This is a genomic window from Streptacidiphilus sp. MAP12-16, from assembly GCF_041262165.1.
Classification (GTDB): Bacteria; Actinomycetota; Actinomycetes; order Streptomycetales; family Streptomycetaceae; genus Streptacidiphilus.
In genome coordinates, this window is record NZ_JBGCBY010000015.1 from 57,672 (window position 1) to 114,578 (window position 56,907).

52 protein-coding genes, 1 tRNA gene and 1 pseudogene (1 of these 54 cut by a window edge) are annotated in these 56,907 nt (G+C 69.1%); 25 read left to right on the forward strand and 29 right to left on the reverse strand.

Features of this window, described 5'->3' with window-relative positions; genetic code table 11:
* Positions 1-513: 513 nt before the first annotated feature.
* The 6 genes from ABIA33_RS20875 (at position 514) to ABIA33_RS20900 (ending at position 7,571) form a co-directional block, all read left to right on the forward strand.
* Entirely contained in the window at positions 514-897 is a 384-nt protein-coding gene (locus tag ABIA33_RS20875) for a hypothetical protein (RefSeq protein WP_370083860.1), read from the forward strand.
* A gap of 144 nt (positions 898-1,041) precedes the next feature.
* The gene (locus ABIA33_RS20880) at positions 1,042-1,644 is read left to right on the forward strand and encodes a DUF5819 family protein (RefSeq protein WP_370083861.1); all 603 of its coding nucleotides are present in this window, start codon (positions 1,042-1,044) and stop codon (positions 1,642-1,644) included.
* Positions 1,644-2,678, forward strand: coding sequence for a hypothetical protein (locus tag ABIA33_RS20885; protein WP_370083862.1), 1,035 nt, complete (start codon positions 1,644-1,646; stop codon positions 2,676-2,678). The genes ABIA33_RS20880 and ABIA33_RS20885 overlap by 1 nt, the downstream gene beginning before the upstream one ends.
* 88 nt (positions 2,679-2,766) lie before the next feature.
* On the forward strand, positions 2,767-3,978 hold the full coding sequence (locus tag ABIA33_RS20890; protein WP_370083863.1) for a M23 family metallopeptidase: 1,212 nt from the start codon (positions 2,767-2,769) through the stop codon (positions 3,976-3,978).
* Positions 3,979-4,042: 64 nt separating this feature from the next.
* Complete coding sequence (locus tag ABIA33_RS20895; RefSeq protein WP_370083864.1) at positions 4,043-6,145, forward strand: protease pro-enzyme activation domain-containing protein; 2,103 nt, start codon at positions 4,043-4,045, stop codon at positions 6,143-6,145.
* On the forward strand, positions 6,138-7,571 hold the full coding sequence (locus ABIA33_RS20900; protein WP_370083865.1) for a phytoene desaturase family protein: 1,434 nt from the start codon (positions 6,138-6,140) through the stop codon (positions 7,569-7,571). The genes ABIA33_RS20895 and ABIA33_RS20900 overlap by 8 nt, the downstream gene beginning before the upstream one ends.
* Before the next feature lie 91 nt (positions 7,572-7,662).
* Here the strand turns inward: ABIA33_RS20900 and rox are convergent, their stop codons facing one another.
* The 3 genes from rox to ABIA33_RS20915 form a co-directional block, all read right to left on the reverse strand.
* Complete coding sequence (gene rox, locus ABIA33_RS20905; protein ID WP_370083866.1) at positions 7,663-9,090, reverse strand: rifampin monooxygenase; 1,428 nt, start codon at positions 9,088-9,090, stop codon at positions 7,663-7,665.
* A gap of 466 nt (positions 9,091-9,556) precedes the next feature.
* The gene (locus ABIA33_RS20910) at positions 9,557-10,804 is read right to left on the reverse strand and encodes a low temperature requirement protein A (RefSeq protein ID WP_370083867.1); all 1,248 of its coding nucleotides are present in this window, start codon (positions 10,802-10,804) and stop codon (positions 9,557-9,559) included.
* A gap of 41 nt (positions 10,805-10,845) precedes the next feature.
* Positions 10,846-11,313 (reverse strand): nuclear transport factor 2 family protein, encoded by a 468-nt coding sequence (locus ABIA33_RS20915; RefSeq protein ID WP_370083868.1) that lies wholly within the window; start codon positions 11,311-11,313, stop codon positions 10,846-10,848.
* A gap of 92 nt (positions 11,314-11,405) precedes the next feature.
* On the opposite strand from ABIA33_RS20915, the gene ABIA33_RS20920 reads away from it, so the two are divergent.
* Positions 11,406-12,014 carry a TetR/AcrR family transcriptional regulator gene (locus ABIA33_RS20920; protein ID WP_370083869.1) on the forward strand — a complete coding sequence of 203 codons (609 nt, stop codon included), beginning with the start codon at positions 11,406-11,408 and terminating at the stop codon, positions 12,012-12,014.
* A gap of 66 nt (positions 12,015-12,080) precedes the next feature.
* Here the strand turns inward: ABIA33_RS20920 and ABIA33_RS20925 are convergent, their stop codons facing one another.
* From ABIA33_RS20925 to ABIA33_RS20950, 6 genes are all read right to left on the reverse strand, one after another.
* Positions 12,081-13,148 carry an MBL fold metallo-hydrolase gene (locus ABIA33_RS20925; RefSeq protein WP_370083870.1) on the reverse strand — a complete coding sequence of 356 codons (1,068 nt, stop codon included), beginning with the start codon at positions 13,146-13,148 and terminating at the stop codon, positions 12,081-12,083.
* A gap of 112 nt (positions 13,149-13,260) precedes the next feature.
* Positions 13,261-14,058: an SDR family NAD(P)-dependent oxidoreductase gene (locus ABIA33_RS20930; protein ID WP_370083871.1), complete on the reverse strand. Its 798-nt coding sequence runs from the start codon at positions 14,056-14,058 to the stop codon at positions 13,261-13,263.
* 49 nt (positions 14,059-14,107) lie between these two features.
* Positions 14,108-14,671: an NADPH-dependent FMN reductase gene (locus ABIA33_RS20935; protein WP_370083872.1), complete on the reverse strand. Its 564-nt coding sequence runs from the start codon at positions 14,669-14,671 to the stop codon at positions 14,108-14,110.
* Between the two features lie 19 nt (positions 14,672-14,690).
* Entirely contained in the window at positions 14,691-15,227 is a 537-nt protein-coding gene (locus tag ABIA33_RS20940; RefSeq protein ID WP_370083873.1) for a YceI family protein, read from the reverse strand.
* Between the two features lie 29 nt (positions 15,228-15,256).
* Positions 15,257-15,598 carry an ester cyclase gene (locus ABIA33_RS20945; RefSeq protein ID WP_370083966.1) on the reverse strand — a complete coding sequence of 114 codons (342 nt, stop codon included), beginning with the start codon at positions 15,596-15,598 and terminating at the stop codon, positions 15,257-15,259.
* Positions 15,595-16,089, reverse strand: a complete 495-nt coding sequence (locus ABIA33_RS20950) for a MarR family winged helix-turn-helix transcriptional regulator (protein WP_370083874.1) — start codon at positions 16,087-16,089, stop codon at positions 15,595-15,597. Before ABIA33_RS20950 ends, ABIA33_RS20945 begins: the two co-directional genes overlap by 4 nt.
* An 82-nt stretch (positions 16,090-16,171) precedes the next feature.
* Between ABIA33_RS20950 and ABIA33_RS20955 the strand changes: the two are divergent.
* Positions 16,172-16,307: pseudogene (locus ABIA33_RS20955) on the forward strand (integrase); the annotation flags it as partial.
* A gap of 30 nt (positions 16,308-16,337) precedes the next feature.
* Here the strand turns inward: ABIA33_RS20955 and ABIA33_RS20960 are convergent.
* The 4 genes from ABIA33_RS20960 to ABIA33_RS20975 form a co-directional block, all read right to left on the reverse strand.
* Positions 16,338-17,744 (reverse strand): amidase, encoded by a 1,407-nt coding sequence (locus tag ABIA33_RS20960; protein WP_370083875.1) that lies wholly within the window; start codon positions 17,742-17,744, stop codon positions 16,338-16,340.
* Positions 17,741-19,111, reverse strand: a complete 1,371-nt coding sequence (locus ABIA33_RS20965; RefSeq protein ID WP_370083876.1) for a dihydroorotase family protein — start codon at positions 19,109-19,111, stop codon at positions 17,741-17,743. The genes ABIA33_RS20960 and ABIA33_RS20965 overlap by 4 nt, the downstream gene beginning before the upstream one ends.
* 4 nt (positions 19,112-19,115) lie before the next feature.
* Entirely contained in the window at positions 19,116-20,681 is a 1,566-nt protein-coding gene (locus ABIA33_RS20970) for an amidase (RefSeq protein WP_370083877.1), read from the reverse strand.
* A gap of 92 nt (positions 20,682-20,773) precedes the next feature.
* Positions 20,774-22,222, reverse strand: a complete 1,449-nt coding sequence (locus ABIA33_RS20975) for an MFS transporter (protein ID WP_370083878.1) — start codon at positions 22,220-22,222, stop codon at positions 20,774-20,776.
* A 135-nt stretch (positions 22,223-22,357) separates the two neighbouring features.
* Between ABIA33_RS20975 and ABIA33_RS20980 the strand changes: the two genes are divergently transcribed.
* Positions 22,358-23,242: a LysR family transcriptional regulator gene (locus ABIA33_RS20980; RefSeq protein WP_370083879.1), complete on the forward strand. Its 885-nt coding sequence runs from the start codon at positions 22,358-22,360 to the stop codon at positions 23,240-23,242.
* A gap of 390 nt (positions 23,243-23,632) precedes the next feature.
* Here the strand turns inward: ABIA33_RS20980 and ABIA33_RS20985 are convergent, their stop codons facing one another.
* From ABIA33_RS20985 to ABIA33_RS20995, 3 genes are all read right to left on the reverse strand, one after another.
* Positions 23,633-24,739 (reverse strand): hypothetical protein, encoded by a 1,107-nt coding sequence (locus ABIA33_RS20985; RefSeq protein ID WP_370083880.1) that lies wholly within the window; start codon positions 24,737-24,739, stop codon positions 23,633-23,635.
* A complete protein-coding gene (locus ABIA33_RS20990) occupies positions 24,736-25,257 on the reverse strand; it encodes a SigE family RNA polymerase sigma factor (RefSeq protein WP_370083967.1) in 522 nt (173 codons plus the stop codon). The genes ABIA33_RS20985 and ABIA33_RS20990 overlap by 4 nt, the downstream gene beginning before the upstream one ends.
* A 159-nt stretch (positions 25,258-25,416) precedes the next feature.
* A complete protein-coding gene (locus tag ABIA33_RS20995; RefSeq protein ID WP_370083881.1) occupies positions 25,417-25,794 on the reverse strand; it encodes an ATP-binding protein in 378 nt (125 codons plus the stop codon).
* A gap of 68 nt (positions 25,795-25,862) precedes the next feature.
* Between ABIA33_RS20995 and ABIA33_RS21000 the strand changes: the two genes are divergently transcribed.
* From ABIA33_RS21000 to ABIA33_RS21010, 3 genes are all read left to right on the forward strand, one after another.
* Positions 25,863-26,405, forward strand: coding sequence for a DNA/RNA non-specific endonuclease (locus ABIA33_RS21000; RefSeq protein WP_370083882.1), 543 nt, complete (start codon positions 25,863-25,865; stop codon positions 26,403-26,405).
* An 80-nt stretch (positions 26,406-26,485) separates the two neighbouring features.
* Positions 26,486-27,592 (forward strand): SMI1/KNR4 family protein, encoded by a 1,107-nt coding sequence (locus ABIA33_RS21005; RefSeq protein WP_370083883.1) that lies wholly within the window; start codon positions 26,486-26,488, stop codon positions 27,590-27,592.
* A 107-nt stretch (positions 27,593-27,699) separates the two neighbouring features.
* Positions 27,700-28,194, forward strand: coding sequence for a DUF5984 family protein (locus ABIA33_RS21010; protein WP_370083884.1), 495 nt, complete (start codon positions 27,700-27,702; stop codon positions 28,192-28,194).
* Positions 28,195-28,916: 722 nt separating this feature from the next.
* Here the strand turns inward: ABIA33_RS21010 and ABIA33_RS21015 are convergent.
* The 4 genes from ABIA33_RS21015 to ABIA33_RS21030 are packed head-to-tail and all read right to left on the reverse strand — an operon-like array spanning position 28,917 to position 33,313.
* A complete protein-coding gene (locus ABIA33_RS21015) occupies positions 28,917-29,957 on the reverse strand; it encodes a ketoacyl-ACP synthase III family protein (protein ID WP_370083885.1) in 1,041 nt (346 codons plus the stop codon).
* Complete coding sequence (locus tag ABIA33_RS21020) at positions 29,954-30,607, reverse strand: SRPBCC family protein (protein ID WP_370083886.1); 654 nt, start codon at positions 30,605-30,607, stop codon at positions 29,954-29,956. The genes ABIA33_RS21015 and ABIA33_RS21020 overlap by 4 nt, the downstream gene beginning before the upstream one ends.
* Positions 30,579-32,300 carry a thiamine pyrophosphate-binding protein gene (locus ABIA33_RS21025; RefSeq protein WP_370083887.1) on the reverse strand — a complete coding sequence of 574 codons (1,722 nt, stop codon included), beginning with the start codon at positions 32,298-32,300 and terminating at the stop codon, positions 30,579-30,581. The genes ABIA33_RS21020 and ABIA33_RS21025 overlap by 29 nt, the downstream gene beginning before the upstream one ends.
* On the reverse strand, positions 32,297-33,313 hold the full coding sequence (locus ABIA33_RS21030) for a GlxA family transcriptional regulator (protein ID WP_370083888.1): 1,017 nt from the start codon (positions 33,311-33,313) through the stop codon (positions 32,297-32,299). Before ABIA33_RS21030 ends, ABIA33_RS21025 begins: the two co-directional genes overlap by 4 nt.
* 168 nt (positions 33,314-33,481) lie before the next feature.
* Here ABIA33_RS21030 and ABIA33_RS21035 point away from each other — a divergent pair, with 168 nt between their 5' ends.
* Positions 33,482-33,616 carry an ATP-binding cassette domain-containing protein gene (locus ABIA33_RS21035; protein WP_370083968.1) on the forward strand — a complete coding sequence of 45 codons (135 nt, stop codon included), beginning with the start codon at positions 33,482-33,484 and terminating at the stop codon, positions 33,614-33,616.
* Between the two features lie 164 nt (positions 33,617-33,780).
* Here the strand turns inward: ABIA33_RS21035 and ABIA33_RS21040 are convergent, their stop codons facing one another.
* Both ABIA33_RS21040 and ABIA33_RS21045 read right to left on the reverse strand, forming a co-directional pair.
* Positions 33,781-34,089, reverse strand: a complete 309-nt coding sequence (locus ABIA33_RS21040) for a calcium-binding protein (RefSeq protein WP_370083889.1) — start codon at positions 34,087-34,089, stop codon at positions 33,781-33,783.
* Positions 34,090-34,307: 218 nt separating this feature from the next.
* Positions 34,308-34,796, reverse strand: a complete 489-nt coding sequence (locus tag ABIA33_RS21045) for an isoprenylcysteine carboxylmethyltransferase family protein (protein ID WP_370083890.1) — start codon at positions 34,794-34,796, stop codon at positions 34,308-34,310.
* Between the two features lie 560 nt (positions 34,797-35,356).
* Here ABIA33_RS21045 and ABIA33_RS21050 point away from each other — a divergent pair.
* Positions 35,357-36,793, forward strand: coding sequence for a recombinase family protein (locus ABIA33_RS21050; protein ID WP_370083891.1), 1,437 nt, complete (start codon positions 35,357-35,359; stop codon positions 36,791-36,793).
* A 114-nt stretch (positions 36,794-36,907) separates the two neighbouring features.
* On the opposite strand, the gene ABIA33_RS21055 is transcribed toward ABIA33_RS21050, so the two are convergent.
* A tRNA-Leu gene (locus ABIA33_RS21055) sits at positions 36,908-36,990 on the reverse strand.
* Positions 36,991-37,220: 230 nt separating this feature from the next.
* Between ABIA33_RS21055 and ABIA33_RS21060 the strand changes: the two genes are divergently transcribed.
* The 3 genes from ABIA33_RS21060 (at position 37,221) to ABIA33_RS21070 (ending at position 40,036) form a co-directional block, all read left to right on the forward strand.
* Positions 37,221-38,555, forward strand: coding sequence for a M20/M25/M40 family metallo-hydrolase (locus ABIA33_RS21060; protein ID WP_370083892.1), 1,335 nt, complete (start codon positions 37,221-37,223; stop codon positions 38,553-38,555).
* A 260-nt stretch (positions 38,556-38,815) separates the two neighbouring features.
* Positions 38,816-39,055 (forward strand): chaplin, encoded by a 240-nt coding sequence (locus tag ABIA33_RS21065; RefSeq protein ID WP_370083893.1) that lies wholly within the window; start codon positions 38,816-38,818, stop codon positions 39,053-39,055.
* Positions 39,056-39,337: 282 nt separating this feature from the next.
* The gene (locus ABIA33_RS21070) at positions 39,338-40,036 is read left to right on the forward strand and encodes a chaplin (protein WP_370083894.1); all 699 of its coding nucleotides are present in this window, start codon (positions 39,338-39,340) and stop codon (positions 40,034-40,036) included.
* Between the two features lie 111 nt (positions 40,037-40,147).
* Here ABIA33_RS21070 and ABIA33_RS21075 read toward each other — a convergent pair whose 3' ends face one another.
* Positions 40,148-40,357, reverse strand: coding sequence for a DUF5703 family protein (locus ABIA33_RS21075; protein WP_370083969.1), 210 nt, complete (start codon positions 40,355-40,357; stop codon positions 40,148-40,150).
* A gap of 352 nt (positions 40,358-40,709) precedes the next feature.
* Here ABIA33_RS21075 and ABIA33_RS21080 point away from each other — a divergent pair, with 352 nt between their 5' ends.
* On the forward strand, positions 40,710-41,330 hold the full coding sequence (locus tag ABIA33_RS21080) for a hypothetical protein (RefSeq protein ID WP_370083895.1): 621 nt from the start codon (positions 40,710-40,712) through the stop codon (positions 41,328-41,330).
* Positions 41,331-41,398: 68 nt separating this feature from the next.
* On the opposite strand, the gene ABIA33_RS21085 is transcribed toward ABIA33_RS21080, so the two are convergent.
* Positions 41,399-43,534: an ATP-binding domain-containing protein gene (locus ABIA33_RS21085; RefSeq protein ID WP_370083896.1), complete on the reverse strand. Its 2,136-nt coding sequence runs from the start codon at positions 43,532-43,534 to the stop codon at positions 41,399-41,401.
* Complete coding sequence (locus ABIA33_RS21090; protein WP_370083897.1) at positions 43,531-44,511, reverse strand: aldo/keto reductase; 981 nt, start codon at positions 44,509-44,511, stop codon at positions 43,531-43,533. Before ABIA33_RS21090 ends, ABIA33_RS21085 begins: the two co-directional genes overlap by 4 nt.
* 125 nt (positions 44,512-44,636) lie before the next feature.
* Between ABIA33_RS21090 and ABIA33_RS21095 the strand changes: the two genes are divergently transcribed.
* Positions 44,637-45,698 carry an LLM class F420-dependent oxidoreductase gene (locus ABIA33_RS21095; RefSeq protein ID WP_370083898.1) on the forward strand — a complete coding sequence of 354 codons (1,062 nt, stop codon included), beginning with the start codon at positions 44,637-44,639 and terminating at the stop codon, positions 45,696-45,698.
* A gap of 58 nt (positions 45,699-45,756) precedes the next feature.
* Here ABIA33_RS21095 and ABIA33_RS21100 read toward each other — a convergent pair whose 3' ends face one another.
* Positions 45,757-46,356 carry a hypothetical protein gene (locus tag ABIA33_RS21100; protein ID WP_370083899.1) on the reverse strand — a complete coding sequence of 200 codons (600 nt, stop codon included), beginning with the start codon at positions 46,354-46,356 and terminating at the stop codon, positions 45,757-45,759.
* A 155-nt stretch (positions 46,357-46,511) separates the two neighbouring features.
* Between ABIA33_RS21100 and ABIA33_RS21105 the strand changes: the two genes are divergently transcribed.
* The 5 genes from ABIA33_RS21105 to mshC all read left to right on the forward strand — a co-directional run bounded on the left by ABIA33_RS21105 (position 46,512) and on the right by mshC (position 54,442).
* Positions 46,512-47,234, forward strand: a complete 723-nt coding sequence (locus tag ABIA33_RS21105; RefSeq protein WP_370083900.1) for a histidine phosphatase family protein — start codon at positions 46,512-46,514, stop codon at positions 47,232-47,234.
* Positions 47,235-47,285: 51 nt separating this feature from the next.
* Positions 47,286-47,858 carry a DUF3090 domain-containing protein gene (locus ABIA33_RS21110; RefSeq protein WP_370083901.1) on the forward strand — a complete coding sequence of 191 codons (573 nt, stop codon included), beginning with the start codon at positions 47,286-47,288 and terminating at the stop codon, positions 47,856-47,858.
* A gap of 83 nt (positions 47,859-47,941) precedes the next feature.
* The gene (locus ABIA33_RS21115) at positions 47,942-48,706 is read left to right on the forward strand and encodes an SCO1664 family protein (RefSeq protein WP_370083970.1); all 765 of its coding nucleotides are present in this window, start codon (positions 47,942-47,944) and stop codon (positions 48,704-48,706) included.
* Between the two features lie 179 nt (positions 48,707-48,885).
* The gene (locus ABIA33_RS21120) at positions 48,886-53,037 is read left to right on the forward strand and encodes a beta-galactosidase (protein ID WP_370083902.1); all 4,152 of its coding nucleotides are present in this window, start codon (positions 48,886-48,888) and stop codon (positions 53,035-53,037) included.
* Between the two features lie 178 nt (positions 53,038-53,215).
* Positions 53,216-54,442 (forward strand): cysteine--1-D-myo-inosityl 2-amino-2-deoxy-alpha-D-glucopyranoside ligase, encoded by a 1,227-nt coding sequence (gene mshC, locus ABIA33_RS21125; RefSeq protein WP_370083903.1) that lies wholly within the window; start codon positions 53,216-53,218, stop codon positions 54,440-54,442.
* Between the two features lie 78 nt (positions 54,443-54,520).
* Here the strand turns inward: mshC and ABIA33_RS21130 are convergent, their stop codons facing one another.
* Positions 54,521-55,696, reverse strand: a complete 1,176-nt coding sequence (locus ABIA33_RS21130; protein WP_370083971.1) for a glycosyltransferase — start codon at positions 55,694-55,696, stop codon at positions 54,521-54,523.
* A 65-nt stretch (positions 55,697-55,761) separates the two neighbouring features.
* On the opposite strand from ABIA33_RS21130, the gene ABIA33_RS21135 reads away from it, so the two are divergent.
* A complete protein-coding gene (locus tag ABIA33_RS21135) occupies positions 55,762-56,556 on the forward strand; it encodes a glutamate racemase (protein ID WP_370083904.1) in 795 nt (264 codons plus the stop codon).
* Positions 56,557-56,602: 46 nt separating this feature from the next.
* Here ABIA33_RS21135 and ABIA33_RS21140 read toward each other — a convergent pair whose 3' ends face one another.
* Positions 56,603-56,907 carry the 3' end of a polysaccharide deacetylase family protein gene (locus ABIA33_RS21140; RefSeq protein ID WP_370083905.1) on the reverse strand. 637 nt of this gene lie beyond the right edge of the window, so 305 of the gene's 942 nt are visible here — the last part of the coding sequence; its start codon lies off the right edge, out of view; it ends in the stop codon at positions 56,603-56,605.

The following is a 56,907-nucleotide window of genomic DNA, read 5'->3' on the forward strand; positions in this document are numbered from 1 at the left end:
GCAGGAGCAATGGCGTCGGCCGCGCACTTCCGGCGTGTACGGCGCAGGGGTGGATTTGAGGATTGCTTGAGGATTCGACGGCGATTTCTTCGAGTCCGGTCATGTTGCATTCGACTGTGGCGCCTTGTTAATGTCATGCCTGCGGAGGGGCTCGGCTTGGGTGAGCCGGGTCCCAGATGCAACCTTCACGGGGGAAGGAGTAGTACGTCACCCGACTCCAGGAACTCGTGAGATTCTTCCTCCCGGTCGTCCCTCCTCGGCGAGCATCGGTTGAGAGTGAGTTGACCGATGCTGTCGAGGCAGTTCGGACTGAATGGCCGCGAGGAGGCTTCGCGTGCAGGCCATGCCGCCCAAATTTCCAACCGGTCCCATTCCCTGATCCTGGGCGGATGCTGATCGGCGATATTGGGCGAGCAGCAGGGATTTCCTGGGACGATCACGTCCCTGTCCCTGTTGCGTGGATTGGCCGGCGAAGCTCGGTGCATATTCGGAGAATCAAGCGAAAGGACGAGAATGAAGCTCAAGCGTATTGTTGCCGCAGCGGTCGTCGTCCCGTTGGCTGCCGGAGCGACCATCTCGATGGCCGGCTCCAGCGCGTCTGCGGCGACCCTGCCGAAGACGGCCCCCGCCTCGGCGACGCTGCTCGCACACGGGGCCCAGCCGCAGTTCCTGGGCGACTGGGCGAAGAAGGCCGCTGCCGTCGCGGGTGGGGCCTTCGTGGCCGGCTTCACCGCGAAGGCGGGGGCTGCCGCGTGGGAGGCCGCCACCACGGTGGCCGCCGCGTCGTCGTCCAGCAGCAGCGAGTCGTCGTCGAGCAGCAGCGGGGTCCCGATCACCAACGGAGCCCTGGCGCCGCGCACCACGAACGCCGACACGCAGTTCGATGCGGCCCACTGACCGTCTGAGATGACAACTGTGGGTTCGCCACTTGTGGTGAATGAGCCCCCCGGCGGCGGGATGGTCCCGTCTCCTTCCGCCGGGGGGCGCTCACCAGTCTCGGTTCGACTCAGGGCCTCGGTCCTGCTGTCCCTTGTCCCGGTCGTGCTCTACACCTTGGCTTGCCTGGTGTACAACGCTCCCGCGTCGCCGGCGAAGACCCGCCTGGCGACCCCGGTGAACGCCGTGATCAACCCGTATTTCGGACAGGACTGGATGCTCTTCGCCCCGGCGCCCTCGACCGTCAATGACATTCTGATGATGGACGTGAAGCTGAAGGCGGGTAATTCGGAAGGAGAAACGACGACGATCCCGGTGGATATCGAAGAGCCGATCGATCGGATGCCGCGGAGCAACCGAGTGATGCCGACCAAGTTGCCTGGTGTACTCCTGGCCCTTCAGGAAAGCTTTACGAATTACGCGAACGGGCTGAATGACGCACTCAAGGCGCCGAAGGCTCAGCAGCCTGCGTTGGAGGATGCGCTCTCGAGGCGTTACGCCGCCGAATTCGTCGAGCTACAACGCTTCCTCTCCATCCGAGCCGGCACGATGTATCCGGATGCGCAGATCATCGCGGTCCGGGCGACATTCGACAAGCGGCCCATCACGCCTTTCTCGGAGCGGGATATGCATCCTGCTCCGAAGCAGCCGGTCCAGGGTGTGCTGCAGACGGCTTGGATGCCCTATGTTTCCGGGGTGGCCGACTGATGGAGAAATTTCGCACGTTTTCTGCTGCCGCTTCGCGCAGGGTCGACAGGCTCATCCTCGCCGTGTCCTGCCAGGAGCGGAGACTCATAGGGATCGCGCTCCTGCGCATCATCATCGGATTTGCGACAATCCTGTATTGCCTCTCCGACTACGGACACCGCCAGTTCTTCTGGGGGCCGCATTCCTACGACTCTCCACAGGCTGCGTCCTCGGCCCTGCCGCGCTGGGGCTTCTCGCTGTATTTCGTCAGCAACTCCGAGGCGTGGTTCGAACTGCTGTTCCATCTGACGATCGTCGCATCCGCCCTGTTCATGGTCTTCGGTGGCCGGATCCTGACGCTGGTGCAGGCGGTCTTGATGTGGTCACTCCACAACAGGAACCAGGACATCCTTGAGGGCGGCGACAACCTGGCCCAGATCCTCATCCTCTTCATGCTGCTGACGGTCTCCAACGGGTACTTCGCACCTGGGGCAAAAGCACGCCGCGCCGCGCTGCGCCAGGTACCGGGGCCGACGTTCGGCACCGCCCTGCACAACCTGGGCGCCTACCTGATCGTGTTTCAGGTCGCCATCGTGTATTTGGCGTCCGGCTATTGGAAGATCGCCGGGCAGGTGTGGCAGCAGGGCGTGGCCATGTACTACGTCAGCCGGATCAACGGATTCGCCATGTCGACGACCTATGCGCACCTGATGGGGAACCCGTTCATCGGGACTGCGGTGTCCTATGTGACGATTTTCATCGAACTCGCGTTCCCCTTTGCGATTCTCAGCAGTAAGGCCTGGATCCGTAAGGCGCAGACGCTCTCCTTGGAGGGGCTGCATCTGGGGATCATGGCGTTCATGGGGCTGGTGTGCTTCGGTCTGATCATGATCGGGGCAGACTGTACGGCGATGCGCGACGAGGACTACCGCTCGCTGTGGATACAGGTCGCTCCGCTGCGCAAGCGCTTGACCAGACGTCCACAGCGAGCACCCGCGCTGCCGTCGGGAAGCGTGGCCCCGCCGTTGGACCTGCGAGAAGAGACACGTGCGTGAACAGTCCCGACGCTGCGGCGCTGGTTCAAACCCGTCGTCTCCGGCCGTTCCGCTGCACGATTCTCCTCATCAACGGGAGCACCTACCGATGCCAGACCTGACATCCTCGCCCGACTTCGGGGCGCAACCGGGCACCGGGACAGTCGTGGAGACGTTGACCGCGTTCCTGAGCGCTCCCGCACATGAGCGTCGGGCGCTGGCGCCCGGCTTGGTCGACGGAGTGGGCGAGCGTGCGTTGGACGCCGTTCTGACGGCGACGTGGCGCCGCATCGGTCCGTTCGTGGCAGTGGTCGAGGGGCACGAGGGTCTGGAGATCCGCGGCACCAGAGGACAGGCGTCGGCGTGGGCGGTCCGCAGTGTGGACGGTCGGCTGTCCGGGCTGGTCATCGGTGGCCGGCGGCGGGCACCGCGCCTGCATCAGGGCCGCTTTGCCGCGCTGTTCTGGTGCGGCTGGCTCATCCTGTGGGCCCTGAGCTGTGTCGCCTGCTGGCAGGCCGGGTCCGTCGCGGAGTGGATCTTCGCCGCGGGATTCCTGAGCATTCTCGTCGTGTTGTTCCAGGGCTTCGACGTTCCCGCGAAGTGGAAGCTCCCCCGAGCCGTGCAGCGAGTTGTGGTTGTAGCGGCGGCAGCAAGTCTGCTGTCGGTGGTCCGACTCCCGGGCCTGCCCGCGGGAAACCTCGACTCCTGGACCGTGGGCACGCTGTCGGTGCTCGGATTTCTGGTCGTCACGCTGCTGCGCGGGCGCGGGTACCAGCTGGCATCGCAGATCTCACGTCCTCTGGCGATGCCGTTCGGGCAGGGAACCTGGTACGTGGTTCAAGGCGGCGGTCCTGGACTGAACCACCATGTACGTGTCGCGGCACAGCGCGGCGCGCTCGACCTGGTGGCCCTCGGAGCGACCGGAGGCCGGGCCTCGGGACTCTCGCCTCGGGAGGTCACGGACTTCGCGGCCTACGGAGTGCCCGTGCTGGCGCCGTGTGACGGCACCGTGGTGCGGGCGTTGGACGGCCTGCAGGATCAGGTTCCGGGCCGCCCGTGGGCCGCACCGCCGTACGGCAATCACGTCAGCATCGACACCGGTCATGAAGTGGTCCACCTGGCCCACCTCCGTCCGGGCAGCGTGCGCGTGCGCACCGGTGAGCAGGTGCGCACGGGTCAAGTCCTGGGTGAGGTAGGGAACTCCGGCCGCTCCACCGAACCTCACCTGCACCTGCACGCCGAACGCGAGGGCCAGGGCCTGGAGTTGCGTTTCATCGGAATCGACGGAGGCCTGCGGCGCGGTCGACGCATCACTGTCTGAGGATCACTCAACTTTCGTTGCCACACGAGTGGCACAGGAACCACGTCACCCAGGGGGAATGGTCATGCCCAGAGGTCCAAGGCAGTACCGGTTGACCGCCCGGCAAGCGGCCGCCGCCGTACCCGTGGTGATCGGCCTGCTGGCGGTGGCTCTGGTCGCACCTGCCCACGCCGATCCCGTGCCCGGGCGCTCGGCCGTCCTCGGCTCCAGGCCGGACTTCGCGAAACCGACGGCCGACCGAGGCGCGGTACCCGACCAAAGTACCGTGACCGCTCGGATCTATCTCGCCAGCCGTGCTCCCGCCGCCTTGGCCGCGTTCGACGCGGCGGTCTCCGACCCCAACAGCAGCCGCCACGGCCAGTTCCTGTCTCCGGGGCAGTTCCAGTCACGCTTCGGGGCCGACCCGCAGCAGACGAGCCGCCTCGCCCAATGGCTCACCGGTACCGGGCTGTCCGTCACCGCACATACTGCCCACTACCTGGCCGTCGCCGGCACCGCCGCCGCGATCCGCACCGCCTTTCACACCTCACTGCATCGCTACGCCACCCCCCAGGGCGTCCAGCAGGCCCCCGACGGCGACCTGACCGTCCCCGCCGACCTCGCGCCCACCGTGCTCGCCGTCTCCGGGATCTCCGCCCCCGCCGCAGCCCGTCCCGCCGGTGGTCCCAGCACCGCGGCGAGGAGCACGCAGAGGACCGGCACACAGGGGACAGGCACGCAGTGGACCGGCACCCAGAGCGTCTGCTCGCCCTCCTACGGACAGCAGGTAGCCACCGGCTTCCCCACTGCCTACACCGCCACGACGCCCTACACCCCCTGCCCGTACATCCCCTCCCAACTTCGCCGGGCCTATGGCGTGACCGGCTCGGGCCTGTCCGGGAGAGGCGTCACCATCGCCATCGTCGACGCCTACGGCTCCCCGACGATGCTCGCGGACGCGGACCACTTCGCCGCCCGTCACGGCGACCAACCCTTTCGAGCGGGTCAGTACGCCGAGCACGTCACACCCCAGCAGTGGCACGTCAGCCCTGCCTGCGCACCCCCAGGAAGCTGGGCAGGCGAGGAATCCCTCGATGTGGAGATGGCTCACGGCCTCGCGCCTGGTGCGAACGTCCTGTATGTCGGCGCGAACTCCTGCCTCAACGACGATCTGATGGACGCCGAGGCGTCCATCATCGACAGTCGCCGAGCGGACGTTGTCTCCAACTCCTGGGACGAGATCATGCACGCTGATCCGGCCTACCTCACCCCCGGCATCGTGAACGCATGGGAGTTGCTGTTTGAAGAAGGTGTCGCGGAAGGCATAGGCATCTACGTCGCCGCGGGCGACTGCGGTGACAGTTCCCCCGGCGCCGCGCTGACCGGCGTGAACTGCGACCGCGCCACCACTCGCGCACAGGCGGACTACCCCAGCTCATCCCCCTGGGTCACCTCCGTCGGCGCAACTGCGCTCGCCCTCGGCAAGGACGGCGGCGCCGCCTGGGAGACCAGCGCAGGCGATCGCCTGTCGGTTCTCTCCGCCGACGCGACCGCCTGGCAACCCTTCCCCGGTGCCTTCTACTTCGGCGGTGGTGGCGGCACCAGTGAGGACTTCGACCAACCCTGGTACCAGTGGGGCACCGTTCCGTCCTCCTTGTCCCACTCCCTGCTGACGGGCGCTCGGAGCAGTATCGCCCGGCGGGTCACCCCGGACGTCGCGATGGACGGCGACGCCGCCCTGTCGACTCTGGTCGGATTCACGTCGGGCGGCAGCTACCGTGAGGTCGGCTACGGGGGAACGTCCGTTTCCGCCCCCGCCTTCGCCGGAATCCAGGCCGATGCCCAGCAGGCCGCGGGTCATCCGATCGGGTTCGCCAACCCGGACCTCTACCTGCGCAACGCCTTCGGCGTCTTTCATGACGTGTTGGACCACCCCAAGGTGGTTGGTGGCGCCCTACTGTCCGACATCCTCGATCTGGGACCGGACGCCAGCGGCGCCCCCCAGGTTCTGCTCTTCGCCCTGGGCCAGGACTACGGCCTCCACGCGGGCCACGGCTACGACAACGCCACCGGCTTGGGCTCACCCACCGCCGACTATCTGCGCTCCTACAGGTGGTGGCTCGACCACAGGAACTCCTCGCCCGACGCGGGCATCACGCTGGGGGCAGGAAACTTGACCCATGAGTGAAGCGATCGTGGTCGGGGCCGGCCCCAATGGGCTGTCCGCAGCCGTCGCCCTGGCCCAGCAGGGGATGCGGGTCACTGTCCTGGAAGCCGGCGACGAGATCGGAGGCGGCACCAGGACCAGCGAACTGACGGTACCCGGTGTTCTGCACGACCACTGCTCCGCTGTGCATCCGATGGGAGTGGGATCCCCGTTCCTGCGTGCACTGCCGCTGGAGCGTTACGGCGTGGAATGGCTCTGGCCCCGGATCGACCTCGCGCATCCGCTGGACGACGGCGACGCAGGGGTGATGGTCCGCTCGGTCGAGGCCACGGCTGCGGGACTGGGCACGGACGGCTCGGCCTGGTCGCGTCTGTTCTCCCCACTGGCCTCTGGCTTCGACGCGCTGACCGACGACTTGCTGCGGCCCATGCTCCACGTGCCTCAGCATCCGCTGCGTCTGGCCGAATTCGGGCTCCAGGCGATGCGACCCGCGACCTCCGTCGCCCGCCGCTGGCACACAGACCGGGCCCGGGCGCTGTTCGCGGGGGCGGCGGCGCATGCCTTCCATCCACTGGAGCGACCCGTCACCGGGGCGCTGGGGCTGATGCTGATCGCAGCCGGCCACCGGTACGGTTGGCCGGTCGCACGCGGCGGATCCGCGATGATCACCCGGGCTCTCGCCCGGGTGCTGACCGACCTCGGAGGCACCATCGAGACCGGGGTGCAGGTGGGTTCCCTCGCCCAACTACCTGCTGCAGAGGTCGTCATGCTCGACGTCACCCCGAGCGCCGCGGTCGCGATCTGTGGGACCCGCCTGCCCAGGCAGGTGCGACGCGCCTACTCACGCTGGCGACATGGCCCCGCAGCCTTCAAGGTCGATCTGGCCATCGAGGAAGGGGTGCCGTGGACCAACGAGGCGTGCCGACAGGCCGGAACCGTACACCTGGGGGGCACCCTGGAAGAGATCACACGCACCGAGCGCGACATCAACGTCGGCCGCATGCCCGACCGGCCGTTCGTTCTGGTCGCGCAGCAGTACCTCGCCGATCCCAGTCGCTCGAACGGTAACGTCCATCCCCTTTGGGCCTACGCCCATGTCCCCCACGGATACGACGGGGACGCCACCCAGGCAGTGCTCAACCAACTCGAACGGTTCGCCCCCGGGACGCGGGAACGGATCGTGGCCAGCGCCATCCGCTCTCCCAGCCAGTTCGCCCAGGACAACCCGAACTACGTCGGCGGCGACATCATCACCGGAGCCAACACGGCTCGCCAGGTGCTCATGCGACCACGCCTGGCCCTCAACCCCTATGCAACGGGCATTCCAGGCGTCTACCTGTGCTCCGCGGCCACACCCCCCGGGGCCGGCGTACACGGCATGTGCGGCTACAACGCCGCACGATCCGCGCTGCGCCCAACCCGTAGACCAGGACGTGCCCTGCACTGAAGAACCCGCCGTCCGGGTCGCCAGTTGAGGAGAACGCCGAGGCCACGGGGCAGGTCGAGGGCGAGAGAGAGCAGGGTGGCGAAGTGGTCGCTCAGCTGACGGCAGCGCCGAACCACCTGGGCAGCTGGCTGAGCAGATCCTGCTGATCTTCACCGGCCCACGCCACGTGGCCGTCCGGCCGCAGCAACACCGCCGGCACGTCCAGTTCCTCGCTGACGTCGACGACGTGGTCGACGCGATCCGCCCACCCTGCCACCGAAAGCCGGCCGGTCTGGTCGAGCAGCAGCCCGCGGCCGCCGTGCATCCGCTCGTAGAGGCGACCCTGCTTCAGCTTCACGTCCCGCAACCGCCGGCCGAGCAGTTCGTGGCCCTCGCCGAAGTCGTAGCGGATCCCGACCGCGGTGATCATCTCCGTGACGTACCGGTTCGCCTCCTCGAAGTCCATCAGCTTCGAGAACAGCTCCCGCAGCGCGGTCGCACCCGGATCGGTCCCCAGCAGCGTGATCTGCGCGCGGGTGTTGTCCAGCACGCGCGCGCCCACCGGGTGCCGTTCGGCGTGGTAGCTGTCCAGCAGCCCGTCCGGTGCCCAGCCGTTGACCGCGGCGGCCAGCTTCCAGCCCAGATTGAACGCGTCCTGCACGCCGAGGTTGAGCCCCTGCCCGCCGGTCGGCGGGTGGATGTGCGCCGCGTCGCCGGCCAGCAGCACCCGGCCGACCCGGTAGCGCTCGGCCTGCCGGGTGGCGTCGCCGAACCGGGACAGCCAGCGCGGCGAGTGCACGCCGAAGTCGGTGCCTGCGACCGCCCGCAGCTGCCGCCTGAACTCCTCGAGGGTCGGCGCGGTCGTACGGTCCTCGGCCACTCCGTCGGCGGGCACGATGACGCGGTACGTCCCGTCCCCGTTGGGGATGGTGCCGAACCGCAGTTGGGTCTTGCGGACTTCCTCGACGACAGCGGCAACCGTCGCCGGATCCTCGGTCATCTCCATATCGCCCAGCAGCGTCTCGACCTTGGCGGGCTCGCCGGGGAAACCGACGCCGAGCTCCTTGCGCACCACACTGCGGCCTCCGTCGCACCCGACGAGGTAGCGCGAGCGCAGATGCGTGCCGTCCGCCAGCTCGACAGTGACCCCGTCCTCGTCCTGGCTGAGCCCGACCACGTGGCAGCCGCGCCGGAGCTCGGCACCGAGTTCGACAGCATGTTCGTTGAGCAGCCGCTCGGTGACCGGCTGCAGAGTGGAGAGGCCGTACGGGTGCGCCGTGTCCAACCGTTCCGGCCACGCCTTGAGGATGCCGCCGAAGAAACCGCCGACCTGGAACTTCTCACTGACCGCGAGGAATCGGTCCAGCAGGCCGCGCTGGTCCATCATCTCGACGCTGCGCGCGTGCAGGCCGCGCCCACGGGACTCGCTGGTCGGCTCGGCCAGCTTCTCCAGCACGACCACGTGCACGCCGTGCAGCCGCAACTCGCCGGCCAGCATCAAACCGGTCGGTCCGCCGCCGACCACGATCACGTCAATCATCTATACGCCCATTCAACGAGAGTGGATTCCGGCCAGCCGCTCCGCGCAGTCGGGTGGCACGCATACCCGTGCCTCCGCGCCGAGTCCGCGCCGAGGCCGCGCAGCCGAACCGCGAGTCCCACCGGCGGTTCGACGTTCCCGCGCAACCCATACGCCGACAACAGCACACGCACGTCGCGAATCTGTCATTTCCGCAGGTTCTGGCCTTGGCCGACCATTCTGTGGCACGACCCGGGCCTTGCCGCAAGCCCCCCGGTGCGCTATATGTTGAGAGTGGCAAGGAGTGGGTAACCTCCTTGCCTTTGCCTTGTGTTGTCCGCTGTGGACAGACAAAGCTCCTCCCGAAACGGCGACGCGGCGCGTGACCTGCCCGAGGCCGTGCGCATCCGCCGCGACGTCACCGACTTCCTCACCGCCCACCTGCAGCGCTGACGAACCCGCCCACGCTGCGAGCGCCCACAGGAACCTAGCCGGCCGACTCCTGTGGGAGCGTCTCCTCGTGGCGGAGGCGGTAGGCGACGGCAAGCCACCAGGGGATGCCGAAGAGTGCGACGAGGACGAGGCCGAGCACGAGCGGCGCCGGGCGTGCCGCGCCCAGCCCGAGGCAGGCGACGGCCGCCCCCGCACACGTCCGGGACAGCGGGCGGTACAGCTCGCGTTTGCTGCGCCAGGCTTCGAGGCTGGCGGCCACGAGCATGGTGCTGGACAGCACGACCGCCGCGCCGCCGCAGAGCACCCAAGACGTGGCAGTGGCGGTGCGTGCCGCGTGGGCGTGCTCGACGAGGCTGACCATCGCCGCGCCCATAGCGGCCACCGCCGCCGTCAGCGGCAGGTGGGTGAGCATCCACTGCACGGTGGCCACCGGCGCCTGCCGCGGCTCGCGGTGGCCGGCGAAGTCGAAGTAGGTCCACCAGGCGCCGAATCCGACCACCACGGCGATCAGCGCGACAGCGACGGCGAGCACGCTGAGCGGCTCGGCCGCGAGCCCGCTGACCACGCCGGTGACGGTCTCCCCGAGCACGATGATGATGAGCAGCCCGAACCGCTCGATCAGGGCGTCGGTAATGGTGAACGTGGCAGCCGCGCCCGGCGCCGCTCCGAGGATCACTGCTCCGAAGCCGACCAGGTAGGCGATGTCGAGCAGCCCCCACATCCATACCCGGGAAACGGCGGGGAGCAGCGCGCTCGTGCCGAGGATGACGGCACAGAAGACGGTTCCGGCGACGAAGCGTCTGCTGGAGCGGCGGTACTCGGGCCGGTCGCCGCGGGAGGCCAGCATCCACAGCACCGCCAGGACCGCGAACAGGATCCCCGCCGTGACGGCGAAGGCCGCGCCCCGCGCGCCGCCCGCCTCGGGGATGAAGGCTCCCAGAGGGACGAGGACCAGGATCTGGAGCAGGAAGGTGCTCCGGGCCCGGGCGTCGTCGTGACCGTGCAGCTCGTGGTGGAGACTCCCGTTGACCCAGGCAATCCACACCAGCCCGAACACCGCTGCGTACTCGCCGAGGCCGCGCCAGGTGAGCTTCCCCGCAAGATGGTGGGCCGCCTGCGCGACAAGGACGACTACCACCAGATCGTAGAAGAGCTCCAGCGGGCCGACGACGCGCTCGCGCGGCTGCTCGCCGTGGCTGCGCGGCGGCTGCCACAGCTGTCGCCGCATCCGCCTCCAGAACGTCGGCTCGCCGGTTACGGCGGGGGCGCCTTCGTCCGTCATCCGGTGACGCTCCTACCGTTCGGGGCGGCGGACCGGCGTGATCAGGTCGCGCAGGGCCGGGTCTCGGTCCAGTCGACCATCAGGCGGCGCTCGGCGAAGTACCACTCGCCGTCCTGCTTGACGAATTCGTCGAGATAGCGGATGGACGCGATCATGATCGTGCGCTCGGCGTCCGTGCCGTATGAGATGTGGTGGGCCAGGCAGTAGCTCTCGCCGCTCGCCTGGTCGCCGTCGAGCGAAACGGTGCTCTGGCCGTTGAAGTGGGTGGTGGCCTTGTAGGTGTTCAGGTTGTCGAACACCGGGGCGAGGGCCTCGCGTCCGTGCAGTTCCTGAGTCGGCGCGGTCGCGGTGGCGTCCATGTAGACCAGGAGGCGGGTGTCCTCGGTGAACAGGGCCATCTGGCCCTTGGCGTCCCGACGGTCGGCGCAGTGCGCGTAGGCGTCGATCAGCTCGCGGATGGCCAGCCGGTCGGCGGCCTGCTGAGGTGAGATCGAGGTGTGGGAGGACATGGCGATCCCCTTCGTGAAACTATTTGACATATGTATAAGAGCACTGGTCGCGGACTCCCGCAACCGGACTGAAGGATCTGGAGGGCCGTTCTGTGAGCGATCGAACCGATCCGCGCGTCACGAGGACCACCGGCGCTCTGCGGCAGGCCGTCGTTGAGCTCGCCTCGCAGCGGCCCGTCTCCCAGATCACCGTCGCCGAGTTGGCCGAGCGTGCGGGGGTCACCCGGGCGACCTTCTACAACCGCTACAGCACCCCGTTGGATCCGCTCATCGAGGCCCTCTACGCCGACCTGGAGACCGGGCACCGGCTGGAGGACCGGCGCCGAGCCGAGGGGTACCCGGGCCCGAAGCTGCTGCGGCTGGCCATCTCGGAGGTGGCGGACCACGTCGAGCGGTTCGGGCCCGTTTACCGGAACGCCCTCGGCGATCCTGCGGACCGCGGTGTCTACGACGCGATGGTGCGTCACTTCAACGACTACGCTCTCTCCTTCCTGGCACGCGTCGCCGGTCGTGGGCTTCCCGACGTCAGCCACCAGGTGATCGCCCAGTTCCTGGCACACGGTTTCGCCGGAGCCATCAAGGCGTGGCTCAGCGATCCGGACGTCACCAAGGAGGACCTTGTCGACGCGGCCGTGGCGTGCGCCCCCGCGTGGTGGGCGGCAGCCGCCGCCGCCCCGGACGTGATCACTCCACCCTCCTAGGAGCCGTCGTCGGCCCGGATCCGCCGGCGTGGGCCTGGATCCGGGCGAGTCGGCTGACCTGCCGGGTCAGGGGTGGACCTGGGAGCCGTAGCCGAGGTCGAGGCGGATGGATTCGAGGATGACGAAGGCGGTGCTGGTGGTGTAGACGTCGGCGGCGGCGAGGACGCCGGTGTACTTCCTGATGACCGGGGCGGCGGCGTAGTCGGCGATCGCGTCCTGGTAGGTCTTGACCGCCGCCCAGGTGTTGTCGCCGTACTTCGCGAAGAACGGGGTCGGGTCGACGGTGGCCATCGCGGTCTTGACGTTGTCGACGATGTCGTTGACATAGCTCTGGTAGGTGGCCATGTCGTCGCGGCTGCCGAGCCGGCCCATATGTCCGCCGACATGGTGCGTCCACGGGTAGGCCAGGGCCTTGGCCGGGACGGCGATGGATCCGGGGACGTCCTCGTTCAGGTTGAAGCTGTGGAACGGCACCCAGCCGGGCAGGTTGATGTCGACCAGCATCAGCGTGTCGTGGTCGGGGAAGTGGATGTAGATGTTGTCCGGGGTGTGGTTGGTGCCCTGGTAGGCCAGTTCGATGCGCTCCCCGCCGATGTGCAGCGTCTTGCGGTCCTCGAAGGTGACGTCCGGCGCCGGGCGGGCCGGGTCGTTGTCGCGCAGCAGCAGTCGGCGCGTCTCGGCGTGGCCGATCCGTTCGACGTCGCGGCCGAACAGGGACGAGCCCCCGAGGTGGTCGGCGTGGTGGTGCGAGTACACCAGATGGGTGACCTTGTTGGGCAGGCCGTTGGCGCTCGCGATCTCGTCGATGGCGCGCTGCAGGTTGTGCCCGATCGTCGGGGGCGCGTCGAACAGCACGACGCCTTCCTTTGTGGTCAGGAACGCCGCCTGGTAGGTGCCGTCGGTGACCCAGTACAGGTTCCGTTCTATTCGGCCGACATAGTAGCCCTGGGCGTTGACCGCGGGGCCGAGCGCCGAGGGCGGTATCGGGGCGTAGTCCGGCAGGTCGGTGGCGTCGGCGGAGGCCGGCGCGGCGAGGACGCCGCCTGCGAGCGCGGCTATCGCCGGAGCAGTCGCGACCTTCGCGGACCGCGCCAGGAAGGTACGCCGGTTCGTCGGGGAATCGAGCACGGACATGGTCTCAACTGCCTTTCGCAACAGGGTTGTTCGGGCTGGTCGTGCACGGTTCTGTTCAGGGCCCGGACGTGCTTCGCAGAGCGGCGTCGGGGTGCTCGTGGGCGAGGCGGGGTCAGTAGTTGCGGGTGTAGCCGCCGTCGGCGGCGATGAACTTCGCGGTGACGAACGCGGAGTCCTCGCCGGTGAGGAACAACACGGTGCCGACGATGTCCTCGGGCGTGGCCCGGCGTTTGATCGCCTGCTCGCCGGCGAGCAGGGCATCGATGTCGGCAGGCATGGCCCCGTCGGCGACGGTTTCGTCGATCAGTGGGGTGCGGGTGAACGCCGGTGAGGCGGCGTTGACCGTGATGCCGAAGGGGGCCAGGTCGTTGGCCAGGCCGCTGGTGAGTCCGAGGATGCCCGCCTTGCTGGCGAGGTACGGCGTCATGTCGGTGGTGTTGGTGTAGATCGCCGAGGAGCTCATGTTGACGATCCGTCCCCAGCCGCGCTGACGCATGTCCGCGGCGAAGGCCGTGGACATGAGGAACTGGGAGTCGAGGTTGGTGGACAGCACGCGGCGCCAGTGCGCGAAGTCGACGTCCGCGAGCGGCGCCATGCCGGCGATCCCGGCGTTGTTGACCAGGATGTCGGTCGGGCCGCAAGCGGCCTGCACCGCTTCGTGCAGAGCGCGGACCGCGGCCGGGTCGGAGACGTCGGCGATCAACGGGACGCACCTGCCGCCGGCTTCCTCGATCTCGCGCTGAGTCTGCTCGGGAGCCGACAGGTCGACCGCGGCGACGGTGGCGCCCCGGCGCGCCAGTCCGCGGGCGATGGCGGCGCCGAGGCCGCGCGCTGCGCCCGTGACGACGGCGACGCGGCCTTGGTGCGTGGCCCACGGCTCGAGCTGGGTGGAGCCGGCGTTCTCTGTCATGTGACTCCTCCTGGTCACACCGCGGCAGCGGCGACCCGATGCCAAGGCTTCAGCTGCGCAGGGTCTTCATGGCCGTCGACCAGGCCTCCAACTGGTCGAACAGGTTGGTCGCCGCGGCGTCGTGGCGCTCCCGGGGCTTGAAGAGGGAGAGATTCTCGAAGTCCGAGAACAGCGAGAAACACAGCTGCTGGTTGACGTGGGCGAGTTGGAGCGCGCTCGCGATGGTGCGCAGGTGCTCGACGGCGCGCACGCCGCCGACGGTGCCGTAGGAGACAAAGGCGGCGGCCTTGTTGTTCCACTCGGCGTAGGCGAAGTCGATCGCGTTCTTCAGTACCCCGGGGATGGAGTGGTTGTACTCGGGGGTGACGAAGACGTATCCGTCGAACTCGGCGACCTTCGCGGCCCATGTCTGGGTGTGCTCTCCCTGGTACTGGCCCATGGACGGCGGCAGGGGCTCGTCCATGTGGGGCAGGGGCCAGTCGGCGAGGTCGATCAGCTCGTACTCGGCGCCGGTGCGGGCGCCCGCGCGGTCGATCACCCAGTCTGCGACGGCCTTCCCGTTGCGGCCGGGGCGGGTGCTGCCGAGGATCACGGCGATCTTGAGGGTGTTCATGAGGTGAGCTCCTTGCGTGTCAGTCCTGCGAGGCAGGGCTGCCGGTGGCGCGGCGGGCTCGGATGGTCGCGGTCAGCTGCAGGTGCCGCGCCGCCATGCCCTTGAGCCTGGTGACGCCGTGGGCGTAGCGGTCCACGGTCGCGGTGGCCTCCACGGCGATCTCGTCCCCGTCGACCTGGGCCTGCGCCACGGTGAAGGTGGGGGGTGTGCGGACACCGTGGGCGGTCAGCAGGCCCTGGAGGGACCAGGCGCCGGCCTGGTTCAGCTCCGCGCCGGTCGATGTGAAGGCGATGTCCGGGTAGGTGGCGGTGTCCAGCAGGGTCGTGGAGTGGACCTGACGGTCCCGGTTCCGATTGCCGGTGTCGAAGCTGGTCGCGTCGGCGACGGCGTCCACCCGCGATCCCGTCAGCGGCTGGGCGAGGGAGACGGTGCCGCCGCGCAGTCTGAAGCTGCCGTGGACCGTGCCCAGCCCGAAGAGATGCCTGGTGGTGAAGGTGATCTGGGAGCGGGGGACGTCGATGGCGTACTGGCCCGGCTCTGGCGTTGCGGTGGTCATGACGACCTCCTTTAGGTTGAGCCTTCAAGTCAAAGCATAGACCTATTGACTTGAAGGCTCAAGTTGATGCTCGGGTTCAGGCCAGAGCGCTTGATCTTGCCGTCGACCAGCTCGAACACGTCGCAGCACGGGGCATCCATGCGCTTGCCGGTCGGCGGGACGGTGCCCGAGGGCAGCTCGAGCGGGCCGAGGTGGGTGCCCTGCAGGCGCAGCTGCACGATGACCATGTTGTCGGTCAGGTAGAACTGGCCGAGCTCACGGTGCATGTCGGGGAACGCCTTCGCGTAGACCTCGACCGTCTTGCCCAGCTCGTCCGCGCCGCGGTAGGTGAGCGTGATGGACTCGTCGGCGAAGGTCCCGTCGGCAGTCAGCGCGCGGGTGAGTCGATGCGCTGCAGGATGCGCTCGGCGTCCTGGCCGAGTCGGCGCAGGCGCTCGCCGGACAGGTTCTCCACGACGAGATGTCGGACGTGGGCCACGTGACCGGGCGCTGCCGATTCCAGCTTGCTCATGCCGGCGGGCAGGAGGGTGGCATTGGTGAAGCGCCCGTCACTGGGGTCCGGTTCGCGCCGGACGTAGCCACGACTCTCCAGGCGCTTCACCATGTGCGACAACCGGGACAGCGATGTGCTGGTGTGCTCGGCCAGCGCACTCATGCGCAAGGTCCACTCGGGAGCCTCGGACAGCATCGCCAGGGCCATGTACTCGACCATGCTCAGCTCGGCGTCGCGCTGCAGCTGCGCGTCGATGGCCCAGGGAAGCCGGGTGATCAGGCGGACCACCGATATCCAGGAGGCCAGCTCGGCCGACGTGAGCCACAGGTCGGCATGCTCGTCCGCCGGCGCCTTGTCATGGGTGGTCATTTTGAGAGGGTATCAGCCTCAAATGGCGAGTGACACGGGACTGCTCCGTGTCGTATTCTCCGTGTCAATCACTTGAATCATCATGTTCGTCTTCGCGGTCATCGAGCACGCAAGGCGTCGCATCCGGATCCTGGGTGACACCGCGCACCCCGCGGACCCCGCAGGACGCGGGCAGCCGGGCTCGGTTCCTGATCCGGGATCGAGGCTCGAAATTCACACGTCACGGTCTACATCGAACCCGGTGCGGTTCAGACGTTCGGACCGTTCATACCCAGAAGTTCGAAAGCGCGGGCTGCCCTCAGCACGGTGGCGTCCGCCAGACGTCGGCCCACGATCTGCAGGCCGACAGGCCGACCATCCGTAGTTGTCCCGATCGGCACGCTTGCCGCGGGCTGGCCGGTGAGGTTGAACAAGAATGCGAACGGTGACCAGTCATGCGCCACGGTCTGCTCTGGCTCGCGCAGACCGATCGGAAAGGCGGCCGTCGCGGTGGTAGGCGTGATGAGCAGGTCCCAGTCCGTCATGAAGCTCCTGATCACGTCATAGAGCAGTTGCCGGCGCATGGCCGCCCAGGCAAAGGCCTCAGCCGTCCAGTCCCTCCCTACCAGATCCTGTATGTCCTCTGACACTTTGTAACGCCCAGCTAGCTCGCGCAGTCCCGCCAGGTCCGAGTCGCGGGCGACGGTGGTTGCGAACACCTTGCGTAGTTCGTGGAGATCTCCGATCGGTGGATCAACGGTCGCAATTTCGCAGCCGAGGCCAGCCTGGTCGAGTGCGTTGACGGCGCGTGTCGTCAGCTCGAGCAACTCGGGGTCGACGTCTGCCTGCCCTAGGCGTGGGCTCCAGGCGATTCTCAGCCCACTCACGCCGTCGTCCAGACCTGCCCGCAGCCCGCGCAGATCGGTCGGCATCGAATGCCGGTCCCGCTGGTCGAATCCCGCGATCGTCTCCAACACCAGGGCAGCGTCCTCGACGGTGCGTGTGATCGGCCCGACGGACTCAAGTGTCTCCCAGCTGCCAAGTCCGGCTTTCGTGGGTAGTCGGCACGAGGGGTAGAGGGGAACGGCCCCGAAGGTGGGTTTCAGTGTGAAGACTCCGCAGAGGGCAGCGGGTACGCGGAGTGAACCGCCGCCGTCACTGCCAAGACTGATCGATCCCATGCCGCTGGCCACTGCCGCAGCTGAGCCGCCTGAGGATCCTCCTGCTGTGCACCCGAGCTTTCGGGGATTGCGGGTCGGCCCGAACAGTTCGTTGTCGGTGACAATGCCGTAGCCAAGCTCGCGGGTGTTCGTCTTTCCCACGAGGAGCGCGCCTGCTGTGCGCATCCGCTCCACTGACACATCGTCATGGTCCGGGATCCAGTTCGCGTAAGCGGTGCTTCCCAGCGTGGTTCGCAGTCCGGCGGTTGGTAGGAGGTCCTTGACGGAGAACGGCACGCCGTGCAGAAGCCCGGTCGCCGTGCCTTCCGCCAGCGCCTTGTCTGCCGCACGAGCCTCTGCGAGTGCATGCTCATTCAGGGTGCAGAAGGCATTGACCTGCGAGTTGGTTTGAGCAATGCGGTCCAGCACGGAACGCATCAGCTCTTCCGCGGAGAACGCGCCTTCCCGGACCCCGCGTGCCTGCGTGCTCAGGGTGAGTCCCCACAGTTCCGTCATCGTGTGGGCTCGCGCAGGCTTCGGTGCTGGTACTTCCCGAATCCAGGCTGCTGCTGCAGCGCGCCGTCCTCGAGCACAATCTCGCCGCGCACGGTGGAGAGGACAGGCCAGCCTGTCACCTCTCGGCCCTCATACAAGCTGTACGTGGCCGTGGAGTGCTGGGTTGCCGCGCTGATCACTTCTCTGCGGCCGGGATCCACCAGAACGAAATCCGCGTCGGAGCCCGGCGCGATCACGCCCTTCTTCGGGTAGAGGCCGTAGATGCGCGCCGGGTTGGTACTGAGAACCTCAGCCAGGACGGACACGCTCCCTCCGCGCCTCACCACCAGTTCGTCGAACATCACTGGCAGCATCGTCTCCGTACCGGGTGCGCCGTAGGGTTCGGAGAACACATCCGCCACCTGCCCCATCCGCTCCCGCGCACGGGGAGCGTGGTCGCTGGCCACCACGGACAGGATTCCTGTCTTCAAAGCGTCCCAGAGGTGCTCGCGGTCGCTGTCGCTGCGCAGGGGAGGCCCGACCTTGGCCTGCGCTCCGAGGCGCAGGAGGTCATCGTTGGTCAGGGTCAGGTACTTGGGGCAGGTCTCCCCGAACACGCGCTGGCCGGCCGCGGCCGCGTCGTGCAGGAGCTTGACACCACCCGCTGTTGTCATGTGCAGGATATAGAGAGCGCAGTCGGTCGCTTTCGCGTAGGCGAGTGCCTTGTGCACACCGAGGTCCTCGGCGGAGGCGGGATGCGTCCAAGCGAAGTCCTCGAGCCGAGTACGTCCAGTCGCCTGTGCGTGGCCGATCAGGTTTGCGAGGATCTCTCCGTCCTCCGCGTGCACCATGGCCAGGCCTCCGTTCTCTGCCACGGTGCGGAGATTGCGCAAGAGAGTGGCGTCGGGAGTCATGATCCCGTTGTCCTTGTAGGACATGAAAAACTTGACGGACGGGCTACCGAGCGCGATCACCCTGGGCACCTCTGTGACCGCGTTGTGCTCGGGGCGGAGAATGGTGTGCAAGCCGAAGTCGATCGGTGAGGTCCGCTCGCCCTCCGTGATGAAGTATTCGATCGCGGCGGAGGGAGCCATGTCTGCAGGGGCCCTGATTTGGGTGATCGCCGTGGTGACGCCGCCGAATGCCGCGGAGCGGTGCGAGTCGCCGATGGCGTCGGCGTGATCGGTCCAGGTCCGGCAGTGGACATGGGCATCAATGACTCCGGGCAGGACCAGCTTCCCCGTGGCATCGACGACGCGCCCCGTGACCTGCGAAAGTGCGACGGGAGTACCGACGGACACGATGACGCCGTCTCTCACCGCGATGTCCGCCTGCATGACGCCGTCGGGTGTGACGACGGATCCGCCGGTGACAGCCATGTCGTACATGCGTTTACCCTGCCTTTCGCCGAGGGGGGAGTACCGGGTGTCGGGTGTGCCAGGTTGTGGTGGCTTCGTAGGCGCCTGCCGCGTAGAAGAGCAGAGCTTCAGCATGCGGCGGACCGGCCAGCTGCATTCCGATCGGAAGGCCGCCCGTAGTGGCGCCGCACGGGACGGACAGGCTGGGAAGGCCGAGTGAGCTGAAGGGGGCAAGGTAGCGGGTGTAAACGGTGTGAGTGGGCTCCGGACCTCGTGAGCTCGTCGTCACCGACTCGGTCCCGATCGGTGCCGCAGGGACCGGGACCGTCGGCGTGAGGATGAGGTCGACATCGCGCCACACTTCGGAGAAGTCTCGGCACAGCACGGCACGTATGCGGGATGCCTTGAGGTAGTCACCGGCGAGCATCGCTCGCCCGGCCTCCTCCCGGTCGCGGATATTGGCTCCGTATTCGTCTGCCTGATGCAGGAGGAACGGTTCATGGGACGCCGATGCCTCCGAGAAGGCGATGGCCCGGTGCATACGCAGGATGTCCCCCGCGTACGGTACGTCCACCTCGCGCACTTTTCCGCCGAGGTCCATGAGGTGCTTCAGTGCCTTCTCGAAGGCGTCGCGGACCTCTGGATCGAGCCCCATGTCCAGCCATGAGGTGGGGATTCCGAACGTCAGATCAAGTCCTGCCGCCAGCTCTCCGGCCAGCGCAGCGCTTTCGCAGCTGCCATGCCTGCCACGCCTGCCGCGCGGTGTGTGCGGGACCAGCAGTTGATCGGCGATGCCGGCGACTCCGCGCACACGCTGCGCCATCACACCGAGAGCGTCAAGCGTCCAGGTCAACGGGAGGACGCCGCGCCTGCTGATGGCGCCGTAGGTGGGTTTGAGGGCGACGACCCCGCAGTGGGCTGCCGGTACCCTGATCGACCCGCCGGGGTCCGGGCCGAGCGCCGCCGACACCATACCGGCGGCCACCGCGGCCCCCGCTCCGCCGCATGCTCCGCCGGTCATCCTGGTCGTGTCCCACGGGTTCCGGGTCCAGCCGAACCGGGCGTTCTCTCCCGTCGTGCCGGCTGCGAACTCCTGCACGTTCAACTTGCCTGCCAGCACGGCACCGGAGTTGGACAGGGCACTCCAGCAGTCCGCGTCCGCTCCGGCGATCCGGCCGCGCATCATCGCGGATCCGGCGGTCGTCGGCAGCCCTGCGACATCGATCAGGTCGGTCAGGCCGACAGGGACGCCGACAAGAGGTCCGCTCAGGGGAGCGGCAGCCTCGTTGAGCGTCACCTCGATGAAGGCGTTGACCTCCGGCTGCCAGTCATCGATCCGCCGTGCATACAGCCCGGCCACCTCTGCGGCTGTGAGCTCTCCGGCACGCACCAGGCGTGCGATATCGGTGGGCGGCGTCCAGGGCAAGTCCTGAACGTCCACTGCGGGAGCCGTACCACTCTCCGGTTCAAGAGCCGGGTGATCCACCGGCGGGGGCAGGTAGGAGGATGCGGCCGCGGGGTCGAACGTGAAGGCCGGGAAGGCGCCGTCAAGGTTTCGTACGTCCACCGAGTCGAGATAGGCGGCTACGTCATCGAGCATGTTTCCGGCACGCCCGAGGACGCCTTCCTGTAGGTCAGGCTGAATCAGCCGGAGAATGGCGGATCGGGATTTCACTGGCATTGCACCTGCCTTCAGAGTGAGTGAGTGGATGTCGTAACCGCGGGCGCTGCTGCCCGTGCGGGAGGACCGAAGACAGACTCGGGCTCGTCCTCGGAAACGTTGCCCACCGGCTCCCACTTGATCACCGCGAGTGCGACCAATCCGATCACCGGGGCGATCAGCAGGACGAGCAGGGCGTGATAGAGCCCGAACGCGGACAGCAGGACCGGGACACCGTAAAGCGCTATCAGGCTGCCCGTTCGGTTACTGGCCTGGGAGAGCCCGGCCCCAACGCCGCGGACCCGGGTTGGGTAGGACATGGCTGACATCGCCTGCGCGGTGGAGCCGGGACCGAAGGTGTGCGCCCCGATGAAGAACGCCAGGAGCACAACTCCGAGCACCGGCGGTATCAGGTGGCCCACGAGGCCGAGTACCACGAGTACGGATGCGACACCGGTGAACCCGATGATGGTCAGCCTGCGCAGCCCCAGCTTGTTCGCGACGTTCGCTGCAAGAAGCGCGGCGCACAAGCCGCAGGTGTTGGCAAACACGGAGGCCAGCAAAGAGACGGTGAAGCTGCTGTGGAAGAACGAGAAGACGATAAGGGGCAGGTAGAAACCGACCGAAGAGAACTGGATGCTCTGCGCCGCACTGATGAGGCAGATCAAGATGGTGCGCTTGCGGAACTCCCCGGTGAAGAGCCGGCCGAAGGGGCGGAACGGGTCGCCGTCCTGCTCCTTGTGTGACGCGACCACCGCGTCCGGCGCGAGCTCGAACGGCCTGGCGTAGGTTGCACTGAGAATCTGTACTGCTTCCGCCAGGTTCCCCTTGGTCGCCGCCCACATGGGACTTTCAGCCATGTATCTGAAGCGCAGAAGGAGAATCACCAAAGCCGGCACAGCACCGAGACCGACCTCCCAGCGCCAGAGGCTGTGACCTGCTCCGAGGGCGTTGAGGGCGAGAGCCACGAGGAGCCCGCAGACGGTCGCCGCCGACCACAAGGCCGCTGCGGACTCCGCCCACTTCGCCTTCTTCTTCATTGCCATGAACTCGACCAGGAACGCCATGGCCACCGGCACATCGAGCCCGACACCGATACCGATCAACAGGCGGAGAACAATGAGGGTTTGGTAGTTCGGAGCGAACGCCGCGCCGAGCGTTGCGAAGACGAACAGCAACAGGTTCACGATGAACATTCGCAGCCGGCCGAACCGGTCCACGAAGTAGCCACCGCTGAGCGCGCCGACGATGGCTCCGAACGCCATGACGGCGGTCACGAGACCGAGCTGGCTCGCGCTGAGTCCGAACTCCGCTTTCATCTGTACCGAGCCTGCGCTCAGGCTGGTGAAGTCATACGCATCGAGGAAGAAGCCGCCGAGCGCGATGAAGCCGATCATGCGGCTGTGCGGCGCGTCCGCACTCTCGTTGATCACCCGGACGACATCGTCCTTGGTTCTGATCAGGACCGGGGTGGAATCCACAAGCCTCTCCTGTGTCTTGGAGTTTATGTCGACCGTTCGGCATCTTCGAAATGAACTGAAGCCTTTGGGACATAGAACACCGCCACGACAGATCATTCCAATCTATTTTTTTGATGAAACTGATAGGGTCACCCTATGGATGTCCGCACTCTGGAATACTTCGTCGCCGCCGTCGAATGCGGTGGATTCACCAAGGCCGCCGCTCGACTGCACGTGACCCAGCCGACACTGTCCGAAGCCATCCGCAGGCTGGAGCGGGAATGCGATGCGCCTTTGTTCCACCGGGTCGGCCGAGGGGTAGTGCTCTCCGAGGCGGGAGCAGTCCTGCTCACCTACGCGCGGCGCGTCCTCAAAGACATGGAAGACGCACGACAGTCCATGATCGCCCTGAGAGGATTCCAGGGCGGCCGCGTCACCGTCAGCGCGCCACCAGCTCTGAGCATCGAGCCCCTGGCCAGGATCGTTGGGAACTTCCGTCGCGCGTACCCTGACGTTACGGTCGTCATGCTTCCCACCGAAGATGGCGCTCTCGCGGCGGCAGCGGTCGCGAATGCCGCGAGCGAGGTAGGGCTGACGGACCGCCCCGTGTCCGCAGACTTGCGAGCACATCCCATCGGCAGCAACGAAATCGTCGTTGTACTCCCACCAGGAAACGCGCTGAGCGGCAAAGGCCCGGTCAGCCTGGAGCAGCTCGCAGGTGTTCCCTTCATCAGCAGCGCCGTCGGCACACGAGCCCGCAACCTGCTTGACGAATCCAAGGAACGCGGCATCGCGTTGCAGACGGCGGTGGAGACACCCCACCGAGAAGCGGTCATTCCGCTGATTCTGGAAGGCGTCGGCGCGGCCTTCCTGCCCTGGACAGTGTCACGGGAAGCTGAGAGCAGAGGCGCCGTGGTCCTGCCTCTGCTCCCTCGAGTGGCCTACGACCTGCTTATCGTCCACAGGGACCAGCCCCTGACCGCCGCTGCCGAGGCCTTCGTGGCCACAGCACTCGGATCCTCGCCCGTCGGCGGTGACTGAACTGCTTGTCCGTCAGGTCCTCACGGTTGCGCAGGAGCCGGCGCCGGGCACGACACTCCGGGGCGACCGTCCGGCCCCCGGCGGCCGAGCACCATCTTGTTCGCGAGCCGCACCACGTGCAGCTGGACAACGACCACGGTCGCGTGCGGCAATCCAGTGCGGTCCGCGGCGTGGTAGGAGGCGGCGGACGCGGATCAAGCGCAGTCGAGGCCGCCCCCAGGCTCTGCCAGCGGTTCGGGCCACACACCCGCCCCCCGGCGTCCGCCGCCTCGCCGCGGTGCGATGGGCAGCCCAGACACCGCCCGCACAGCACTGGGCATCCCGATGCCGATGGCTTCCCGGTCCACCGGCAGCTCTCGCTCCCTGCTGCAGCAGAGATTCGGTTCAGCTCTAAGGGCAGAGGGTTCGCCGCAGCGCGTAGTTGAGGTGAGTCCCGTCGGTGGGCGCCAGCGTGATGCCGTCGTAGGAGAAGTTCCTCGCGGCGGCGGCGTCGGGGTTCGCGACTCCGCCGGCGAGCACCGCGCACTGCCGGCGCGCGGCGGAGATCGCCTTGGTCTCGTTATGGGTGAGCAGGGCGTCGACGTCCCTGATCGCGGCGAGGACGGCTGCGCGGGCAGCACCGGTGGGCATCGGGGGAAGGGTGGCACTCGGCGTCGCGATGGACGGCGTGGGCGCCGCGCTGCCGGGAGCCGCCGAGTTCATGGCGGCGGACGACGGGACGCCTGGCCCGCGGGGAGGCAGGGGCTTGGCAGCCGTACTGATCACGTCGGGGTCAAGACCGATCTGCCGCAGCAGCGCCATGCCCAGTGGCGGCTTGGCTGTGGTCGGGGCCATCGCCGGGCCGCCGTCACCGCTCCCGGTGTCGCACGAGCGGAGTGCGTTGCAGTTCTCAACGACGACCGACACCCACCCGTTTTTGTAAGGGGCGGCATACTCAACGAAGTTGGCCTGCAGCCCGGGGGAAGGAACCCAGGAGATCTCCCATCCGCTGCCGCCGTCGACGGCCAGCTGGGTGCAACCCAGTGTCTTCGCGCCGCCGCCGTCCTTGGCATGGGCGTGCGAGCAGGACCAGTCGAACTTCAGCATCGCGTCGTTGTACGTGCGCACCGCGATGCCGAGGTAGGTCTTGACCCCCTGAGGAGAGGTCACGATGAACGAATCCGCCGTGGTGCCGGCGTCCACACGCCCGGATGAGGACGGGATGTCGTGGCGCAGCACGCTTATGAGACTGGGCGCAGTCGAGGGCGTTGTGCTGGGTGCGCTGGGAGCAGTCGCGGGTGAGGAGTGCCCAACCGTCGCGAACGCGTCGGACAGCACCAGAGTGCTCGCCCCGATCACCGCCACGGCCAGCGCGGAGCCGGCGGCCATCCACGCGGCCCGGGCGCGCCGACGCCTGCGTACTCCAGAGCGGAGGCGCGCCCGGTCGTCCTGTCCGAACGGGGTGTCCTGCTGGGTGTCTCGCATCATGCGTGTCAATTCCCTTTCGAAGTCGTTCATCTCGTCTCCTCCAGTTCCACGGTCCCGACGGTGTCGGCCAGTGCGATCCGCAACTGGGCGACACCGCGTGACACCAGGGAACGGGCGGTGCCCACCGGGCACCCCAATGCCTCGGCCACCTGCCGTTCCGGCAGGTCCTGGAAGTAGCGCAGGACCACTGCCGCCCGTTGTCTCGGCGGCAGCAGGGCCAACGCCGATTCCAGGCGGGTGCGTTCGTCGACCGCGGCGGTGTCGTCGGCGCCCGATGCGATGTCCGGCAGTCGCTCCGTGGGGCGTTCCCCCCACCAGCGTCGCCGGGCTGAACGGGCCGCCGCACGCGACATCACGCGCCGTACGTACGGTTCCGGGGCCTGCTCCGCGACCTTGTGCCACACCGACCACAGCTTTAACAGGGCCTCCTGCAGCAGTTCCTCGGCCCGATGCTGGTTCCCGCCGGTGAGAAGCCGGGAGAAGTGGAGCAGGACGGACCAGCGCGCAGCCACGAATTCCTCGAAGCCCAAGTCCTGACCCCGATTCATCGGCATCCCTTCGTTCGTGGCGTTCCCGTACAACTGGAAAGGCCCTGGACGTGCGGCTGCTATGCATCAGGGAGCTGTGATGCACGTCATAGGACGGGTTGAATTGATCTCGACCTCCGCCCGAACAGCAACTGGCCGCCTGCGTGCAGGAGGTGCGAGTCACGATCGATGCGCTCGTCGCTCCCCGACATCGGTTTCCGCATCCAGGCAGGCCCAGTGCGTAGCGCCGCCCGCGTGGGGTTGTGTGCCATGTGCGACAGCCAGGGCGTCGACGATGATCAGTCCGCGTCCATGCTCGTCGTCCGGGCAGCGGCCCTTGTGCCCCTGGACGGGTGGGACAGGGCCGCCGTCGGTGATCCCGATCCACACGTACCGGTCCGCCTGGTCCTCATGCAGGTGCAGCTGCACGGAGAGCGGCGGCCGCGCATGCTGGACCGCGTTGGTCACCAGCTCGGAGAGCACCAGCAGTACTGATTCGGCCGACTCCCCGTCCACCTGCCAGCTGTCCAGCGCGAGTCGGCACACCTGACGCGCCATGCCGGCCACCCCCGAGAAACACCGCCCGTCCAGGGCCGGGCGGGGAGGGCGGCGGGGGCGGAGGAGAGTTGGGCGCCATACTCCTCGGCCTCGATCTGTTGCTGTCGGGAGACTCTGCGCAGCCGCAGGTCCAGATGCGCAAAATCGATCTGAACAAGGAGATGCAGAACTGCCTCAACCAGCCGATTAGCGCAGGCACGCAAATCCTCTACTTCAATCCTGACAGCATGGGAAGGGCGACCGGGGCAACCGCCTGCATCAGCCCGCTGACCGGACGAACGGACACCAACTCGCCGCAGGACCCCGTGGGATGGCAGAGCAACATCGGGATGGACCGCTCCCACGTAGTCGGCCGCCAGTTCGGCGGAAAATGGGAACGGGATAATATTATTCCGATGGGTGCCGATGACAATCAGATCGGCATGCGCAATGTAGAGAGAACGATCGAAGGATATCTGGCGCAGGGTGACCGCGTTTTCTATGCGGGAGTACCAACGTATGACATCGGCAACGGTATACGCCCGAGAGGGATCTTCATGTCCGTCGGATCCAGCGATGGCCTGACCACCACGTTTGTACAGAATACAAAATGGGACGGCGTGAGCCCGTGACAGCGCCCGCCTACCACGGTCTAGGGCGGTGGGGTAACATCCGTTGACGGCCGACTGGCTCACCTTGTGATTGGACAGAGATGCGTTCATCTTCCGCCGCCGGAGAACTCGCCGACCTGCTGGGTTATCCGGTTGGAGAGGGAGACCGTACGTTCGAGTGGCCCGCCGTGGAGGCATCCCTCGGTGGCGTTGCACTGCCGTCGGACTACAAGACGCTTGTGGAGACATTTCCACGGGGGAGATTCCAGGGAGCCATCCGCCTGATTCGTCCGGGAGATCACGGATATCCGAGGACCGAATACCTTGGCTATTTTCGGAGCCTACTGGATCACTTGTCTGAGATGAAGCTTGCAGATCAGACCGCCTGCCCCTATCCGATCTTCCCGCAACCAGGGGGAATCATTCCCTGGGGGGAACGGCAGCAGGGCGACCTTGTCTTCTGGCTACCGAATGGCCCAGATTCGGATGCCTGGCCAACCCTGGTGCACGACTCCGAGAGGCGCATTTGGCAGGAGGTGCCGCTGGGGGTTGCTGATCTATTGCTCCAGGCAGTGAAGGGGAAGCAGCCTTTCTACGAGTTGGATGAGGAAATCCCCGTCAAGGAAGCCCCCTTGCGTGAGAAATTCTGGGATGAGTTGGGTGTCCCCAATGGGGTGCCGTCCCAGTCGTTCGACCTTCTGGTCAACCTCTTGGGAGCTCGGCGAGCAGAGCGAAGCTTTGACTGGGCGGATATTTCCGAAAAGACCGATGTGAAATTTCCGGCCGACTACATTAATTTCATGGACCAGTACGGTCCAGGCGTCTTCTGCGACGTTCGTTTGTGCGACCCGAGCTCTGCTGGCGAGCATGGCTTCACCGATCTCGTCTCCAGGGTGCGCCGAGCCGCTCAGGACGGGCGTGGGGATAGATGGAGTCCTCCCATCTATCCTGACGCCGGTGGACTGATCCCATGGGGAGAGACGGAGGACGGCTGGATCTGCGGCTGGGCTCCCGCTTCATCCCGTCCCGACGAGTGGGGCGTGGTCGTATCGCGAGGCAACATGGACTCCTACTCGTACCGGCCGGACGATTCATTCAGCTCGTTTCTGGTGAAGCATGCAAATCCAGCTCGCATTGCCAGTGTTTTCACCGGCCGGGATCCATGGTCGAAGCCCGTCGTTTTTTCCTCTTTCTCCGACGATGCGTGATGACTGTCTCTTGTTGCATGGCGCTAGCGGTGGTTCGTTGACGGCGGGTCAGGTCTGCAGTAGGCCGGTAGCAGAGGAGCGCCGCCTCGCTGCCTGGGGGGCTTGTGATGAGCCGTCGTCTGGTCGACTTCGCGGCCGTCAGCGCGTCGGACCTGAACTGGCTGGATGAGGATCCCGAGGCGGAGGCCACGTGGAGCTGGCACAGCCACGGCTACCTCTATACCAGCTACCTGCGGATCGCCCCAAGCATGCGCTGCTGGCGCACCGTCGTTGGCGGCGACGACCGCATCACCTTCGAATGGGAGCACCAGCCGGACCCCGAGGGCGTCATCGAGTTCGCCAGCTCCAGGCGCGGGCAGGTGAGCGTGCCAACCGCCGAGTTCCTGGCGGCACTCGCCGAGTTCGACCGTGCCCTGCTCACTGCCATGACGCAGAGAATCCGCGAACTGGAGGGTGCAGGACCGCTGGTCGGCATTGCCCTGGACCTGGACCAGGTGCGCCACGAACACCAAGACCGGGAGGAATGGCTGCGCCGGGCCCTGGACCACGATCCCGCGAAGGACTGGAACGCCGTACGCGCGGGCGCATCCCGGATCCGCTGACACTGCCACCGGCTGGAGCTGGCCGGGGAGAGCGTCCGCGCCGCCTTGGAGGCCCTCGCGGTGGCCGCGCCCGCCTGGCTGGCCGAGCACGTGGACGTCGCGGAGTTCGCGCACCGCCACGGGCCGCGGGTCAACAGCTGGACGATACCGTCCAGGCAGGTCAAAAGGCGAAAGGCGACCGTGTAGGGCTCGTAAAGTCATCGCTGCACGTGGGAGCCCGCGTGCAAGGCCCTCGACGGTGGCTGGGATGCTGCCCGAGTGATCATCTCACTGCTGTACCGGGCCACCCGCGCACTGCTGTCCGTGCCTGCGGAGGAGTGACCGTGCTGCAGCTACTGCCGATCGGCGCGAAGGGCGACGCGCCGACGCGCACAGCCGGTGATCGGCTTGAGATTCTGACCGCATTGATGGCGGCACCGGCCTTCGGGACGTTGCTCCGCAAGGACGTCATCGTGGTGCCCGGCGACCATCGCACCTACGGGAGGGTATGCCGCCTGGACTCCTGCGAATGCGCATTGGAGCCCGGGCCACGACTACTGCACGATCCATATGAAGCAGTGGCGACTTCTGCGGGCGGCCGGGAAGTCCATCACCGACTTCCTCATGGTCGTCCTCCACACAGATGACGGATGTGCTCGGTGACGCCGCGGATGCGGCACTGGTACGAGCATCTCCGTGAGGGCGGCTTGGGACATTCGCGGTGAGTGCAGAGCCGTTGGCGGTCAGCGCATGTTCCCACCGTGCCCGGTGTGGCCGGCGCCCCAGCGGATCGCGGCCGCGCCGGCGAAGTCACCCGCGTGGGCGAAACCGCTCAGCACCACCAGGTCGCCGTCCTTGATCTGACCCGAACGGATGGCGCGGTCCAGCGTGATGGGGATCGCAGCGCCGAACAGGTTTCCGCAGCTGTCGAAGGTGTCCGGGTGCCGATCTGCAGGCAACTGCAGCGCCTCGCGCCAGTTGTGCAGGAACGTGCGGTTGGGCTGGTTGGTCACCAGCAGGTCGATCTCCCTGGCGCTGAGCCCGAGTTGTCGGCACAGGTCCGTGACCACCTCAGGCACCAGGCGGTTGCCGCGTTCCAGGACCGTGGCGACGCCGGCCTCGGTGAAGCCGATCCGCAGCTGGGACTTGCCGGGCTCCCAGTACTTGCGGCCGTCGTCGAGCACCGCGGTCATGTCGCCGCCGTAGTCGCTGATGTGCCGGGTCACCACGCCCAGCACGGGCGCGGAGGCTGACGTGGTCAGGTATCCCACCCCGCAGCCGTCGCCGGGGATCGCGGCCTGGGCCAGCGGGCGAACCTCGGACTGGGTGAACAACTGGCCCGCGGCGCTCTGGGCGTTGCAGATCAGCGCCGTCCGCGCGTCGGTGCTGGTGAGGATCTGCCGGGCCAGTTCGAGCATGTGGACGAAGGACGCGCATCCCGCATTGGCCACGTCGATCAGGGATGTCGGCTTCAGCCCCAGCCGACGCGCCACCTCCGTTCCGGCGCCCACGAAAGGTGTGTCCGGGAGCTGACTGTGCATCAGCAAGACGTCCACGGAGCGGATCTCGTCCGCTCCGTGCCGCTCGATGAGCGGCTGAACCGCGCGCTCGACCATGTCCACATTGGTCTCGTCCGCGGCCACGTGGTGACGTAGCGGCGGGACTTTGAACATAGGGTTGTCCCGGAGCTTATCCTCCGCGCCGGGGTACTCGGTGTAGAACTCGGCGGGGACCGGGTTACCGGGCAGGTAGCCGGCGACGTCGGTGAGGCTGACCGTGGTCACCGCGTCACCGTCGCGCGGGGGGAGCTGCTGACCGGGAGACCGCGCTGGTGGCGGTGCTCCAGGATGGCTTTGAGGTTCGCCATCTCCACGGTGTGGCCGGCATAGAAGAGGTCCCAGTAGTCGCCCACCCACGGCCGGTCCGCCCGCGGGGAGAGGTCGGGGTACGGGTTCCGGTCGTAGTACGGGTGGCGGCAGTTGGTCCAGGTGATCACGGAACCGGGCTTGTCGAACACCAGCTGGGCCGGGACGACCCGCATCAGGTAGACCATCCAGAGCTTGTCGCTCTGGTCCCAGGAGCAGTGGAAGTCCACCGTCATGGCCTCGGCATTGGCCACCACCTTGCAGTAGATCCTGGTCTTCTCCTCCAGACGGTCGTCCCCAGCCCACAGGCCCGGGGTGCCGGTGGGCGCGAAATCCCGAAGGCTGAACGTCCACTCCTCCAGGTGGTGACCCTGGCGTAGGTACTCGTACGCCAGCTCCGGTGGGCAGTCGACGTACTCCTGAATCGTGCAGTAGCGACCGTAGACCTGCTGGTGCGGATAGGCCGGACGGGTCAGCTCCGCGCAGCGCGCCATCAGCTGCTGCAGATCGGTGTTCTCCACCCGGGTCAGGCCAGGGACGTTAGCCAACCGGTACGGGTCCGCGTTCATGGGAGCTCTCCTCGCTCTCGGCCGGCACCGGGCCGGCGACGTTCAGGAAGGGAAGGAACGGTGGTATCTCAGCGGGGTCGAAGTCGAGCGTGACGAAGGCGGGGCCGCTGTTCGTGTTGCTCCGCAGAAGCGCCCGGCGCAGGTGCGCGCCGTCGCCAGCCCGGGTCACGTCCAGGCTGGGGAACATCCCCGCCACGCCCGCAGCGATGTCGGCCGGGCGGAACAGATTGCTGCGATGCGGCGCTCCGAGGAAGATCTGCTCGCGAGTGGCACACATCGCATGTGCGTTGTTGTTGAAGATCACGAAGGTGACCGGCGCCGCGTACTCGACCGCCGTGTGCACCTCCATGCCGTGCATGAAGAACGCCCCGTCACCCGCGATCACGTAGGTCCGCTGCCCGGTGGCGAGGGCTGCGCCGATACCGGCGCCGAAGGTGTAGCCCATCCCGCCCATGCCGAGGGCCACCACGAAGCGGCCGTGGCGCGGGGCAGGCAGCAGATGGATCGCGCTGGCCCCGGCGTTCCCGGCGTCGACGAAGACGTGCGCGTCCGGCGGCAGGGCGGCCTCCACCGCGGCCACCGCCGCGGCGTAGGAGGTGGTGCCACGGCTTGTCGGCGGAGTCGGCAGAGGTGAGGGACCGGCGTGCTCCGGTGCCTGCCGCACACCGGCGTCGAGTCGGCCGGCGACCGTGCGCAGGCTGTCCCGCAGCGCGCCCCGCAGTGCGATCCCGGGCACGAACGGCGGCTCGGGGTCGATGCAGATCACCGGAGTCCCGGCCAAGGCGGGATCGAGCCCGCCGCGCGCGACCTCCGGCAGCCGGGTGCCCACCAGCAGGCAGACGTCGGCACGACGCAGGCAGTCCGTCACATTCTGATGCCCCATCACTCCGGCCACCCCGGCGAACCGGTGGTCATGGTTGTCGAAGACATCCTTGGCGTCCGGGGTGACCGCCACCCAGGCGCCGAGTCGGCCCGCCACCTCGGCCAGCTCCGCCCGCGCGCCCGACGCGGCCACCCCCTCACCGGCGATGACCAGGACCCTTCGCGCGCTCCGCAGCAGTTCCAGCGCTCGGTCCTGGAGCCGGGGCTCCGGCCGTGGTTTCGGTACGGCCGGAGCTGGCACCGGGTCCCGGACCGTGATCAGTGCCTGGAACACGTCCTTGGGCAGCAGGAGCACCGCGGGCCCCTTGGGGTCGGAGCCGGCCGCCGCGATGGCCTGCGGCAGCAGCTCCGCGATCGAGTCCGGGTCCTCGACCCGGGCGCAGAAGCGGGACACGGGAGCGAAAAGCTCCCGCGCGTCGAAGGAGCCCGCCCTGCCGCTGGTGTCCTGGAACGCGCCGCGGCCCTGCGACCCGGTGGGCGGCTGACCCACCAGTGCCAGCACCGGTACCCGCGAGGCACGCGCCTCCGCCAGGCCTGCCAGCAGATTGACCGCGCCACCGCCCGAGGTGGCCACGACCACGCCGATGCGACCGGTGGCCCGGGCGTGCCCGTCCGCCATGGTGGCGGCGGAGAACTCGTGCTTGGCCACGACGGTGCGGATCGGACTGTCCGCGGCATGGAGGGCGTTGTACAGGTCCTCGATGTTCGCGCCACCGACGCCGAACACATGACTGACTCCGGCTCCGGCCAGCTCTTCCGCGAGGTAGTCGGCGAGCCGGACCTTGCCGGGTGGACGGGCCTTGGCAGTCATACGGGACTCCTGTCCGCATGGTCGGGCCGCACGATGAGGCCGGACGGTGCGATGGACTGGAAGCGATGGCGGTACTCGTTCGGGCTCAGTTCGAAGGCCCGGCCGAAGGAGCGGAAGAAGGTCTCCGGGGCCGGAAACCCGCAGCGGCGGGCGATCTGATTGACCGGCAGATCCGTGGCCTCCAGGAGATTGCGGGCCCGGGCGATCCGCATCTGTTCGATGTACTGGCCGGGAGGCGTGCCCACCTCGCGCCGGAACACCCGGGCGAAGTTGCGCACACTCATATGCGCGCGCTCGGCGATCTCGGGTACGGGGAGCGGTTGGTCGAGGTTGTCCAGGATCCACTCCTGAGCGGCGCGAATGGGGGCACGATCGGCGAGTTGGGCCTCCAGAATCGTGCTGAACTGCGCCTGCCCTCCGTTCCGCTTGAAGTACAGCACCAGGAACCGTGCCATCTTCAGTGCGAACGCCGCACCGTGGTCGGCTTCGACCAGGGCGAGCGCCATGTCTATCCCAGTGGACACCCCGGCCGAGGTCACGAAGCGGCCGTCCCAGACGAAGATCGGCTCGCAGTCCACCGTCACATCCGGATACTGCTGAGCCATCACCTCGCAAAAGGCCCAATGAGTCGTGGCGCGCCGGCCTTTGAGCAGACCCGCCTCGGCGAGCAGGAAGGCCCCGCCACACACGGAGGCCACCCTGCGGGACCTGGCGGCCGCCCGACCGATCCAGGAGACCAACTCCCGGTCTCCCAGCGCATCCTTGAGACCCCATCCGCCGGGGACGAGGAGCGTGTCGATCGGCCCCTCTCCCGCTTCCAGCGGCTCGGCCTCGATCACCATGCCGGAGCAGGTCCGCACGAGCGGCGCGTCGGCCGAGACGAACTCGATCCGATAGCCGCCGGCCGACTCGCGGAGTTGCCGACTCACGGTGTCGAACACCTCGATCGGCCCCACGATGTCCAGTGCTTGCGCACCCGAATAGACCACCACCACAACACGTCGCTGAAGCATCGTCACAGCCTGTATCCAGCATGGGGTGTCCGCAATGACGGCTTGTTGACGAATTCGGCCACGCGGTCGGGCCGGGGAGTGTCGAACTTCTACTGACCTTGCATGTTCACGGCGAGTCAGAGGCGGCTGTGATGTTGGTCATAATCCCGGCCGTGCCCGGGCAGGGCACTGCCGCCGACCCGGATGACCGGGCTCCTCGGCCCTAATGGGGCCGGCAAGTCCACGACGATGCAAATGATCCTGGGCCCGGACGGTGCGACTGCCGACAATGCCATCCATGCAGATCACGGCCCTGCCGGGTGACTGCGGCATGATGATCACTCGTGTTGCTTCGCCTCGCCTACCTGGCCGTCACCAATGCCTTCGCGGCCATGCGGTTGCTACCGATGAGCGACCGCGAAAGGACACGGAGATCTTCAGGCTGCGAAGCCACCCCCATGGGACTCTCGGGACCGGCCGGGGCCCCGTCAACCGGCCCAGTGGCAGAACGCCTCGATCCACTGCGCACCTTCGGGCGCGGGTGACGGAAGGGGAAGGTCGAGGATCCCGATCGCCTGCCGATGCACCCCACGGGAGCAGACGGCCACAATCTGACTGCCACGGAGATCAACGGCTTCGACGACGACCGCCACCCCGAGCACCACCGTCTCGAAGGGGACAGCCAAGTATTCGTCGATCATCGCGTGCCAACCGGAGGGCGCTTCGTCCTCGTCGTAGCAGTCGACCGTGGCTTCCTCGGCCATCGCCTCGAGCTGTGCTCTGCTCATCGTGCTCATGGCGGCAGAGCGTATCCAAGGTGTCGCCATCCGATGGTGGGAAGCAGAGAGCTCGTCTCTCCGCACCGGGCCAGCTCGGCGGCTGAATGTGAATGCGGTGAGGCGGGGGGTAGGTGTTTCACCGGACGATCGCGGAACGCGCGAATCAGGCCGGCCAGGCGGCTGATGGCTAGCTGTGAAGCAGTTCCCGGCGCCGCAGTGAAGCAGTCCCGAGACGTTCAGAGCCAGCGGCGGACCCTGCGCCGGTACTTGGCATACTCGTCGAACCGGAAGGCGAGGTACTCCTCCTCCCGCTCGATGACCAGCCGCTGTACCGCGAACAGCACCAAGGGCAGGTCGATCAGCGGCCACCACGACCCCGCCAGCAGTGCGCCGCCGCACTGGGCGAGAGCGAGCCCGGTGTACATCGGGTTCCGCGAGACCTGGTAGACGCCCGTGGTCACCAGCGTGGACACAGCGTGGTGCGGCACGATCGTGCTACGCCGTCGCAGGATCTCCCGCGCGCCGCCGGCCGCCAGCACGGCGCCCCCGACGACGGCCACGGCGCCGAGCGCGCCGGTAACCGGCCGCCCGCCAAGCGGCAGCGGTACCCTGCGATGCAGCGCCATGCCAGCGGCGAATCCGCCGACGTAGTACAACGGCGGCGGAATGGGGAACACCCGCGCACCACCGCCGCCGTTCTCCTGCTCCTGTTCGGGGGCGCTCACACCCAGCTCCTCTCGCCCGGCCCATACGGCGTGCCCGGCAAGCGGCACGCTTCACGGCCGACCGGGGCCATCTCCCATCTTCCCCCGCTCGCACACCCACCGCCTACGGGGGCGACCCGCCGTTGTCGGCCTCCAACGGCTCGAGGAGGCGCCCAGCCGACTGGGCAGCGCGGATCGCCCGTTGCTCGGGCTGGGGCAGTCCCACTGCCAGAAGTTCGCGCACTCGGCAACCCGTTCGACGCACAGGCCCGCCGATCTGCCTCCGATAACGAAGGCCAGTCCGGGCCCAAAGCACTACGAGAGCGTTGCGCGCACTCAGGAGTCCGACTCCCTGTCGGCTGTGGACCGCTCCACCTGACTGCGGGTGGCCCTGGATCCTGTCGGCGCAAGCGTTGTGGCGACGGGGAATTGTCGCAGGCCAGGACTGATGACGTGGGCCGGGAGTGGTGTGATTCACCCGTTCGGGGTCGTGGGAGATGTGCGGCTGCTGCCTGCTGACGGTCTGGGAGAGGACGCTGGCTCGAGAGGGCAGTGCGCCGGGCGGAAGAAGGTGAGGGCTCATGGCCTGGTCTGTGGTGGCCGAGCAGTCCGCGATGCCGGGAGTGGACGTCCTGGCGGCGTGGGCGGATCGGTGTCGCGAGACGGCGGCGCCCGCCGCGGCCAGGGGTTTGCGATTCGCGTTCTACGGCAGGGTCTCCACTGAGGAGCATCAGGATCCCGCCACCTCGCGTGCCTGGCAGCTGCTGCGAGCTCAGGCCCTGATCTGCGGGCACGGTCGGATTGTGGCGGAGTTCTTCGATGTCGGCCACAGTCGTGCCCTGCCCTGGGCCCGCAGGCCCGAGGCCGCCGCGCTGCTGGCCGCCCTTGCCAATCCCGACCGGGACTTTGACGCGATCGTGATCGGATCGAGCGAACGGGCCTTCCACGGCAACCAGTTCACCGTGATGGCGCCGCTGTTCGACCACTACGGCGTCACCGCGTGGATACCGGAACTGGGCGGCGCTGCGGATCCCAAGGTGGCCGGGCACGAGGAGCTGATGGTGCTGCTCGGGATCCTCGCCAAGCGTGAGGTCACCCGGGCCCGCATCCGGGTCCGAAACGCCATGACCGTCCAGGCCCGCGACCAGGGCCGGTATCTGGGTGGCCGGCCTCCGTACGGCTATCGCCTGGTGGATGCGGGGCCGCACCCCAATCGGGCACTGGCCCGCCGCGGCGTGCGCCTGCAGCGCCTCGACCCCGACCCGCACTGCGCTCCGACCGTGAGGTGGATCTTCGCCCAGCGCCTGGCCGGGCACAGCATCGCCAGGATCACCAGGGCCCTCAACGACGCGGCCATGCCCTGCCCCTCGGCGGCCGACCCGCAGCGCAACCCGCACCGGACCGCCGAGCAGTGGACGCTGACCGCGCTGAGGGCCATCCTTGCCAACCCCCGCTACACCGGCCGCCAGGTCTGGAACCGCCAGCGCACCGACCACGAACTGATCGACCCGGACAACACCACCCTTGGCCACCGCGACGTCATGCGCTGGAACACCCCCGACGACTGGGCCATCTCCCACAAGCAGGCGCACCCGGCGCTGGTCAGCGAGGCCGACTTCGTCGCCGCCCAGCACGTCCGGGCCTCCCGCGAGGTAACGCCGGGCCGCGCATATCGGCTGGCCGGGATTCTGCGTTGTGGTCTGTGCGGCCGCCGGATGGACTCCCACTGGGCCCATCAGCGCCCCGGCTACCGCTGCCGACACGGCCACAACAGCGCCACCACTCCGCATCCCGACCAGCGACGCAACGCGTACGTGCGTGAGGACCTGATCCTGGCCCACCTGCCAGCCCTCGTCCTGCGCCTCAGAGCTGCCGTCGCGGGCATGGCCGACGAGCCGCCCACCGTCCTCGAGGCAGCCGAGTACCTGCGTGCCAGGGGTATCACGCTGACCTACGACGCCGGGGCCAGGACCCTTACCGCCGACACTGAGCGAGCCGAGAGGATCCTGATTGGCTGAGACATGCGACGAGCTGAGGACGATACGGAACGACGAACGCCCAAACCTGGCCGAAGGCCTGGAACGGGCGCCGATTCACGGTGCCCGGAAACCAAGCACCGTGGGGTAAGAGTGTGTCCGAGGGGGGACTTGAACCCCCACGCCCCGAAGGGCACTAGCACCTCAAGCTAGCGCGTCTGCCATTCCGCCACCCGGACCGGGTGGTCATCGCGCCGTCTCCGTCGCGCTGACGTGGATAACCATAGCAAAGATCAGCCAGGGTTCCGAACGGGTTACCGGGGGCTGGACCTGCGGTGACGTGGGTGCGGTCGCGGGTGGGGGCTTGGGATCGGAGCGTGGAGGGGAGAGGATGGCGGGAACGTGCCGGAACGTCCCCGGGGGTGGAGTGACGGGGCCGCTTCGGCGACCAGCAGAGAGGCGGAACACCGTGAGCGAGACGAATCCGACCCGGCCGGCCGGTCAGGTGACAGGCGAGAGCGAGGTCGCCGAGCTGTGTCGTGACCTGATCCGGATCGACACCAGCAACTACGGCGACGGCTCGGGGCCGGGGGAGCGTGCCGCTGCCGAGTACGTGGCGGAGAAGCTCGCGGAGTTCGGTCTCGAACCGCAGATCTTCGAGTCGGCGAAGGGCCGGGCCAGCACGGTCGCTCGGATCGCCGGGGAGGACCCCTCCCGTCCGGCGCTGCTGATTCACGGGCACACCGACGTCGTCCCCGCCAACGCGGACGACTGGACCCACCACCCCTTCGCGGGCGAGATCGCCGACGGCTGCGTCTGGGGCCGTGGCGCCGTGGACATGAAGGACATGGACGCGATGACTCTCGCGGTCGTCCGCGACCGGCTCCGTACCGGCCGCAAGCCTCCGCGTGACATCGTGCTGGCCTTCCTCGCGGACGAGGAGGCGGGCGGCGTCTACGGGGCGCGCCACCTGGTCGACAAGCGCCCCGGGCTGTTCGAGGGTGTGACCGAGGCGATCGGCGAGGTCGGCGGCTTCTCCTTCACCGTGAACGAGAATCTGCGCCTCTACCTGGTGGAGACCGCGGAGAAGGGGATGCACTGGATGCGCCTCACCGTGGACGGCACCGCGGGCCACGGTTCGATGACCAACAAGGACAACGCCATCACCGAGCTGTGCGAGGCCGTCGCCCGGCTGGGGCGGCATGAGTTCCCGGTGCGGGTGACCAAGAGCGTGCGGCACTTCCTGGACGAGCTCTCGGATGCGCTCGGGGTGGAGCTGGATCCCGAGGACATGGAGTCCACGCTCGCGCGTCTCGGCGGCATCGCCAAGCTGATCGGCGCGACCCTGCGCAACACCGCCCAGCCGACCATGCTCGGCGCCGGGTACAAGGTGAACGTGATCCCCGGGCAGGCCACGGCGCACGTCGACGGCCGCTTCCTGCCAGGCTTCGAGGACGAGTTCCTGGCCGAGCTGGACAGCGTTCTCGGCCCGCGGGTCCGGCGCGAGGACGTGCACTCCGACAAGGCGGTCGAGACCAGCTTCGACGGTGCGCTGGTCGAGGCGATGCAGATCGCCCTGAAGGCCGAGGATCCGATCGCGCGGGCCGTCCCGTACTGCCTCTCCGGCGGTACGGACGCCAAGTCCTTCAGCGAGCTGGGCATCCGCTGCTTCGGGTTCGCTCCGCTGCGGCTGCCGCCGGACCTGGACTTCGCCGGGATGTTCCACGGCGTGGACGAGCGGGTGCCGGTGGACGGCCTGACGTTCGGCGTGCGCGTGCTCGACCGTTTCATCGACGCCTGCTGAGAGCTCGCCGCGAGACCGACCGAGCACTGAAATCCGATTCGGCCCGTCACCCCCTCGCCGGGGTGGCGGGCCGTTCGCGTTCCCGGGAAATACCGGAATGGCGCAGTCCCTTCCGCCAGTGCTCTTCGCCATCGCTCAGGCGTGCGTACGGATCACCGTTGAGGGTGAATGGCCGAGGGCGCTCGTACCCCATTTGCCGCAGCGTCGTTCACTCATATGCAGCCCGCCGAACGGGTTGCGACGTCGACAAGGAGGACATTATGCAGGTCAAGAAGATCGTTGCGATTGCCGCAGCTACCGGTGGTCTGGTTCTCGCCGGCGCGGGGGTCGCGACCGCCCACGGCTCTTCTGCCGAGGGCGCTGCGGTGGGGTCCCCGGGCGTTCTCTCCGGCAACCTGATCCAGGTCCCGGTCCACGTCCCGGTGAACGTCTGCGGTAACACCATCAACGTCATCGGGCTGCTGAACCCCGCGTTCGGCAACAGCTGCGCGAACTACTGAGCGTCTTCCGGATGAATCCGGACCTCTAGTCACTGTGGTCCCGGGAGGCGAGCCATGCCTCCCGGGGCTGCGTCGTTCGCTGGGCGTATCTCCTCGGTGCCAATCCGGTGGTGGACCTCACCCGGACGAATGAAAGGCGCAGAAAACCATGAACTGAGGCCCCGCCCTCTCGTTACGTGAATCGTCACGCGAGTGCAGGTCACGGTCTCGTACGGAATAAAAGACAAACTGAGGGCAGGGCAATCCATGCGACAAGCTGCCAAACGCGGACTTCTCACGGTCATGGCGACCGGGAGCGTTCTTGCGTCCACCGCAGGCTATGCCTATGCGGACGCCGGAGCCGTAGGCGCGGCGGGTGACTCGCCGGGCGTCGGATCCGGCAACACCGTGCAGGCCCCCATCGACATCCCGGTGAACGTCTGCGGCGACACGATCAACGTGGTCGGTGCACTCAACCCGGCCATGGGCAACAACTGTCAGAACAGCTCGCGCCGCAGCGGCTCCGGCGGCGGCGCGTCCGCCCACGGAAGTGCCAGGCACTCGCCGGGCGTCGGATCCGGCAACACTGTGCAGGCTCCCATCGACGTTCCCGTGAACGCCTGCGGCGACACCGTCAATGTCGTCGGCCTGGGCAACGGAGCCTTCGGCAACCAGTGTGAGAACCACAGCCACGGTCACACCCCGCCTCCGCCGCCGAAGGACGTGTGCCCGCCGCCGCAGGACAACCACCCGCAGCCCCCGCCGCCAGAGCAGGGCAAGCCGCCGGTGACAGTCCCGGGCGGGCAGCACCACAGCCCGCCGCCGCCGGAGATCACGCCGCCGGTTCAGGTCAAGCAGACGCATCACATCACGCAGAGTCCGCCGCAGGCCGTGCTGGCCTCGACGGGTGCGGGCGACACGATGATGCTGCTTCCCGCAGGTGCCGCGATGGCGCTGGGCGGCCTCCTGCTGTACCGCCGCTCACGCGCCGGGCAGGGTTAGGCGCACCAGGCGTCGAGCCGCAGCGAGGGGTGGTGCACTCCGGAGATCCGGAGTGCACCACCCCTTCGACGTGCGCGGTCTCGCCGGGTCCGGTGAGACCGGTGTCAGTCGTCAGTCCGGGAGCAGCGACCAGGTGCGGACCTGGCGGATGATCTTCCTGCGCAGGACGACCTTGCGGCGGCCGTCGGGATACAGGCGCAGCCGGTCGAGCTCCCAGTGGCCGTATTCGGCCTGCTCGGTCAGCAGGCGCCTCGCGTCGTTGCGGGAGACGTCGCGTGCGAGCAGGAGCGATCGGAACTCGTACTCGGGCTGTTGGACGATCTTCGGTGCGGCCAAGTGACTTCCTCCTGCAGAACGCTCTGGGACAAGCCTACGACGGGTCCGGCCGGTGACCGGTCGTACCGCGACTGGTCGGGCCTGCGACTGATCGGATCTGACAGGGGTTCAGCCCGTTGCCGAACCTGGTCCGGCCAGGTTCCCACGAACCCCGGCCGAGGGACAGAGCCCCGGTGGTCCCGTCGCACGGAAGGGTGAGCTTCGAGCCGGTTCGAGACAGGCGGAGGCTGGATCCGGTGGCCCGTCGGGACCCGCTTCGGGTGCAGATCCACCTGATTCGGACGCGAGCGGATAACTTCTGTGCACTTCGGGCCCAACTGCGGATAGCGTCTGCATCATGCCTGATGTCGCGCAGCCCCCCATCGCCGAGGTACGTAGCGCCGCCGAGGCGGTGAAGGCCGCCATCGACCGCCATCTGGCCGCTGTCGAAGCCCGCACCGGGGAGAACGACCCCGGTGTCGTCGCCGCCTACGAGGCCCTCGCTCGCGCGGCCGATGCCTATGACGAGGTCCTCTACGACGCCTACGACGAGGTCACGCCGTTCGAGGTGCCGCACGACAGTGATCTCAGCCGCTACGCCGACCCGGACGACCCGGAGGCGATCAGTGTGCTGATCCGCCGGGACTACCTGATCACCGATCCGCTGCGGCTGCGGGCTGCGGCACTCCGGATCGACGGCACCACCGCCACCGACCCCGGACCGGTCTCGGCCAGCGTCGCCGGCGCTCTGGGCGCGCTCTTCGGCGAGTACGAGCCGGACGAGATCGCCTCCCGGGCCGAGGAGTTCGGCCTGGAGGAGGGGGACTCCACGCTCTGGGTCACCGCAGCCGACCCGGCCGAGCCCGGGGAGTGGCTGGCCGAGCCCTTCGACGAGGCCGACCCGGACCTGCTGATCTGCCGCTTCGACGTCAGCGAGGTCTACGACGACGAGCTGGAAGCGCTCGATCCGGAGCGCTGAGTCCGCGGCGTCGCGCAGGCGCAGGCGCGGGTGTAGGTGTTTGCGTAGCCGCAGGCGCCCGCCTGCGGCTACGCACCGCCCAGATCTGCCGCCTGTTCGACCAGCACGCCGCGCAGGCGCGTCGTCCGGGGCTGTGCCGGTGTCGAGGTCACGGCCTGTGCCAGGGCCGGGCCGACGGCGTGAACCACGGACAGGTGCTGCTCCGCCCGGCTGAACGCGGTGTAGACCCACTGCCGGGTCAGCTCCGCCGCCGCGTCCGGCGGCAGCAGCACGACAACCCCGGGCCACCGTCGCCCGGCGGCCTGATGCGCGGTCAGCGCCCAGCCGTGCCGGACGGTGCCGGCCACCTGCTCGCGCGGCACCCGGACCTCCTCGCCCTCGCAGTCGAGCAGCAGCCCCTGGGGCCCGCCCGCGCGCACCGTCGCCGGACGGGCCACTCCAGGCGCGGGGGAGTGGACCACGGCATCCGCGGGATCGAAACCGCCGAACGCCCCGGGGCCCGGGTTGAAGCGCTGCTTGAGCGCCGCATTCAGTGCCCGGGTGCCGGCGGGGCCGCCGTGACCGGGTGTCAGCACGCGGACCTGTTCGGCCGGGATGCCCAGAGCTCGCGGGATCGAGTCGTGGACCAGTTGCAGCGTGCGGTGCACCGCCTCCGCGCCGTCGTTGGCCGTGACGATCACGACCTCCTTGCCGGGGGCGTCGACCGACAGCAACTCGCCGACACCCACCCCGGACGCGAGCTCACCGATCGGCCCGAAGTCCGGTGTGCGCGAGGCCACCACAGGGCAGGTCTTCGAGGCCAGCACGTCGGCGAACACCCGGCCGGGACCGGCCGACCAGAGCTCGGCGGGATCACCGCTGAGGACCAGCCGTGCTCCGTCCGCGATCGACTCCACGAGCGTCGCTGCCGCCTCCACGTCCAGGGCGGGGGAGTCGCAGACCACCAGCAGATCCAGTGCGAGCGTCCCGTCGGGGGCGCGGCCGGGCCCTTCCACGCCGCCCAGCAGGCCGGCCAGGGTCACCGCCTGCTCGTCGCCCAGGCGTCGTCGGCCGTCTGCGGTCGCCGCGGCGACCCAGGCGCGCAGGCCGAGCGCTCGCGCGGCCCGGACCAGGGCCACCGGCTCGGCGCGGGCGGCCTCACCGCCCGTGTGCAGGACGAGACCCGCCTCGGCGACCGCGCGGATGAGGGCGGCGGCGGAGGGGGAAGGCGCGGCACCGGCGGCAGCCGCCCAGTCCAGCGCGGGTGTGTCGGACTCCACCTCGGCGTCCGCTTCTGCGTCGCCCCCAGCTTCGGCATCGGCTTCCGACCCGTCGGCGTCGCCCCCTGCCTCGGGATCGGCTTCGGGATCGGCCTTGGGATCGGCCTTGGGATCGGCGTCGGCGTCGGTGGAGGCGGCCGGGTCGCCCTCGAAGGTGGAGATCAGCCGCATCAGACCGTCCGCGAGGCTCTCCTCGGCCAGGGCGAGCCGGTCGAGCGCGAGCAGCACCCGGGTCGGCGGCTCCCCGTCCTCCTCCTCGTCCGCACCTGCGCGAGGGCTCCCGGGCTGCTGCAGTTCCTCCTGGAACGCGAGCACCTGACCCTCGGCCAACACGGCGGCCAGTGCGTCCGCGGGGTCGGCGACGCCCTGCTTCTGCAGGCTGTCGCTGATGTCGGTCAGGCTGACCGCAGTGTGACCGCGCAGCGCGGCCCGTTCCAGCATCCAGACCGTCAGGGCCTGCGCCCTGCGCGGGTCCTCGGGTCCTCCGGCGCCACCGAGCAGGCCGCGGGCGAAGGCGTCGGCGTGCTCGGGACGGACACCGGGGACGGCCAGGATCGCCCACGGGTCCTCGCGCAGCAGGGCGGGGGCGCCCTCGCCGAGCGTGGCGACCGTGGCGGAGAGCAGTTCGGCCGGGGCGCCGCCCGCGGCGAGCACCTCGGCGGTGGCCCGAAGCGCCTCGGCGCGGCCCGCGTCGGACGTGGCCGACGACGGTACCGAGGTCGCAGCGGAGGTCGCAGCCGACGTCGCGGAGACGCCCTCGGCGGCACGCGGCGTCCCGGTGTCACCCCCGATCGCCCGGATCGCCTCGGCGAGCTGCTCGGTCGACGGCACAGCCTGCCTGGTGGGCGTGGGCGTGGGCGTGGGCGTGGGCGGTTCGGGCGCTGCGGACGCCAGGGGCCGGGCGGCGTTGTCGGTGCCGGATGTCTGTGTCGGCTCCACGGTCACAAGGCGCTCCAGTCCTGGTCGGGGTAGAAGTGGATCGGCGCGGAGATGTCGTCCAATGCGCGGCAGATCTCTTCGGGGAGCGTAAGGGACTCCACTGACAACGCCGCCGAGAGCTGCGCCGCGTTGCGGGCACCGACGATCGGGGCGACCACCCCCGGCCGGTCCCGCACCCAGGCGAGAGCGACCTGCAGCGGGGTCGCGGCGAGCCCGTCGGCCGCCGTCGCGACCGCGTCAACGATGCGCCGACCGCGTTCGTCGAGGTAGGGCTGGACGAACGCGGAGAAGTACGGGGAGGCGCCGCGCGAGTCGGCGGGGGTGCCGTGCCGGTACTTGCCGGTGAGCACGCCGCGCCCGAGCGGCGAGGCGGCGAGCAGGCCCATGCCGCTGTCCAGCGCGGCCGGGAGCACCTCGCGCTCTATGCCGCGCTGCAGCAGCGAGTACTCCATCTGGGTTCCGGCGAGCGGCGTGCGGCCGGGTGCCGAACGCTGCCAGGTGGCTGCCTTGGCGAGCTGCCAGCCGCAGAAGTTGGACACTCCGACGTAGCGGGCGCGCCCGGAGGACACGGCGAGGTCCAGCGCGTGCAGGGTCTCCTCGGTGGGGGTGTCCGGGTCGTAGGCGTGGACCTGCCACAGGTCGAGGTAGTCCGTGCCCAATCGGCGCAGCGAGGCGTCGAGCGCGGCCAGCAAGTGGCCGCGCGAGCCGTCGAAGCGCCGATCCCGGTCGGGAACGCTGCCCGCCTTGGTGGCGATCACCAGCTCGGAGCGCGGGACGAACTCCTCGATCAGCCGGGACAGCAGGTACTCCGCGCCGCCGTCCGCGTAGACGTCGGCGGTGTCGACGAGGTTGCCGCCGGCCTCGACGAAGGTCTTGAGCTGCTCCGCGGCGTCGAGCTCGTCCATGTCCCGGCCCCAGGTCATGGTGCCGAGGCCGAGCCGGGAGACGCGGAGCCCGGTCCGGCCCAGGTGTCGCAGTTCCATGTCCGGTGAGCGTAGTGGGCCCGGGGGTGCGTGCGATGCAGGCCACAGCTCTGTACTCACCGGTAGCTTCCGGCTCCTGGCGCGGATACAGTCACGGGGAAGCCCACACCAACGGAGGCAGCACCGTGCGACTCGGCATCAATCTCGGCTACTGGGGCCTCGGCAACGACGCCGACAACATCGCCGTCGCCCAGGAGGCGGACCGGCTCGGCTTCGCGGTCTGCTGGGCCGCCGAGGCCTACGGCTCGGACGCCGCGACCGTCCTGGCGTACGTCGCCGCCAAGACCGAGCGCATCGACGTCGGTTCGGCGATCTTCCAGATCCCGGCCCGCACGCCCACCATGACCGCGATGACCGCCGCCACCCTGGACACCCTCTCCGGCGGCCGGTTCCGGCTGGGCCTCGGCGTCTCCGGACCGCAGGTCTCCGAGGGCTGGTACGGCGTCAAGTTCGACAAGCCGCTCGCCCGTACCCGCGAGTACGTGGAGATCATCCGCAAGGCGATGGCGCGCGAGCGGGTGGTGCACGACGGCGCCAACTGGACGCTCCCCCTGCCCGGCGGCCCCGGCAAGCCACTGAAGCTGACGGTGCACCCGGTGCGCGAGCACATCCCGCTCTACATCGCCGCCATCGGCCCCAAGAACCTGGAGCTCACCGGCGAGATCGCGGACGGCTGGCTCGGCATCTTCTTCGCCCCCGAGCAGGCCGAGCTGTCGCTCGAACCGCTGCGGGCCGGCCGCGCCAAGTCCGGCCTGACCCTCGACGGCTTCGACATCGCGCCGAACGTGCCCATCGCGGTCAGCAGGAGCGACAAGCCGGAGGACCTGCAGGAGGCGGCCAACCTGTTCCGCCAGTACACCGCGCTGTACGTGGGCGGCATGGGCAGCAAGGACCAGAACTTCTACAACCGGATCACCCGGCGGATGGGTTACGAGCAGGCCGCCGACGAGATCCAGGAGAAGTACCTCGCCAAGGACTACGCGGGCGCCGCGGCGGCCGTGCCGCAGCAGCTGATCGACTCCACGACGCTGATCGGCACCCGCGACCGCCTCGCCGACCGGATGCAGGCGTACGCCGCGGCCGGGGTCACCACGCTGAACCTCTCTCCCGGCGGCTTCACACTGGAGGAGCGGGTCGAGGCGCTGCGAACCGCCGCCGAGGCCGTTGAGCAGGCCGGACTGGCCTGACCGAGTCCGATCACGGCACGGCACGGCACGGTCCCGGCCGCAGCGGCGCGGCACAGCGTCAGCGTGCGGTCGGGACCAGCCGTCCCAGCAGTTCCCCGAAGGCGACCAGCCGATCGATCTGCCCGGGGCCGCCGTCGTCCAGCGACTTGCTGAAGCGGAACGCCTCCGGCCGGAACCGCGCCGTGCCGCTGCCGCCCTCGTCCGGGGGCACCGCGCTCAGCTCCTGCACCGCGCCCGTGGTCACCACCACGTACACGCCCCGCCGGATGCCCGCCGCCGGGCCTTCCCGCCCGACCAGCGTGCGCATCCCCACGTGCCGGACCTCGGACAGCGGCAGGACCTGCACCGAGGAGTCGAGCACGGTGCCGCCGGGCGCGGCGCGGTCCTCGACCTCCTCGCTGTGCCACAGCACCAGCCGCCGCCCGTCGCAGACCGCCGCCTCCTGCCACACCGAGGCCCCGGCCTCGGTCAGGTCCACCACCCGTTCCAGGGTGAATCCGCGCACCCGTCGCCGCCCCAGCATCCCGCCGATCGCGGCCAGTGCCACGTCCGGATGCAGGAAGTAGGCCCGTGCCGCATCCTCGAGTCGCGCGTACGGAGACCAGTCCCCTGCGGGCAGCCCTGCCGAGGGCCCGGCCTCGACACGGCTCCGCGTCACCCTGCTGAACATCGCCGCCCCCTCAACCGCCCCGCCCCCGGCTCGAAACCCTACCCAAGTGCGCCGACACCCGGCTGCTGATCGGACCCGGGTCCCGTTCGACCCAGCCCCGTCCTGCCCGAGGCGCGGTCCTGCCGCCCCCGTACGCTGGAGCCATGCCGACCCTGCTGCTCGTACGCCACGGACGCTCGACCGCCAACGCCGCCGGGATCCTCGCGGGCTGGACGCCCGGCGTGAACCTCGACGAGCACGGCGAGCGGCAGGCGAAGGACCTCGCCGAGCGGCTCGCCGCCGTGCCCCTTGCCCAGGTCGTCAGCAGCCCCCTGGACCGCTGCCGGCAGACCCTCGCCCCGCTGCTGCAGGCCAGGGCCGAGCTGACCCAGCGGCTAGACGAGCGCCTCGGCGAGTGCCGCTACGGCGACTGGACCGGCCGCCCGCTGAGCGAACTCGCCGCCGAGCCGCTGTGGCGGACCGTCCAGGCGCACCCCTCCGCCGTCGTCTTCCCCGGACCGGAGGGGGAGTCCATGCGCGAGCTCAGCCACCGCGCCGTCGACAGCGTCCGCGAGTGGGACGCCGAGGTGGAGCGCGAGCACGGCGCGGACGCGGTGTGGCTGGCCTGCAGTCACGGCGACGTGATCAAGGCGATCGTCGCCGACGCGCTGGGCCTGCACCTGGACAACTTCCAGCGGATCTCGGTCGAGCCCTGCTCGGTCACGGTGATCCGCTACACCCCCCTGCGGCCCTTCCTGACCCGCCTCGGCGACACCGGTGACCTCAGCGGACTCGCCCCCCGGGCGAGTGCCGAGGGCGACTCGGAGGCGGCCTCGGCGGCAAGTTCCGCGGACGCCGTGATCGGGGGAGACACCGGAGTGCGCTAGCACGTGGGTAGGGTTGACTCGAACAGCGACGTCCAGATCTGGAGCAGCCCCGTGCCCCGCCAGGTGTTCTTCTATGACCCGCCCGAGCGATTCGTGGCCGGAACGGTCGGCGAACCGGGCCAGCGTGCCTTCTACCTGCAGGCCAGCGCCCGCGGCCGGGTGACCAGCGTGCTCCTGGAGAAGTCCCAGGTCGCGGCGCTCGCCGAGCGGGTCGAGGAGTTGCTTGACGAGGTCGTCAGACGCAGCGGCGGCAGCACCGCCGTCCCCGCTGTGGCACCCGCCGAGCTCATCGACAGCGCTCCTCTCGACCAGCCGGTGATGGAGGAGTTCCGCGTCGGCACCATGGCACTGGCCTGGGACGAGTCCATCGACCGGCTGATCGTCGAGGCGCAGGCGCTGATCGAGGTCGACCCGGAGGGCAACCCGGACGAGCAGGACCTCTTCGAGGACGACGAGAACGGGCCGCCGATGCTGCGGGTCCGCCTCAGCGGCGCCATGGCCCGGGTCTTCGCCAAGCGCGCCCTGGAACTGGTCTCCGCAGGACGGCCCCCGTGTCCCTTCTGCAGTCTTCCGCTGGACCCCCAGGGCCATGTGTGCCCCCGTCAGAACGGATACCGGCGCTGAGCACCGCCGCGGCCGAACAGCCGCCAGAGGCCGACCCGGTCGCCTCCGCCGCCCTCGCCGCCGACCCCGACCGGGCTCTCGCACTGCTGCGCGCAGGCGAGCTGCGGATCCACGGGCGGCTCACCGAGGCCTCCAACGCCGCCTTCTACTGCAGTGTCAGCAACGGTACGGACGAGGCCGTCTGCGTGTACAAACCGGTACGGGGGGAGCGTCCGCTGTGGGACTTCCCCGACGGCACGCTGGCCGGCCGGGAGGCCGCCGCATACCTGGTGTCGGCCGCGACCGGCTGGGGCCTGGTGCCGCCCACAGTGCTGCGGGACGGCCCCTTCGGCGAGGGCATGTGCCAGATCTGGGTCGAGGCCGACCCGGACGCGGAACTGCTGGCACTGCAGGACGCCGAGGAACCGGAGCCGGGCTGGCGCGCCATCGCCAGGGCCGAGGTGGGACGCGGCCGGACCGCGCTGCTCGTCCACGCCGAGGACGCCCGGCTGCGCCGGCTCGCGGTCCTGGACGTGGTGCTCAACAACGCCGACCGCAAGGGGGGCCATCTGCTGCCCGCTGTCGACGGCCGCCTCTACGGCATCGACCACGGAGTGACCTTCGCCGTCCCGGGCAAGCTGCGGACCCTGCTGTGGGGCTGGGCGGGCGAACCCCTGGACGAGGAGGCGGTAACCGCGCTGACCCGCCTGGGCGAGGAGCTCGCGGGGGCGCTCGGCAAGGAGCTCGCGCCTCTGCTCACGTCCGCCGAGATCGCGGCGATACGTACGCGTGTCGCCGAGCTGCTGCGCACCCGACTGCACCCGGAGCCCTCGGGTGACTGGCCCGCCGTCCCCTGGCCGCCGATCTAGCGATCCGGCGGTATCCAGCCATCCGGCGAGCGCGGCAGAGTAGGCCACATGCCTTGCGATGTTGGAAGTTGAGGTTTATTCAGGCGATCCTTGCTGGTTTCTGCGCGTTGTGTTGACGCTTTCTGGGGGGTCCTGCTCTACTCCGTTGGGTTCGGATCGGCCTGCCCAAGGAGGAGTAGATGCCGCGTTCTGCCCCGAGAGTCCTCCCCACCCTGCTCGCCGCGATCACTCTGGCCGCAGCCGGGCTCGGCAGCGGAACTCTCGCCCAGGCTGCCGCGCCCAGGTCCCCTGCCGCAGTTCCCGTCGCCGCAGTGCCCGTCGCCGCGCTGACGACCGGTCAGGCGCCGTCGGCCCACACCGTCAGCTACGACGGCTACTCGCTGATGATCGACGGCAGGCGCACCTACATCTGGTCCGGCGAGTTCCACTACAGCCGCCTGCCCAGCCCCGGGCTGTGGCTGGACGTGCTGCAGAAGATGAAGGCCGCCGGTTTCAACGCCGTGTCGATCTACTTCGACTGGTCCTACCACTCGCCCCGGCAGGGCGTGTACGACTTCTCCGGCGTGCGCGACGTCGACCACCTGCTCGATCTGGCGGCCCAGGCAGGCGTCTACGTGATCGCCCGACCCGGCCCGTACATCAACGCCGAAGCCGACAGCGGCGGCTTCCCCGCCTGGCTCGACGCGCTACCCGGGCGCGACCGCAGCACCGATCCGACCTATCTCGCGGCCGCGGACGAGTGGCTCAGCCACATCGACCCGATCCTGGCCCGGCACCAACTCACCAACGGCACCGGCACGGTGATCACCTACCAGGTCGAGAACGAGTACTACAACGGCTCGGCCGCGGGGCGCGCCTACATGTCCCATCTGGAGGCCAAGGCCCGCGCCGACGGCATCACCGTGCCACTGACCGGCAACAACAACGGGACGTTCAACAGCGGGCCCGGCGCCCTGGACATCGACGGCGCCGACTCCTACCCGCAGGGCTTCAACTGCTCAAGCCCCACGGTGTGGCGCGGTGTTCCCGACATCTCCTACGACCATCCGGCCGGCAAGCCGCTCTACACCGCCGAGTTCCAGGGTGGTTCCTTCGACCCGTGGGGCGGCCCCGGCTACGACAAGTGCCGCCAACTGACCGGTGCCGACTTCGCCGGCGTGTTCTACAAGAACAACATCGCCGTGGGCGCCACCATGCAGAACTTCTACATGACCTACGGCGGCACCTCCTGGGGCTGGCAGGCGGACCCGAGCCAGGTGTACACCTCCTACGACTACGGGGCGCCCATCACCGAGTCCCGGCAGCTCACCTCCAAGTACCAGCAGGACAAGCTGATCGGCTACTTCCTGCAGAGCGTCGCCCCGATCACCAAGACCGACCCCCTGGCCGCGGCTCCACCCACGAGCGCCGCCATCGTCGACACCGCGCGGATCAACCCGGACGACGGAACGCAGTTCCACGTCCTGCGGCACGCCGACTCCACGTCGACCTCGACCGACTCCACCCACATCGCCATCCAGCTCGGCGCCCATGCCGGCTACACCTACGACGACGCCGACTCCGCGCTGCAGTACGCGGGGACCTGGTCGCACGTCGGCCCGTCGGCCGGCTACACCGGCGGCGAGTACCGGCAGACCGAGTCGTTCTCGGACACCGCCGGCGACAGCGTCACCATCCCCTTCACCGGAACCGCAGTTCGCTGGATCGCCTCCAAGGCGGCGAACCACGGCCTGGCGGACGTCTACCTGGACGGCGTCAAGACCACGACCGTGGACGGCTACTCCTCCGGCACCGTCAACCAGCAGATCGAGTACGCCGCCGCCGGTCTCGGCAACGGCCCGCACACGCTGAAGATCGTGGTCACCGGGCAGAAGAACCCGGCCGCGAGCGGGACCTTCGTCTCCGTCGACGCCGTGGACCTGCCCCCGGCCGGCGCCAGGTACTACCCGAGCGTCCCGCAACAGCCGGGGACTTCACTGACGTTCGCCGGACGCGACTCCAAGACCATCGTCGCCGACTACCAGCTCGGCGCGACGCACCTGCAGTACTCCACCTCGGAGATCATGACGCAGGCTCAGATCGCGGGCCGGGACGTCGCCGTACTGTACGGGCGCGACGGCCAGGACGGCGAGACGGTGCTCAACTACCTGGCCCAGCCAACCGTCTCGGTGCTCTCCGGCAACGTCCTGAGCAGCTGGGACGCCGGAACCGGCGACCTGCGCCTGAACTACACCCACACCGGCCTGTCCAGAGTGCTGATCACCGGCGGAACCCGGCCGCTGCTCCTGCTGCTGGGCACCGACCAGACGGCGGAGCAGTTCTGGCAGGCGCAGACCGCCGCCGGGCCGGTGCTCGTCCACGGCAGCGATCTGCTGCGCACCGCCTCCACCCAGTCCGGCAGGCTGGTACTGACCGGTGACAGCACGTCAGCCGCGCCGATCGAGGTCTTCGCGGCCGCCGCCTCCGCCATCACCTGGAACGGCAGGCATCTGCAGACCCGGCTGACGGCCAGCGGCTCGCAGTTGAGCACGGTACCCGGCGCGACCCCGGTCGTCCTCCCCGCGCTCACCGACTGGAAGCACGCCCAGGAGTCGCCCGAGTCACAGCCGGGCTTCGACGACTCCTCCTGGCAACTTGCCGACAAGTCGACATCCAACAGCACCACCACTCCCGGCACGCTCCCGGTGCTCTTCGCCGACGACTACGGCTTCCACCACGGCGACGTCTGGTACCGGGGCCGCTTCCGCGCCACCTCGGCAGCGAACGGGATCACGCTCTCCGCGATCACCGGACGTGCAGGCGTCTACTCGGCGTGGCTCAACGGGGTCTTTCTGGGCAGCAGCAGCGACTCGGCGCACACCTTCGCCTTCCCTGCGGGAGTCGCGCGACCCGGTGCCGACAACGAGGTGTCCGTGCTGGTCGAGAACATGGGCCACAACGAGGACTACACCTCCGCCGACAGCAACAAGGAGGCGCGCGGCCTGACCGGAGCGCTCGTCAGCGGTGCCCCGCTCAGCACCGTCACCTGGAAGCTCCAGGGGAACCGGGGCGGCGAGAACCTGGTCGATCCGGTGCGCGGTCCGATGAACACCGGCGGCCTGTACGGGGAACGCGCGGGCTGGTCACTGCCCGGCTACCCCGACGGCAGCTGGACATCTGTCACGCTGCCCACCGCCGACCCGACACCCGGTGTCTCCTGGTACCGCACCACCGCCACCCTGAACCTGCCCAAGGGACAGGACACCTCGGTCGGAATCAGGATCACGGACGACTCGACCCGGCACTACCGGGCGCTGATCTACGTCAACGGCTGGCAGCTCGGCCGCTACGTCAACGACGTCGGCCCGCAGCACGACTTCCCCATCCCCAACGGCATCCTGAGGCCGAACGGCGCCGACTCCATCGCCATCGCGGTCTGGAACACCGACGGCAGCACCGGCGGTCTGGGAACGGTGTCCCTGGAATCCTTCGGCTCGACCACGTCACCGCTGCAGACGGCTCCGGTCGACAGCCCGCACTACAGCAGCAGCACCTACGCCATGCCCAAGGCCCACCAGGCCACGCTGGCACTGGACGCCCCCGACACCGTCACCCCGGCCGCCGGCTACCAGGTGTCGACGACGTTCACGGTGCCCGCCGGCGCCCCGGCCGCTTCTCAGATCCACTTCGGCCTGAAGCTGCCCGCCCTGTGGACGGCGACGCCGACCACGCCCACCACGATGAGGCAGGTCGCGAGTGGCGGGACGGTGACGGCCGGCTGGCAGGTCACCGTCCCGAGCGGCCAGCTGCCCGCGTTCTCGCAGCTCACCGCCACCGCGGACTACCACCAGCAGGGCAGGTCCCAGCAGCTCGCGGACGCCAGGGACGTCCGAGCCGTACCGGCCGTGCCCACCGCGGACACGGACGTCAGCGCGCTTCCGTTCTTCTCCTCCAGCAACGGCTGGGGCCCGGTCGAGCGCAACACCAGCAACGGCGAGCAAGCCGCCGGAGACGGTAAACCGATCACCATCGGCGGCATCGTGTACCCCTCGGGCCTGGGCACCAACGCGGTCAGCGACGTGGCGCTCTACCTCGGCGGCCACTGCTCCCGGTTCACCGCCCAGGTCGGCGTGGACGCCGAGGTGGGCGGAGCGGGCTCGGTCACCTTCAGCGTCGTCGCCGACGGACGCACCCTGGTGACCACCCCGGTGATCAGGGGCGGTGCCGCAGCGACGAGCATCGACGTCGACACCACCGGCGCGCAGCTGCTGGACCTGGTCGTCGGGGACGGTGGTGACGGCAACGGGAACGACCACGCCGACTGGGCCAACGCGCGGGTCCACTGCACCTGAGCGCGCCCCGAGCGCGCCCCGAGCACGCCGTGAGCACGCCCGCGCGCCGCTTGCGCAAGCCCCGCGCGCGGCCTGCGAAGCCGACGCACCATCAAACCCGAGTGCCCCCGACATCGCCGCACGGCGACGCCGGGGGCACTGGTGCGAAGATCAGTTGAGTCCGGTTAGAGTCATCTGTATGTATGCCTGGCCCGCCACTGACGTCCCCGTACTCCCCGGCCAGGGGAGTCCCCTGCGCATCTACGACACCTCCGCAGGCACTGTGCGGACCACCGAGCCGGGCCCCACCGCCCGGCTCTACGTCTGCGGGATCACCCCCTACGACGCCACCCACCTCGGGCACGCGGCCACCTACAACGCCTTCGACCTGATCCAGCGGGTCTGGCGGGACGCCGGACACGACGTCCACTACGTGCAGAACGTGACCGACGTCGACGACCCGCTGCTGGAGCGCGCCGTCGCCACCGGGCAGGACTGGACCGAGCTGGCGGAGCGCGAGACCGCGCTGTTCCGCGAGGACATGACGGCCCTGCGGATGCTGCCCCCCGCGCACTACATCGGCGCGGTCGAGGCCATTCCCTCCATCGTCCCGATCGTCAAGGACCTGCTCGCGTCCGGTGCCGCCTACGAGCTCGACGGCGACATCTACTTCTCGGTCGAGTCCGACCCGCACTTCGGCGAGGTCTCCCGGCTCGACCCCGAGACCATGCTGCGCTTCTTCGGCGAGCGCGGCGGCGACCCGGACCGGCCCGGCAAGAAGCACCGCCTCGACCCCCTGCTGTGGCTCGCCGCCCGCCCCGGCGAGCCCGCCTGGGACACCGACCTCGGCCACGGCCGCCCCGGCTGGCACATCGAGTGCGTCGCCATTGCGCTGGACCATCTCGGCATGGAGTTCGACGTCCAAGGCGGCGGCAGCGACCTGGCCTTCCCGCACCACGAGATGGGCGCCTCGCACGCCCAGGTCGCGACCAAGCGGCACCCCTTCGCCCGCGCCTACGTCCACGCGGGCATGGTCGCGCTCGACGGCGAGAAGATGTCCAAGTCGCGCGGCAACCTGGTCTTCGTCTCCCGGCTGCGCCGCGAGGGCGTCGACCCGGCCGCGATCCGGCTCGCCCTGCTCGGCCACCACTACCGCTCCGACTGGGAGTGGACTCAGGCCGACCTGAACCGCGCCGTCGACCGCCTCGGACGCTGGCGCGCCGCGGTGTCCCGCCCGGACGGCCCGGACGCGACCGCGCTGCTCGCCGAGGTCCGCGCGGCCCTCGCCGACGACCTGGACGCCCCGCGGGCCCTGGCCGCCGTGGACGCCTGGGCGGCGCGGCAGGACGCCGAGGGCGGGGACGAGACCGGAGCGCCCGGCGTGGTCTCCCGCATGGTCGACGCGCTGCTCGGCGTTGCGCTGTAGAACGCTCGGCAGCTCGTCCGGCAGCTCGTTCACCGGCGGGTCGGCGCCCCGGACGGAGGTTCCGTCCGGGGCGCCGTCTTAGTCCCGGGCTGCCGGCTGCGGCGCCGGATAGGTGCGGCCCTTCCAGGCCGCACCGCGCCCGCGCCAGTGCTGGACGGCGGAGTCGACGGTCATGAGGAGGTACAGGGCGGCCGTGAACGGCAGCAGCAAGGCTGCCCTGGCGGGTAGGCGGTAGTAGCGCAGCATCGGCACGTACGTCGCCGCCATCAGCGCCCACGCGGCCGCGGCCGGGTAGGTCAGGTCGAGGTTCCCGGCGACCAGACCGGCGACGGCGAGCACGGGCGGCACCAGGTAGACGAGCCCCAGCCCCAGCACCGTCCCGACCAGCAGCAGTATCGAGTGCCGCAGCTGCGCGTAAGCGCTGCGCGAGACCATCCGCCACAGCTGCGCCAGCTCCGGGTACGGGCGGACGCTGTCGACCTGGTCGGCCAGTCCCAGCCAGGTCCGGCCGCCGGTGCGCTTCACCGCCTTGGCGAGGTTCACGTCGTCGATCACCGCACCCCGGATCGCCGCGACGCCACCCGCCCGCTCCAGCGCCTCGCGGCGCACCAGCGTGCACCCTCCGGCGGCCGCCGCCGTCCGCGAGCCGGGGCGGTTGCTCCAGCGGAAGGGGTACAGCTGCGCGAAGAAGTAGACGAAGGCCGGGACGATCAGCTGCTCCCAGCGCGTCTCCGTGCGAAGCCGCGCCATCTGCGACACCAGGTCGTAGTCCCGGTCAGGGGTCCCCTCGGCCGCGGCCACCAGGCTGTCCAGTGAGGCCGGGCGGTGCGCGATGTCGGCGTCCGTGAGCAGCAGGTACTCCGCGTCCCCGGCCAGTTCCACGCCGTGCCGCAGCGCCCAGAGCTTCCCGGTCCAACCCGGCGGAGGCTCGCCGGGGCTGGTCACCGTCAGCGGCAGCGAACCCGGGGCCTGGCCCAGCCGCCTGGCCAGCTCCCCGGTGCCGTCCGTGCTCCCGTCGTCCACGAGAATCACCCGCGCGGCCCCCGGGTACTGCTGCGCCAGAAGCGACGGCAGGCTCAGCGGCAGCACCTCCGCCTCGTCCCGCGCGGGCACGATGATCGCCACGTCCGGCCGACGCGCCGACTCCGGGCGCGGTGGGAGGCGTACGTCCGTCCGCCAGAAGCCACCCTGACAGAACGTCAGCCACAGCCAGGCCAGCAGCGATGCCCTCGACACCCAGATCAGCACGGTCACCCGCGCGAGTATGCCCCACTCCTCGCTCCACTCGTAGCGGGGGCGATCGGCTAAGGTCAACCGTTGTGAAGATCGCACTCATTGACTCCGGTATGGGCCTCCTCGCCGCCGCTGCCGCGCTGCGCAGCCTGCGCCCCGACGCCGATCTGGTGCTGTCCACCGATCCGGACGGTATGCCCTGGGGCCCGCGCACTCCGGCCGAGGTCACGGAGCACGCCCTGGCCTGCGCACGCGCGGCCGCCGAGCACAGCCCGGCCGCGCTGATCGTCGCCTGCAACACCGCCTCGGTGCACGCCCTGGACGCGATCAGGGCGGAACTCGAGCCGGCGATCCCGGTCATCGGCACCGTCCCGGCGATCAAGCCGGCCGCCGGGACCGGAGGCCCCGTCGCGATCTGGGCCACCCCGGCCACCACCGACAGCAGCTACCAGCGCGGACTGATCCGCGACTTCGCCGACGGCGTCGACGTCAGCGCGATCCCCTGCCCCGGTCTCGCCGACGCCGTCGAGCGCGCCGACGAGGCGGCCATCGCCGAGGCCGTAGCGGCGGCCGCCGAGCGGACGCCCGACAAGACGCGGGCACTGGTTCTCGGGTGCACCCACTACGAGCTGCTCGGCGACCCGATCCGGGCGGCGCTGGGCGACCGCCTGGCCGATCCGGTGGCGCTGACTCTGCACGGATCGGCGCAGGCCGTGGCGGAGCAGGCGCTGCGCCGCGCGGGACTGGCGGCGCCGTCCTCGGCCTCGTCGACGGGCGGAGGCACGCTGCTGGTGCTGCGCAGCGGTCGGACGGAGGAACTGCCGCCCGCCGCGCTCAGCTACCGCGAGGGGCGACTGCTCGGATCCGGTCTGAGGGTCTGAGGGTCTGAGGGCCTGTGGTTGTGCGGGTGCGGAGGCTGGCCGGCCGTCAGACCGCCACTGCGCCGCGCAGCCGACGCACCGTCGGGCTCCAACCCGAGAGCACTCCGTCGAACATCCCGCGCGACGTCCACGCGTCCACGCCCAGGCGGCTGATCCGCAGCGGGTCGGGCAGCGCGTCGCTCGTCGACGCCCGCAGATCGAACAGATGGTTGTCGCTGAGGAACGCGCTGCGGTAGCCGTACCCGCGCAGCAGCGCGTCGGCTCGCCGGTCCGGCATTCCGCCCGGGTAGGCGAAGGCGCTCGGCTCCTCCCCGGTGAGCTGGGTCAACCGCTCGTGACCGCCCATGACCT

Coding starts and splice junctions, on each gene's coding strand:
- ABIA33_RS20875 (WP_370083860.1), top strand. CDS start 514: ATGAAGCTCAAGCGTATTGTTGCCGCAGCGGTCGTCGTCCCGTTGGCT.
- ABIA33_RS20885 (WP_370083862.1), top strand. CDS start 1,644: ATGGAGAAATTTCGCACGTTTTCTGCTGCCGCTTCGCGCAGGGTCGAC.
- ABIA33_RS20890 (WP_370083863.1), top strand. CDS start 2,767: ATGCCAGACCTGACATCCTCGCCCGACTTCGGGGCGCAACCGGGCACC.
- ABIA33_RS20895 (WP_370083864.1), top strand. CDS start 4,043: ATGCCCAGAGGTCCAAGGCAGTACCGGTTGACCGCCCGGCAAGCGGCC.
- ABIA33_RS20900 (WP_370083865.1), top strand. CDS start 6,138: ATGAGTGAAGCGATCGTGGTCGGGGCCGGCCCCAATGGGCTGTCCGCA.
- rox (WP_370083866.1), bottom strand. CDS start 9,090: ATGATTGACGTGATCGTGGTCGGCGGCGGACCGACCGGTTTGATGCTG.
- ABIA33_RS20910 (WP_370083867.1), bottom strand. CDS start 10,804: ATGACGGACGAAGGCGCCCCCGCCGTAACCGGCGAGCCGACGTTCTGG.
- ABIA33_RS20915 (WP_370083868.1), bottom strand. CDS start 11,313: ATGTCCTCCCACACCTCGATCTCACCTCAGCAGGCCGCCGACCGGCTG.
- ABIA33_RS20925 (WP_370083870.1), bottom strand. CDS start 13,148: ATGTCCGTGCTCGATTCCCCGACGAACCGGCGTACCTTCCTGGCGCGG.
- ABIA33_RS20930 (WP_370083871.1), bottom strand. CDS start 14,058: ATGACAGAGAACGCCGGCTCCACCCAGCTCGAGCCGTGGGCCACGCAC.
- ABIA33_RS20935 (WP_370083872.1), bottom strand. CDS start 14,671: ATGAACACCCTCAAGATCGCCGTGATCCTCGGCAGCACCCGCCCCGGC.
- ABIA33_RS20940 (WP_370083873.1), bottom strand. CDS start 15,227: ATGACCACCGCAACGCCAGAGCCGGGCCAGTACGCCATCGACGTCCCC.
- ABIA33_RS20950 (WP_370083874.1), bottom strand. CDS start 16,089: ATGACCACCCATGACAAGGCGCCGGCGGACGAGCATGCCGACCTGTGG.
- ABIA33_RS20960 (WP_370083875.1), bottom strand. CDS start 17,744: ATGACGGAACTGTGGGGACTCACCCTGAGCACGCAGGCACGCGGGGTC.
- ABIA33_RS20965 (WP_370083876.1), bottom strand. CDS start 19,111: ATGTACGACATGGCTGTCACCGGCGGATCCGTCGTCACACCCGACGGC.
- ABIA33_RS20970 (WP_370083877.1), bottom strand. CDS start 20,681: ATGCTCGATGACGTAGCCGCCTATCTCGACTCGGTGGACGTACGAAAC.
- ABIA33_RS20980 (WP_370083879.1), top strand. CDS start 22,358: ATGGATGTCCGCACTCTGGAATACTTCGTCGCCGCCGTCGAATGCGGT.
- ABIA33_RS20985 (WP_370083880.1), bottom strand. CDS start 24,739: ATGAACGACTTCGAAAGGGAATTGACACGCATGATGCGAGACACCCAG.
- ABIA33_RS20990 (WP_370083967.1), bottom strand. CDS start 25,257: ATGAATCGGGGTCAGGACTTGGGCTTCGAGGAATTCGTGGCTGCGCGC.
- ABIA33_RS20995 (WP_370083881.1), bottom strand. CDS start 25,794: ATGGCGCGTCAGGTGTGCCGACTCGCGCTGGACAGCTGGCAGGTGGAC.
- ABIA33_RS21005 (WP_370083883.1), top strand. CDS start 26,486: ATGCGTTCATCTTCCGCCGCCGGAGAACTCGCCGACCTGCTGGGTTAT.
- ABIA33_RS21010 (WP_370083884.1), top strand. CDS start 27,700: ATGAGCCGTCGTCTGGTCGACTTCGCGGCCGTCAGCGCGTCGGACCTG.
- ABIA33_RS21020 (WP_370083886.1), bottom strand. CDS start 30,607: ATGAACGCGGACCCGTACCGGTTGGCTAACGTCCCTGGCCTGACCCGG.
- ABIA33_RS21025 (WP_370083887.1), bottom strand. CDS start 32,300: ATGACTGCCAAGGCCCGTCCACCCGGCAAGGTCCGGCTCGCCGACTAC.
- ABIA33_RS21030 (WP_370083888.1), bottom strand. CDS start 33,313: ATGCTTCAGCGACGTGTTGTGGTGGTGGTCTATTCGGGTGCGCAAGCA.
- ABIA33_RS21040 (WP_370083889.1), bottom strand. CDS start 34,089: ATGAGCACGATGAGCAGAGCACAGCTCGAGGCGATGGCCGAGGAAGCC.
- ABIA33_RS21050 (WP_370083891.1), top strand. CDS start 35,357: ATGGCCTGGTCTGTGGTGGCCGAGCAGTCCGCGATGCCGGGAGTGGAC.
- ABIA33_RS21065 (WP_370083893.1), top strand. CDS start 38,816: ATGCAGGTCAAGAAGATCGTTGCGATTGCCGCAGCTACCGGTGGTCTG.
- ABIA33_RS21070 (WP_370083894.1), top strand. CDS start 39,338: ATGGCGACCGGGAGCGTTCTTGCGTCCACCGCAGGCTATGCCTATGCG.
- ABIA33_RS21080 (WP_370083895.1), top strand. CDS start 40,710: ATGCCTGATGTCGCGCAGCCCCCCATCGCCGAGGTACGTAGCGCCGCC.
- ABIA33_RS21090 (WP_370083897.1), bottom strand. CDS start 44,511: ATGGAACTGCGACACCTGGGCCGGACCGGGCTCCGCGTCTCCCGGCTC.
- ABIA33_RS21105 (WP_370083900.1), top strand. CDS start 46,512: ATGCCGACCCTGCTGCTCGTACGCCACGGACGCTCGACCGCCAACGCC.
- ABIA33_RS21120 (WP_370083902.1), top strand. CDS start 48,886: ATGCCGCGTTCTGCCCCGAGAGTCCTCCCCACCCTGCTCGCCGCGATC.
- mshC (WP_370083903.1), top strand. CDS start 53,216: ATGTATGCCTGGCCCGCCACTGACGTCCCCGTACTCCCCGGCCAGGGG.